The sequence below is a fragment of the Pseudomonas sp. NMS19W genome (assembly GCF_051554255.1).
Classification (GTDB): Bacteria; Pseudomonadota; Gammaproteobacteria; order Pseudomonadales; family Pseudomonadaceae; genus Aquipseudomonas; species Aquipseudomonas kribbensis.
Genome location: NZ_CP136718.1, coordinates 5,160,099 through 5,216,674, shown reverse-complemented (window position 1 = coordinate 5,216,674; position 56,576 = coordinate 5,160,099). Strand labels below are relative to the sequence as shown.

Sequence of the window (56,576 nt, the reverse complement as noted above, 5' to 3'; positions counted from 1 at the left end):
AATGCCTTGTATTCGATCACCAGCATGTCTGTACCTTCATTGGCCAGTTCCTGGACGAGATCCAGCTCACGCTCGTCATCGATACCATAGGCGTCATCGCCTTTGCCGCCGATCAGAGTATCGACCCCGGCGCCGCCAACCAGTTGGTTGTTTCCGTCATTGCCGATGATGATGTTGTCCTGATCGTTGCCAATACCGTAGATGTTGCCTGTTCCGGTCAGGGTGAGATTTTCCAGATTGGCACTAAGGCTGTAGCTGACCGAGGCGCGGACTGTGTCGATTCCACCTTGTAGGCGGTTGGTTTCACTGATGACGTCGCCCACATTGTCGACGATGTAGGTATCGTTGCCCAAACCGCCGATCATCAGGTCGGCCCCTGCGCCGCCGTCCAGCACGTTATTGCCGTCGGTTCCCCTGAGAATGTTGTTCAGCGAGTTGCCGGTGGCCTTGATGGCATTGCCGACCAGATTGAGGTTCTCGAGATTGGCGCCCAGCGTGTAATCGATATACGAGTAGACCGAGTCGACATCGCTGGCCGACGGGCCTTCCTCAATGACCACATCCCCGATGTTGTCGATCACGTAGCTGTCGTTGCCGGCACCCCCGATCAGGGTGTCCGCGCCAGCACCACCGTTGAGGGTGTTGTCATCGCTGTTGCCGATCAGGGTATTGCTCAGCGCATTGCCATAAACGGTGAAGCCGCCGGAGCCGGTCAACTGGACGTTCTCGACGTATTGCAGGTTGCCGAGATTCAGGTCGACGATATTGGTTTGTGCGGTGGCGTTGTAGCCGATCAACAGGGTGTCGTTACCTTCGTTGGCCAGCTCTTGGACGAGGGCCAGCTCGCCTGCCTGATCCAGGCCATAGGTGTCGTTGCCTTTGCCGCCGATCATGGTGTCGAGGCCGGCTCCGCCAATCAGGCGGTTGTCGTTGTCGTTACCTCTGAGGATGTTGTTGAGCGAGTTGCCGGTGGCGTTGAGGGCGCCGCCGACCAGGTTGAGGTTTTCGAGATTGGCACCCAGGGTGTAATCGATGTACGAGTAAACCGAGTCGATTTCGCTGGCCAAAGGGCCTTGTTCGATGACCACGTCACCGATGTTGTCGACGACGTAGCTGTCGTTGCCGGCGCCGCCAATCATGATGTCCGCGCCTGCACCACCGTTGAGTGTGTTGTCGCCGCTGTTGCCGGTCAGGGTGTTGTTCAATGCGTTGCCGTAGACAGTGAAACCACCGGCGCCGGTGATGGCAACGTCCTCGATGTTGAGCAGACTGGCCTGGTTCAGGTCGATGACGTTATTTTGCGCGCTTGCGTTGTACTCGATCACCAGCAGATCAGTGCCTTCGTTGGCGAACTCCTGGATGAGAGCCAGTTCGCCGACCTGATCGACGCCATAGGCGTCATTGCCCTTGCCGCCGATCATGGTGTCCAGGCCCGCGCCGCCGACCAGCTGATTATTGCCGTCATTGCCGACCAGCAGGTTGTTCTGGGCGTTACCGATACCGTAGATATTTCCGGTGCCGGTCAGGTAGAGATTCTCCAGGTTGGCACTGAGGGTGAAGTTCGCCGACGCCCGGACAGTGTCGATCTCGTTGACCAGGGTGCTGGTCTCAATAATGACATCGGCGCTGTTGTCGACAATGTAAGTATCGTTGCCCAAGCCACCGATCATGACGTCGGCTCCCGCGCCCCCGTCCAGAACGTTATTGCCGTCGGTACCCCTGAGGGTGTTGTTCAGCGAGTTGCCGGTGGCGTTGACTGCATTGCCGACCAGATTGAGGTTCTCGAGATTGGCGCCCAGCGTGTAATCGATGTACGAGTAGACCGAGTCGACATCGCTGGCGGCCGGACCTTCCTCAATGATCACATCCCCGACGTTGTCGATGACATAGCTGTCGTTGCCGGCACCGCCGATCAGGGTATCCGCGCCTGCACCACCATTGAGGGTGTTGTCCAGCGCATTGCCGATCAGCGTGTCATTGAACGCCGAGCCATAGGCGTTTTCGATCTTCGCGCCGTAGGCAATCGCCAGTCCCTGATTGAACGAGTTGCCTGCCTGATCGGTAAAGGCTTGGCCAATCTTGCTGTATTGGCCTTCGTTTAGGTTGATGCTGACGGCCGCCAGTTGGTTGCTGGCATCTATCGTATCGATACCTCCGGCATCCCAGATGGTTTCAAACACTGACTGCGTCGGGGCCCAGGAATAAACGTTGTCGCCGGTCATCCACTTCGTGTTTGCGCCATACAGGCTCTGGATCGCCAGGATGTCCAGTACCATGGGCGTGGTAGGCAGATAGGAGTAGCTGTTGTTGTAGCTCATGACCGTGAAGGCGGCGTCATCGAGCGATGGGTCGAGCGTGATGCTGTTGTAGGCCGATGGCGCGAACGAGTGCTTTAGGCCTAGTGCATGACCGATTTCATGAACGAATGTCATGAAATCGTAAGTGCCTTTGTTCGGAGTAGGCTGACTGGTGTTCGGCCCGATCCAGACATCGCCACCATTGGGTTTCAGGGAAGGAGTGTAGGCCCAGGCAGCCGCATCGCTGTCGAGGAGCGCATAACCGCCGAAACGCAGATCGCCTACGCTGGTCGAAGATTCGCCTGTCAACTGGAACGTGAGATTGGCTACGGCTGACCAGCTATCCAGCGCGCTCATCACCGCCTGTTGCTGGGCGTCGGTCAGTGCATAGGCTGCCTTCGGTTCGTTGTCAGCGCTGTAGTTCGGAGCAAACACCGATACGCCAGGGACAATGAAACTGTACGTCAGACTGGTCACCGCACCCGGGTTGTACCATTGGGTGCTTTCCCATTTATAGCCGGAAATGAGGCTGTCGACAGGGGCGACCCCAGTCAGCTTGGCGAATGTGGTGTCTGTGTAACCAGTAGGGCGTGGCATGCGTGATTCCTGAGGTGGGCTGCGGCCCTTCCCGAAATGCGGCCGCTACAAGGTTGGATTTTGCACGAGAACAAGGATGTTTGACATCATCTGGCCACTACTTTCTGATTAGTGGCGCCAATTAACTGACCCGGCGATCTGTATCGGCGAGTGCAGTAGAATCCTGAGGCGAACGTCAACGTTGTCTGTCCAGGATCCATTTCATGTCTGTTCCAAGTCCCGCCATTGTCCGCGAAACCTTTCCGGTCGGCCCGTTGCAGTGCAACTGCACCATCATCGGCGATCCGATCACGAAAAAAGCCATCGTCGTCGACCCGGGCGGCAATCCCGACCTGATCATGGCGCGCCTCGATGCGCTGGGTCTTAAAGTGGTCAGCATCATCCACACCCATGCGCACCTCGATCATTTTCTCGCTTCGGGGCAGATGAAGGAGAAAACCGGCGCGACCCTGCATTTGCACAAGGAGGACCAGTTCCTGTGGGACAACCTCGAGATGCAATGCCAGATGTTCGGCGTGCCTTACACCCCGGTCCCTTCGCCGGATCGCTGGCTGAGCGACGATGAAGAACTGGCCTGTGGCTGCGGCGTGGCGCTGCACACGCCGGGGCATACACCCGGTTCCATGAGCTTTTGGTTTTCCGAGGCTAAGCTGTTGATTGCCGGTGACACGTTGTTCCGGCGCGGAGTAGGGCGCACGGATTTGTGGGGCGGCGATCAGGCGACCATCGTGCGATCGATCAAGCAGCGGCTGTACACATTGGACGAAGACGCGACCGTTGTGGCCGGACATGGCCCGGACACGCGTCTGGGCGATGAAATGCGGGAAAATCCGTTCGTGCGCGCCTAAACATTTTGTCACGAGTGCCCGGCGGAATTTTTGTGCATTGTCATGATCCAACGCCCGCAAAGGTCCATTGCCAAACGGCCGTTGCACCACAGAATGCAAAAAAGTAGGAGCTCTCCATGTTCACCACGCGTCGTTTGATTATTGTCGCTACTGCCGTAGCCGTACTGTCCGGCTGCGCCTCGCCCAACCCGTATGACAATCAGGGTCAGGCCGACGGTGGCTCCCAGGGCATGAGCAAAACCGCCAAGTACGGCGGCCTCGGTGCACTGGCCGGTGCGCTGGCCGGTGCTGCCATCGACCACAACAACCGCGGCAAGGGCGCCTTGATCGGCGCTGCCGTCGTCGGTGCTTCTGCTGCCGGTTATGGTTACTACGCCGACCAGCAAGAGAAGAAACTGCGCGCCAGCATGGCCAACACCGGTGTCGAGGTGCAGCGTCAGGGTGACCAGATCAAACTGATCATGCCGGGCAACATCACCTTCGCCACCGATTCGGCGAATATCGCGCCAAGCTTCTATCAACCGCTGAACAACCTGGCGGGCTCGCTCAGGGAGTTCAACCAGAACCAGATCGAAATCGTCGGCTACACCGACAGCACCGGCAGCCGCCAGCACAACATGGACCTGTCCCAGCGTCGTGCGCAGAGCGTGGCGACTTACCTGACTTCGCAAGGCGTCAGCGGTGCCAACCTGTCGGCCCGTGGTGCCGGCCCGGATAATCCTGTTGCCAGCAACGGTGACGTCAATGGCCGGGCGCAGAACCGCCGCGTTGAAGTCAACCTGAAGGCAATCCCGGGTCAGCAGTACGGTGGTCAGCAGCAACAGCAGCCGGGTACGGTTCAGCAGTATCCGTAACCGTCAGGTACAAAAAAGCCCCCGGACAAGTGATTGTCCGGGGGCTTTTTGTTGGTGCGAAGGCTGATTACTTCTTCAGACCGTAATGCTCATCCAGCATGCCAGGCGAGTTCGGAGTCTTCGGCGCGTAGTCACGCGGTGGCTCCTGGCTGTGCGGTGGCGTCAGGCGCTCCCGCGGAGCCTGAACCGCTTCGGAGTGCAGGGAGGCCAGCAGACGCTGACGGGTCTGTTCGTCCAGGGCCAGACGGTTGGCGCCCTCGGCGAGATGGTCCTGTACTTCCTGGTAGCTCTGGGTCAGTTTCTTGACCAGATTGGCGGTGCTGTTGAAGTGGGTCACCACTTCATTCTGATAACTGTCGAAACGTTCCTGAATGTCGTCCAGTTGACGCTGTGTGCGGCTGGGCGCGGCATTCGGCGCAACGCGGGCGATCAGGAAACCAATGGCGACACCCACAACCAGGGCAAGAGTCGGTAACAACCAAACTAAGAGCGAGTGTTCCACGAGTCCTTCCTCTATAAACGGCTTTGCTTTACGTTAACGGCTCGAACCTGCGCTGTATACCGCGATTCACTCGCAATAGATTGGCACAGACAATTTGCTAGACGAGTCGACCCGATTCGAGGTCACGGAGTTCCTTCCTTGCTGATGCGTGAAACCCCTGTAGTGATTGATGGCCCGGTGGGTCAACTTGAATCCCTGTACCTGGACAACGAGCAGCCACGCGGCATCGCGCTGATCTGCCATCCCAACCCGGTGCAGGGCGGCACCATGCTCAACAAGGTCGTCTCGACCCTGCAGCGCACCGCGCGCGACGCGGGCCTGATCACCCTGCGTTTCAACTACCGTGGCGTCGGTGCCAGCGAAGGCTCCCATGACATGGGCAGCGGTGAAGTCGATGACGCCCAGGCCGCCGCCGCTTGGCTACGGGAAAAACACCCGAATCTGCCGTTGACGCTGTTCGGTTTCTCCTTCGGTGGATTTGTTGCAGCAAGTCTCGGCGGTCGTCTTGAAGCACAAGGCGTGGCGCTCAAGCATCTGTTCATGGTCGCGCCTGCGGTCATGCGCCTGGGTGATCAGGATCAGTTGCCGCAACGGGGCGAACTGACCGTGATCCAGCCGGAAACCGATGAAGTGATCGATCCGCAACTGGTCTACGAATGGTCCGACAAACTCCAGCGCCCCCATGAGCTGCTGAAAGTGGCAGAATGCGGACACTTTTTTCATGGCAAGCTGACCGATCTCAAGGATCTGATCCTGCCGCGTCTTTCGAATTGATTGCAGTCTGACAAGCGATTACCCATGACGAACCGTACCCGCATCCTCACCGGCATCACCACCACCGGCACCCCGCACCTGGGCAACTACGCCGGTGCCATCCGCCCGGCGATCGTCGCCAGCCGTGACACGAACGCTGATTCGTTCTACTTCCTGGCCGACTACCACGCCCTGATCAAGTGCGATGACCCGCTGCGCATCCAGCGCTCGCGTCTGGAAATCGCCGCGACCTGGCTGGCCGGTGGCCTGGATGTGGATCGTGTGACGTTCTATCGCCAGTCCGACATTCCGGAAATCCCCGAGCTGACCTGGCTGCTGACCTGTGTCGCCGCCAAGGGCCTGCTCAACCGCGCCCACGCCTACAAGGCTTCGGTGGACAAGAACGTCGAGACCGGCGAAGACCCGGATGCCGGCATCACCATGGGCCTGTACAGCTACCCGGTGCTGATGGCGGCGGACATTCTGATGTTCAACGCGCACAAGGTGCCGGTCGGTCGCGACCAGATCCAGCACGTGGAAATGGCTCGCGATATCGGTCAGCGCTTCAACCACCTGTTTGGCCAGGGCAAGGAGTTCTTCACCATGCCCGAAGCACTGATCGAGGAAAGTGTCGCCACGTTGCCGGGCCTGGACGGTCGCAAGATGTCCAAGAGCTACGACAACACCATCCCGTTGTTCACCAGCGCCAAGGACATGAAGGACGCGATCTCGCGGATCGTTACCGACTCCCGTGCGCCGGGCGAAGCGAAGGATCCGGACAACTCGCACCTGTTCACCCTGTTCCAGGCGTTCGCCACGCCGGCGCAGGCCGATGAGTTCCGCAGCGAGCTGCTGGGCGGTCTGGGCTGGGGTGAGGCGAAGAACCGTCTGTTCCAGTTGCTCGACAACGAGCTGGGCGAGTCCCGCGAGCGTTATCACCAGCTGATCGAGCGTCCGGCGGATCTGGAAGACATCCTGCAACACGGCGCCAAGAAGGCCCGTGCGGTGGCGACGCCGTTCCTCAACGAGTTGCGAGAAGCGGTCGGCCTGCGCTCCTTCGTCAATCAGGTTCAGGTGGCCGCGACCACCAAGAAGAAAGCCGCGAAAGCCGCGCGCTTCGTGAGCTTCCGCGAAGACGACGGCAGCTTCCGTTTCCGTCTGCTGGCCGCCGATGGCGAGCAATTGCTGCTGTCGCGCAACTTCGCTGACGGCAAGACTGCCGGCCAGGTGACCAAGCAACTGCAATCGGGTCAGGCGCTGGATGTACGCAGCGAAGACCTGAGCTTCAGCGTCTGGCTGGAAGGCCAGTGTGTCGGTGACAGCCCGGCGTTCGCCGACGCTGCAGCGCGGGATGCGGCCGTCGAGGCCTTGCGGATCGCTCTGACACCGGTTCAGGAATAATCAACGGGCCGGCCCGACCAAGGGCCGATTGCCATTCCCACGGGCCATCGCTACAGTGACGGCCCGTTTTTGTTGCCTTGCTAACGAATTATGACGCCCCTAGAACGATATCAAGCTGATCTGAAACGCCCGGACTTCTTCCATGATGCGGCGCAGGAAACTGCCGTGCGTCACTTGCAACGCCTGTACGATGATCTGATCGCGGCCGAGCAGAACAAGCCGGGTTTGCTGGGCAAGCTGTTTGGCAAAAAGGATCAGACGCCGGTCAAGGGCCTGTACTTCTGGGGCGGCGTGGGTCGCGGCAAGACGTACCTGGTGGACACCTTCTTCGAAGCCCTGCCATTCAAGGAAAAGACCCGTACCCACTTCCACCGCTTCATGAAGCGCGTGCACGAAGAGATGAAAACCCTCGGCGGCGAGAAAAACCCGCTGACCATCATCGCCAAGCGTTTTGCGACTGAATCGCGGGTCATCTGCTTCGATGAATTCTTCGTTTCCGACATCACCGACGCCATGATCCTCGGCACGTTGATGGAAGAACTGTTCAAGAACGGCGTAACCCTGGTCGCCACCTCGAACATCGTCCCCGACGGTCTGTACAAGGATGGCCTGCAACGCGCGCGCTTCCTGCCGGCCATCGCGCTGATCAAACAGAACACCGAAATCGTCAACGTCGACAGCGGCGTCGATTACCGTCTGCGTCACCTTGAGCAGGCAGAGCTGTTCCACTTCCCGCTCGACGAAGCCGCTCACGAAAGCCTGCGCAAGAGTTTCCGTGCGCTGACGCCGGAATGCACGGCTGCCGTGGAAAACGATGTGCTGATCATCGAGAACCGCGAAATCCGCGCCCTGCGTACTTGCGATGACGTGGCGTGGTTCGACTTCCGCGAACTGTGCGACGGCCCGCGTAGCCAGAACGACTACATCGAACTGGGCAAGATTTTCCACGCCGTGCTGCTCAGTGGTGTGGAGCAGATGAGCGTCACCACTGACGACATCGCCCGTCGCTTCATCAACATGGTCGACGAGTTCTACGACCGCAACGTCAAGCTGATCATTTCTGCCGAAGTCGAGTTGAAAGACCTGTACACCGGCGGGCGCCTGACGTTCGAGTTCCAGCGGACCCTCAGCCGTCTGCTGGAGATGCAATCCCACGAATTCCTGTCCCGGGCACACAAGCCTTAAGCGGATTCGGCAAACAAAAAGGGCCTGCAGATGCAGGCCCTTTTTTGTGTCTGGTCGAATTGTCAGGCCGCTTGCTGGAACTGCTGTCGATACTGGTTCGGCGACAGTTCGGTGTGCTGGCGGAACAGGCGTGCGAAAAAGCTCGCATCGTCGTAGCCGACTTCGTAGCTGATGGTCTTGATGCTTTTGCGGCTGCCGGAGAGCAAGCCTTTGGCGGTCTCGATGCGCAGCCGTTGCAGATAGTGCAGCGGCTTGTCGCCGGTGGCGGTCTGGAAGCGGCGCATGAAGTTGCGGATGCTCATGCCGTGCTCGCGGGCCACGTCCTCGAAGCGGAACTTGTCGGCGAAATGCTCTTCGAGCCAGTGCTGGATCTGCAGGATGATCACGTCCTGGTGCAGCTTCTGCCCGCCGAAACCGATGCGCCCTGGTGAGTAACTGCGCTGCACTTCATAAAGAATGTCGCGGGCCACGGCTTGCGCCACATTGGCACCGCAGAAGCGTTCGATCAGATAGATATAGAGGTCGCAGGCCGAGGTGGTGCCGCCGGCGCAGTACAGGTTGTCGGCGTCGGTCAGGTGCTTGTCCTGATTGAGATAGACCTTGGGGAAGCGCTCGGCGAAGGCATTGAAGAAGCGCCAGTAGGTGGTCGCTTCCTTACCGTTGAGCAGGCCGGCCTCGGCCAGCCAGAACACCCCGGTGGCCTCGCCGCAGAGCACGGCGCCACGGGCGTGCTGTTCACGCAGCCATGGCAGCACCTGTGGATAACGTTGACAGAGCGTGTCGAAGTCATCCCAGAAGGCCGGGAGGATGATGACGTCGGCGTTTTCCAGGCCGCCGTCCACCGGCATGACCACGTCACTGAAACTGTTCACCGGTTTGCCGTCGGGGCTGACCAGGCGGGTTTCGAACGCCGGAGTCAGGCCGTGGCCCAGTTGTTTGCCGTAACGCAGGCTGGCCAGATGGAAGAAATCCTTGGCTTGCATGAGGGTGGAAGCGAAAACCCGGTCGATCGCCAGGATGCTGACGCGCCGCAAGGGCGTGGAGGCTTGCTTGGACATAATTCAACTTTTGTTTTTATAAGGGAAAGTGGTCACCAGACGGCTGGATCGTCTTATTTTTTGTCGGATGTGTCCAGTGTCCTGTAACGGGTGTGCGGCTTAGTCTCTGAAGGTCTGATCCCTCCAACAAGAACGAAAGGTGACGCATGATTCCCAGAACCCTGTTCAGCTCCGAGCACGAATTGTTCCGCGACAGCGTGCGGACTTTCCTTGAGAAAGAGGCGGTGCCGTTCCATGGACAATGGGAAAAACAAGGCTACATCGACCGTAAACTCTGGAACAAGGCAGGGGAGGCGGGGATGCTCTGCTCGCATCTGCCTGAGGAATACGGCGGGCTGGGGGCGGACTTCCTGTACAGCGCCGTAGTGATTGAAGAAGTAGGCCGACTGGGTCTGACCGGCATCGGTTTCTCGCTGCATTCGGACATTGTTGCGCCGTACATCCTGCATTACGGCAGCGAGGCGCTGAAGCAGAAATACCTGCCGAAACTGGTGTCCGGCGAGATGGTCAGCGCCATCGCCATGACCGAGCCGGGTGCCGGTTCCGACCTGCAAGGTGTCAAGACCACGGCGGTGCTGGATGGCGACGAATATGTGACCAACGGCTCGAAGACTTTCATCACCAACGGTTTTCTGGCTGATCTGGTGATCGTCGTGGCCAAGACCGATCCGAAGGCGGGTGCGAAGGGCACCAGTCTGTTTCTGGTAGAGGCGAACACGCCGGGCTTCGACAAGGGCAAGCGCCTGGAGAAGGTCGGAATGAAGGCTCAGGACACGTCGGAATTGTTCTTCCAGGACGTGCGAGTGCCGAAGGAAAACCTGTTGGGCCAGGCCGGCGCCGGGTTTGCCTATCTGATGCAGGAACTGCCGCAGGAGCGTCTGACGGTGGCGATTGGCGGGTTGGCTTCAGCCGAGGCGGCACTGCAATGGACGCTGGATTACACCCGTGACCGCAAGGCGTTCGGCAAGGCGATCGCCGACTTCCAGAACACCCGCTTCAAACTGGCGGAAATGGCCACCGAGATTCAGATCGGCCGCGTGTTCGTCGATCGTTGTCTGGAACTGCATCTTCAGGGCAAGCTGGATGTGCCGACGGCGGCAATGGCCAAATACTGGGGCACCGACCTGCAATGCAAGGTGCTCGACGAGTGCGTGCAGTTGCATGGCGGCTACGGCTTCATGTGGGAGTACCCGGTGGCCCGGGCGTGGGCGGATGCGCGGGTGCAGCGGATCTATGCCGGCACCAACGAAATCATGAAAGAGATTATTGCGCGGTCGCTATGACCCGGGCGCTCCCACGCTTGTGCGTGGGAGCGCGGCTTTTAGTGCCGGTTCAAGGTGCCGGGTTCGGATGATCCTTGTGAATCGCTTCAATCCCTTCAAGCACTTCGTCTGAAAGATTCAGATAGAAACTGGCAATGTTGCTGTCCAGTTGCTCCAGCGTCGTCGCCCCGATGATGTTGCTGGTGACGAACGGTTGCTGATTGACGAAGGCCAGCGCCATTTGCGCCGGATCCAGGCCATGTTCCCGGGCGAGTGCCACGTAACGGCTGCACGCTGCTTCCGATTGCGCGTTGAAATAGCGGCTGAAGCGGCTGTAGAGGCTCAGACGACCTTTTGGCGGACGGGCGCCACCTTCGTACTTGCCCGACAGGAAGCCGAATGCCAGCGGCGAATAGGCGAGCAGGCCGCACTGTTCGCGAATGGCGATTTCCGCCAGGCCGACTTCGAAGCTGCGGTTGAGCAGGTTGTACGGGTTCTGGATCGATACCGCACGCGGCCAGCCACGGGCTTCGGCCAGGGCCAGAAAGCGCATGGTGCCCCACGGGGTTTCATTGGACAGACCGATGTGGCGGATCTTGCCGGCCTTCACTTGCTCATCGAGCGCTTCGAGGGTGTCTTCGAGCGGGGTGAGGTTGGCTTCGATCTTGTGTTTGTAGCCCAGCTGTCCGAAAAAGTTGGTGCTGCGCTCCGGCCAGTGCAGTTGATACAGGTCGATGTAGTCGGTCTGCAGGCGCTTGAGGCTGGCGTCCACGGCTTCGGTGATGTGCTGGCGGTTGTGGCGCAGGTTTTTGTCGCGGATGTAATCGATGGTGTTGCCGGGGCCGGCGATCTTGCTGGCGAGGATCCAGTCGGCGCGGTCGCCGCGGCTCTTGAAATAATTGCCGATATAGCGCTCGGTGGTGGCATAGGTTTCGGCTTTCGGCGGCACCGGGTACATCTCGGCGGTGTCGATGAAATTGATCCCGGCGCCCTTGGCCCGCTCGATCTGGGCGAAGGCTTCAGCTTCAGTGTTTTGCTCGCCCCAGGTCATGGTGCCGAGGCAGATTGCACTCACGTTCAGGTCGGTACGGCCTAGCTGGCGATAGTCCATCGGGTGCTCCTTGGGCAAAACAAGCATAAAAGCAGGTTGAAATTTTTTTCGCAATCTGCATAATTGCCGACCTCTTTCTGCAGTGGAAGTGATGCCCCGCCGCCGAAGAATCTTGCCGTTGAACGGACGCGCCGACCCGAGCCCCCGAAAGCGTCTGTATCCGGCTGCCTTTGACTTGTCAAAGTACGCACTATTCAGTAAGATCCGCCGTCTTATTTACAGGCGGCCCCTGAGGCTATAAAGAATGAAAACTTTTACTGCTAAACCGGAAACAGTAAAGCGCGACTGGTTTGTCGTCGACGCTGCTGGTCAGACCCTGGGTCGTCTGGCCACCGAAATCGCGAGCCGTCTGCGTGGCAAGCACAAGCCTGAGTACACTCCTCACGTTGACACCGGCGACTACATCGTCGTGATCAACGCCGAGCAAGTTCGTGTAACCGGTGCTAAAACCACTGACAAAATGTACTACTCCCACTCCGGTTTCCCGGGCGGTATCAAGTCGATCAACTTTGAAAAACTGATCGCCAAGGCCCCTGAGCGCGTGATCGAGACCGCGGTTAAAGGCATGCTGCCTAAGAACCCGCTGGGTCGCGACATGTACCGTAAGCTGAAAGTCTATGCGGGCGCTGCACACCCTCATACTGCTCAGCAGCCCCAAGAACTGAAGATTTAACGGAATAGTTCATTATGTCGGCGACTCAAAATTACGGCACTGGCCGTCGCAAGACCGCAACCGCACGCGTTTTCCTGCGTCCGGGCACTGGTAACATCTCCATCAACAACCGTTCGCTGGATTCGTTCTTCGGCCGCGAAACTGCCCGCATGGTAGTTCGTCAGCCGCTGGAACTGACCGAGACTGTCGAGAAATTCGACATCTACGTCACCGTGATCGGCGGTGGTGTAAGTGGTCAGGCTGGCGCAATCCGCCACGGTATCACTCGCGCTCTGATGGACTACGACGAAACCCTGCGTAGCGCTCTGCGCAAAGCTGGCTTCGTTACCCGCGACGCCCGTGAAGTTGAACGTAAGAAAGTTGGTCTGCGTAAAGCGCGTAAGCGTCCGCAGTACTCGAAGCGTTAATTCCGCTTCCACGTTCAAAAAGAACGCCCGATTCCTCACGGAACCGGGCGTTTTTTTATGCGTGCGATTTCTCGAATAATTGCGCTGTGACAACTTGCCACATTCGTAGACCCCCTATACTACAAGGCTTGAGGGCCAGCCCTCCGGGTAATTACCTTGTCAGAATTGGGGGTTTTCATTACCATTCGGCAAAATTTTTATAAGTACATTGTTTCATATTTAGTAGATGCCTGATTTAACAGGCCACAAAGCTGATGGGAGAGGACTGAATGAGCAATGACGGCGTGAATGCAGGCCGGCGTCGCTTCTTGGTAGCGGCCACATCCGTGGTGGGTGCTGCAGGAGCGGTGGGGGCTGCGGTCCCGTTCGTGGGGTCATGGTTTCCCAGTGCCAAGGCGAAGGCTGCCGGCGCACCGGTGAAAGTGAATGTCAGCAAGATCGAGCCCGGACAGCAGATGATTGCTGAATGGCGCGGCCAGCCGGTATTCATTGTTCGCCGTACTGCGGAAATCCTGGGGAATCTCAAGAAGATCGAGGGCCAGCTCTCCGATCCGACCTCCAAAAACTCCACGCAACCCACCTATGTCGACCCTGAAGTGCGTTCGATCAAGCCGGAAATCCTGCTGCTGATCGGGATCTGCACTCACCTGGGTTGCTCACCGACCTTCCGTCCCGAAGTGGCACCCGCGGATCTGGGCAAAGACTGGGTAGGCGGCTATTTCTGCCCTTGCCACGGTTCCCACTACGATCTGGCTGGCCGCGTCTACAAGTCGCAACCTGCGCCTTTGAACCTGCCAGTACCCCCGCATTCCTATGAGACCGATGACCTGATTGTCATTGGCGTCGATACGGAGAAAGCGTGATGAGCAAGTTCATGGATTGGGTTGATGCGCGCTTCCCCGCCACCAAAATGTGGGAAGACCATCTCAGCAAGTATTACGCACCAAAAAACTTTAACTTCTTCTACTTCTTCGGCTCGCTTGCACTGCTCGTTCTGGTCAATCAGATCGTCACCGGTGTCTGGCTGACCATGAGCTACACCCCGTCGGCGGAAGAGGCGTTCGCCTCCGTCGAATACATCATGCGCGACGTCGAGTACGGCTCGATCCTGCGTTTGCTCCACTCCACCGGCGCTTCGGCGTTCTTCATCGTGGTCTATCTGCACATGTTCCGTGGCCTGCTCTACGGTTCGTACCAGAAACCACGTGAACTGGTGTGGGTGTTCGGCATGCTGATCTACCTGGCGCTGATGGCCGAGGCCTTCATGGGTTACCTGCTGCCTTGGGGTCAGATGTCCTATTGGGGCGCCCAGGTGATCATCTCGCTGTTCGGCGCGATTCCGGTCATCGGCAACGACCTGACCCAGTGGATTCGTGGTGACTACCTGATTTCCGGAATCACCCTGAACCGCTTCTTCGCCCTGCACGTAGTGGCCCTGCCGATCGTGATTCTCGGTCTGGTGGTGTTGCACATCCTGGCGTTGCACGAAGTCGGTTCGAACAACCCGGACGGCGTGGACATCAAGAAGCACAAGGACGAAAACGGTGTCCCGCTGGATGGCATCGCTTTCCACCCGTACTACACCGTGAAAGACATCGTCGGTGTGGTGGTCTTCCTGTTCATCTTCTGCTTCATCGTGTTCTTCTTCCCGGAAATGGGCGGCTACTTCCTCGAAAAACCAAACTTCGAGCAAGCCAACCCGTTCAAGACGCCAGAGCACATTGCGCCGGTCTGGTACTTCACGCCGTTCTACGCGATCTTGCGTGCGATCCCGGACAAACTCATGGGCGTTATCGCCATGGGTGCTTCGATTGCCTTGCTGTTCGTGCTGCCATGGCTTGATCGTAGCCCGGTCAAATCGATGCGATACAAGGGTTGGATGAGCAAAATCTGGCTGGTGGTGTTCTGCATTTCCTTCGTGATCCTTGGCATTCTGGGTGTTCTGGCCCCGACGCCGGAACGCACGCTGGTGTCGCAGATCTGCACCTTCCTGTACTTCGCCTACTTCATTCTGATGCCGTTCTACACCAGGCTCGAGAAGACCAAACCGGTTCCGGAAAGGGTGACTGGCTGATGAAAAAGTTATTTTTTGCTCTGATTTTTGCTGCCCTGCCAGTGCTGTCCTTTGCAGCGGAACACGGTGGTCCGGAACTGGAAAAAGTCGACATCGACGTTTCCGACAAGGCCGCTCTGCAGGATGGCGCGCGTACCTTCGCCAACTATTGCATGGGCTGCCACAGTGCCAAGTTCCAGCGTTACGAGCGTGTTGCCGATGACCTCGGTGTTCCGCACGAAATGATGCTGGAGAAACTGGTGTTCACCGGTGCCAAGATCGGCGATCACATGAACATCGGCATGCAACCGGCCGACGCCAAGACCTGGTTCGGTGCAGCTCCGCCGGACCTGACCCTGGTGGCCCGTGTTCGTGGCACCGACTGGCTGTATGGTTATCTGCGTTCGTTCTATGAAGATCCGGCGCGTCCATGGGGCGTGAACAACAAGGTCTTCCCGAACGTCGGCATGCCCAACGTGCTGGTTGGCCTGCAAGGTCGCCAGGTCGTGGGGTGCAAACAGGTGCAGATCGTCGAGGATGGCAAGAAGCAGTACGATCCGCTGACCGGTACGCCTCTGACTCATGAAGCCTGCGATCAACTGACCATCGTGCCGAAAACCGGCACCCTGAACGAAGAGCAGTTCGATGAGAAGGTCAAGAATCTGGTAACCTTCCTGGCTTACTCGGCTAACCCGGTTAAGCTGCAACATCAGCGCATCGGTACTTACGTCTTGCTGTACCTGGCGTTCTTCTTTGTGTTCGCCTACCTGCTCAAGCGTGAATACTGGAAAGACGTGCACTGATAACGCTTCAAGCAATTGCTGTTAATCGCGCGCGCCCAAGGGCGCCTCTGAAAACGCAAGACCTGGTCAGCCAGGTACTGCGGGAGGCGCCCTCTGGGCGCGCGCGTTTTTCCGGCTCCGACTATTTCAACAAGCGAGGAGGATCGCCATGGGCGTGACCAATCGGTTGGCCTGTTACTCCGACCCCGCCGACCACTATTCCCACCGAGTGCGCATCGTGCTTGCAGAGAAGGGTGTCAGCGCCGAAATCATTTTTGTGGAGGCTGGTCGTCAGCCGCCTAAACTGATTGAGGTGAACCCTTACGGGAGTCTCCCGACGTTGGTCGATCGTGACCTGGCGTTGTGGGAGTCGACCGTGGTGATGGAATATCTGGATGAGCGTTACCCGCATCCGCCATTGATGCCTGTGTACCCGGTGGCGCGTGCCAACAGTCGTCTGTTGATGCATCGCATCCAGCGTGACTGGTGTGGTCTGGTGGATCTGATTCTGGATTCGCGCACCAAGGAAGCTGCGCGTGTCGTGGCGCGCAAGGAGTTGCGTGAAAGCCTGACGGGCGTGTCGCCGCTGTTCGCCGACAAGCCGTTTTTCCTCAGTGAGGAACAAAGTCTGGTGGATTGCTGCCTATTGCCAATACTCTGGCGTTTGCCGATTCTGGGTATAGAACTGCCGCGGCCGGCCAAGCCGCTGCTTGATTATATGGAGCGTCAATTTGCGCGTGAGGCTTTCCAGGCGAGTCTGTCTGGTGTCGAACGCGACATGCGCTAAGGCTTAAGGAGCCGCTATGAACTCCAGTCGACCTTATCTGGTCCGCGCGCTCTACGAGTGGATTGTGGATAACGATTGCACCCCGCACATGCTGGTCAATTCCGAGTACCCGGCAGTGCAGGTACCACAGGGTTTTGCCAGTGACGGGCAAATCGTCCTGAATATTTCACCGAGTGCCGTGCGCCATTTGCACATGGACAACGACGTGGTGACCTTCGAAGGTCGCTTCGGTGGTGTTCCGCACAGCCTGTACGTGCCGATTGCTGCGATTCTGGGCATCTACGCCCGGGAGAACGGTCAGGGCATGGTGTTCGATCTGGAGTCGCCGATGGATGACGAAGACGAGATCGAGCAGGATGACGATATTCCGCCACCGGACAGCGAGCCGCCGCGCCCAAGCGGTCGGCCAAGCCTGAAAGTGGTGAAGTAAAAAAAGGCGATCCAACCGGATCGCCTTTTTTGTTCCTGCGTTTTGCGGCTCAGTCGATGTACTCGAACAGTTTCACGATCTTCTGCACGCCGGACACACCCTGGACCAGATTGGTGGCCTGGGCTGCTTCCTGCTTGGTCAGCAGGCCGAGCAGGTAGACGATGCCGTTCTCGGTCACGACTTTGATGCGCGAGCCGGGGATGCTGGCGTCGGTGAGCATCTGGGTTTTGATCTTGGTCGTCAGCCAGGAGTCGTTCTGGCGGGCGAGGAAGCTCGAAGGCGCAATGACTTGCAACTCGTTGTGCACCTTCTTCACGCGTTGCACGTTGGCGGCAGCCTGCTCGGCCTTGGCCTTGAGGTCTTCGCGCGGAGTCTGTCCTGCCAGCAGTACGACGCCGTTGAAACTGGTCACGACGATGTGCGAGTCGTTGTCCAGGGCCGGATCGGCTTTGGCCACGTTGACGCCGACTTTGGTTTCGATCAATGAATCGTCAATCTTGCTGCCGAAGGTGCGGGTGCCGCGATCGTCTTCGATCGGTGCTTCGCGGCTGGCATTCACCACGGAGGTGCAGCCAGTAATGCCGAGGCACAGGGTCAAGGCCAGAAGGCCAAGGCGATTAGGGGTCATTCTTCACTCCCGAACAGTTGGCTGTCGATCAGATCACAAAGGCAATGGATCGCCAGCAAGTGGACTTCCTGAATACGTGCGGTGACGTTGGCCGGTACGCGAATCTCGACGTCCTCGGGCAGCAGCAGTGACGCCATGCCGCCGCCATCACGTCCGGTCAAAGCTACGACAATCATTTCGCGATCATGTGCGGCCTGGATCGCCTGAATAATATTCGCCGAGTTACCGCTGGTCGAAATCGCCAGCAACACATCGCCTGGCTGACCGAGTGCACGGATCTGCTTGGAGAACACTTCGTTGTAGCTGTAATCGTTGGCGATCGAGGTGATGGTCGAGCTGTCGGTGGTCAGGGCGATGGCCGGCAGGCTCGGGCGCTCGCGCTCGAAACGGTTGAGCAGTTCCGAGGAAAAGTGCTGGGCATCGCCGGCCGAGCCGCCGTTGCCGCACGAGAGCATTTTCCCTTCGTTGAGCAGGGCGTTGACCATTACCTGGCTGGCTTGCTCGATGTGCGGTGCAAGTACGTCCATCGCCTGTTGCTTGGTGTCGATACTGGCCTGAAAAAGCTGGCGAATTCGGGATTGCATGTCCATCTGTGTGACCTTAATTAGCGCGGCTGTCCGGCACGTGAATGTGCAGCCCGCAAAGCAAAGAGCAAAAGTGTTGAGTGAAAATGTCCAGGTCGGCGCAGGCGCTCAACTGTCGAACGCATTCTGCAACCAGTTCAGCTGACCCTGGTGGCTGTCGATGGCCACCACGTCGAAGCGGCAGGGGGAATTGGCCCAACGCGACTCGCGCTGAAGAAAATACTGTGCGGCGAAAATCAGTTTCTGCCGTTTGCGCCCGTCGATACTGTCGAGCGCTCCACCCCATTGAGTGTTCTTTCGGTAACGTACTTCGACGAATACTACTGTATCGCCATCAAGCATGACCAGATCAAGCTCGCCGCGTTTACATGACCAGTTCTGCGCCAGCAGGCGCAGACCTTGGTGTTGCAGATGCTCGAGCGCCTGGCGCTCGGCATCCTTGCCGCTTTGCAAGTGTGACCTGTCGGGCATCAGCGTGGGGTGTCCGGCAGACGCTGGATCTGGCCGCTGACAAACTGGGCCCATGGCAGCTGACGTACGACGCGTTGGCTCTGGGTCATGCCCAGGCTGCCCGACAGACCTTCGATGCGGCTGTCCGGCAGGGTTTTCAGCTGGCTAAGGCGTGGGGCCAGACGGTAGGCATCGGCGCCCATTGCATACAAGCGACCAAGACTGCCGGAGGCTTGTGGCCATTGTGCGGTGACCTGTTTGCGCAGTGGATCGTTGGCATCCAGCAGCCACGGGGTTTCGCAGAAGCGCACACCGTTCATGTCGTTGTACTGGTTGACGTCGCCGCTGGCGCTGAACACGTGGGAAGTGGCGTAGACCGGAACGTCACCGGCGTACTGGAAGTTCAGGGTCGGTTTGATCTGCTGCGCCTGCTGCGGAGTTGCGGCGAGGAAAATGAACTCGATGTCCTGGCGACGCGAAGGCTGGGCGGCGACGTTGGTGCCGGCAGCATTCTGCAGGCTCTTGGCGCGGGCCTCGCTCTGGCGCAACTGGAACATGTCGGCGATCTGCTGGGCCAGTTGCACAGGCTGATCGACGCGCTCGGTGGCGACAATGCTGCCGCCGTTGGCTTGCCAGTCCTGGCTGAATGCGCGCAGGACGCGGTCGCCCCATTCGCCTTTCGGCACCATGATTGCGGCGCGGTGCAGGCCGTCGGCACGGGCGCGGCGGGACACTTCGCGGGCTTCGTCTTCAGCGGCGAGGCCGAACTGGAACAGTTGCGCCGGGCCTTGGTCGCCTTCGCTGTAGTTCAGCGCGAGAGTGGTGATCGGCAGTTGCGGGCGGGTGCTCAGCTGTTTGACCAGTGGCTTTTCCAGAGGCCCGACAACCAGTTGCACGCCGTCGGCCTGGGCCTTGCGGTAGAACTCGTCCATGTTGGTCAGGTGCGAGCTGTCGTAGAACACGATGGCTGGTGGCTTCTGGCCGGCTTGCTGGGCCTGGTAGTGCGCAGCCATGAAGCCGTCACGCAGGGCCTTGCCGACCGAGGCCAACTGGCCATCCTGTGGCAGCAGCAGGGCGATCTTGCTCAGAGGCTGGCTGGCCAGCTCCTTGAGTTTGGTCAGAGGCAGCGGCAGGTTGATCGCGGCCGGGTGTTTCGGGTGCTGCGAGCGCCAGTCGTCGATGGCAGCCTGTTGCTGCTCCAGGGTGCCGGCGGTTTTCACGGCCAGGGCCAGGCTCATCCAGCCTGCGAGGTCGTCGGTCCCGTTGGGTTGCAGTTGATCGGTCGGCAGCGACGCAATCAGGGTCCAGATCGCTTCGTGGTTCTTGCTGGCGGCTTCGCCTTCCAGCATCGGCGCGATGAAGATGCGCTCGCGAGCGGCAGCCAGTGTCTGGCCGTCGGCTTCAAGGGCGCGGGCGTGAACGGTGCCGGCGCGAACCTGCAGCGGAATCGACATTTCGCTCAGGCGCTGCAGGCTTGGATGGTTCAAGGCTGCGAGCGCGGCTTTTGGCTGGTTGCGGGTCATCGCCAGCTCGGCAGACAAAGTGCTGGCGAATGCCTGCTGGCCTGGCTGGAGTTGGTCCATCGGCACTTGTTGCAGGATTTGCGCGGACTGTCCGGCATTGCCTTGACGGTAAGCCATGTCCGCCGCACTCAGGCGCAGCAGCGCAGCCTTGTCCGGCGATTTGGCCTGGGCGGCCTGTTCGAGCAGTTGCTCGATGCTGGCATCCGGAGTCCGTGGAAGTTCGCCAAGGCTGGAGGAAGGGGAGCTGGCGCAGGCCGCCAGCAAGGCAGCGAGGCAGAGGGCAGTGAACAGCCGCAGGCAAGCGATCATGTAAGTGTTCCTGATACTCGATCAAATTAGCGTCGAATTGTACCCAAGCGCTGGCCGGGGCGCGATGTTACTGGTGTGAAACCGTCAATTTAGCTGATGTAAATGTTGCGCGACCGCACAATGGTGCGACAAACCGTGTCTGCCGCGAGCGCATCGCCGGGCGCGTGACGCGCTACAATGGCGGCTTTTACCGATCATGAGGTGTGCGCTTTGACTGCTCCAGGTGCTTTGAATTCCGCTGCGGGCTCGCTTTATGTGGTGGCGACGCCCATCGGCAACCTGGATGACATCAGCGCCCGGGCGTTGAAGATTCTGCGCGAAGTGGCGCTGATTGCCGCCGAAGACACGCGCCATTCCCAGCGTCTGATGCAGCACTTTGGCATCTCCACGCCGCTGGCGGCCTGTCATGAACACAACGAGCGTGATGAGGGCAGTCGTTTTATCACTCGTTTGTTGGCTGGCGACAATGTGGCACTGATTTCCGATGCCGGTACGCCGCTGATATCTGATCCGGGTTACCACTTGGTGCGTCAGGCGCGTGCCGCCGGAATCAATGTGGTGCCAGTGCCGGGGGCGTGCGCGTTGATTGCTGCGTTGTCGGCGGCCGGTCTGCCATCCGACCGTTTCATCTTCGAAGGTTTTCTGCCGGCCAAGGCTGTTGGTCGCAAGGCGCGTCTGGAAGCCATCAAGGAAGAGCCGCGCACGCTGATTTTCTACGAGGCGCCACATCGTATTCTCGAGTGCTTGCAAGATATGGAAGCCGTGTTCGGCGCTGATCGCCCGGCCTTGCTCGCCCGTGAAATCACCAAGACCTTTGAAACGCTCAAGGGCCTGCCACTGGCCGAGTTGCGGGCATTCGTCGAGGCGGACAGCAATCAGCAACGCGGCGAGTGTGTTGTTGTGGTGGCTGGCTGGACTGCGCCGGAGTCCGAAGACGCCGTCAGCAGCGAGGCGATGCGCATCCTTAATCTGCTGCTGGAAGAGATGCCGCTCAAGCGTGCTGCAGCTTTGGCAGCGCAAATCACCGGTGAGCGCAAAAACGTGCTGTATCAGGTGGCGCTGGATCAGCAAAAAGACGCGTAACCCGTCGCGCAGACCGGTTTGCGGGCTATTAGCGCTTGTTCTTCGGGCGCTCTGCCGTTAACCTGCGCGGCGGAGAGTCGATCGGACAGTCGCTGCCCTCTATGAAAATTAGGGGGAGGAAAGTCCGGGCTCCATAGGGCGAAGTGCCAGGTAATGCCTGGGAGGCGTGAGCCTACGGAAAGTGCCACAGAAAATAACCGCCTAAGCGCTTCGGCGCCGGTAAGGGTGAAAAGGTGCGGTAAGAGCGCACCGCACGTCTGGCAACAGTTCGTGGCTAGGTAAACCCCACTTGGAGCAAGACCAAATAGGGTCCCAAGGCGTGGCCCGCGCTGGGACCGGGTAGGTTGCTAAAGATGTCCAGTGATGGCCATCGTAGACGAATGACTGTTCAAGACAGAACCCGGCTTACAGATCGACTCTCCACCTTTTTCTTTTCCCTGCTTGAATTAAAGGCGACAGGGCTGTTTATTATCAGCAGGCCTGCTCTGGAAGTCCGGCAGCGGCAACCGCAGTAATAGCCATTTCCCACCTTGCTTCAATCAACAGCAGAAGCGCTTTTGTAATACCGAAAAAATCTTACTCTTAACAAATTACTTTAACTTTCGAGCGCAGCTTTCAGTGCTGCATCAAGTTATTGGATAAAAGCACCCGCCGGATTCTCGTTGCTCCTCCTTTTATGCTCCTAAATCTCCGTTCTGTAAGGGTTTTCCTTTGATCCGCGCCTTGACGGTGTGGTGGGCGCATTCCTATAGTGTGCGCAAGTGGCGGAAAGTGGCATGAAGTGGGTTTTTTGAGCTCAAAACGATAAAAATTGGAGAAACGCAGACGTGTTTCGCGGAGCTAACGCTATCAGTCTCGACGCAAAGGGCCGTCTCGCCATGCCGAGCCGGTACCGTGACGAGCTCGTTTCGCGTAGTTCCGGCCAATTGATCGTGACCATTGATGCCGTTGATCCGTGCCTGTGTGTCTACCCGCTCGATGAGTGGGAAATTATTGAAACCAAGTTGCGCGCGCTTCCTTCGCTCCGCGAAGAGAACCGTCGTCTGCAACGTTTATTGATTGGTAACGCCGTCGACCTCGAACTCGACGGCAGTGGTCGTTTTCTGGTGCCGCCGCGCCTGCGCGAATACGCAAAGCTGGACAAGCGCGCGATGCTGGTCGGCCAACTGAACAAGTTCCAACTGTGGGACGAAGATGCCTGGAACGCGGTTTCTGCCGCTGACCTGGCTGCCATACAACAACCGGGCGCCATGCCTGATGAACTGCGTGATCTGATCCTGTGACTATTGATAGCGGCTTTAACCACATCACCGTACTGCTTGACGAAGCCGTCGAGGCTCTCGCCGTACGTCCTGATGGCTGCTATCTGGACGGTACGTTCGGACGCGGCGGGCACAGCCGGTTGATCCTCAGCAAGCTCGGGCCTGATGGCCGGCTCATCGGATTCGACAAAGATCCACAAGCGATTGCCACCGGGCAAACGCTAGCGGCCGAAGACGGCCGCTTTGTCGTTGTGCAGCGCAGCTTTGCCGAGCTTGGCTCGGTGGTTGCCGAACGTGGTCTGGCCGGCAAGGTCAGCGGCATTCTGCTCGACCTCGGCGTGTCTTCGCCGCAGCTCGATGACGCCGAGCGTGGCTTCAGTTTCCTCAACGACGGGCCGCTGGACATGCGCATGGACCCGTCCCGTGGCATCAGCGCAGCCGAATTCGTCAACACCGCGCCGGTGGAAGAAATCGCCCGGGTGTTCAAGGAATACGGTGAAGAGCGTTTCTCCGGTCGCATGGCCCGTGCCGTGGCCGAGCGCCGCGACATCACGCCGTTCGAACGCACCGCCGATCTGGCCGAAGTGCTGAAAGTCGCCAATCCGGCGTGGGAAAAGGGCAAGAACCCGGCCACCCGTGCATTCCAGGGCCTGCGCATTCACGTCAACAACGAACTGGGTGATCTGGAAGCTGGCCTTGAAGCCGCGCTCGAATGCCTGGAAGTGGGTGGTCGCCTGGTCGTGATCAGCTTCCACTCGCTGGAAGACCGCATCGTCAAACTGTTCATGCGCAAGCTGGTGAAAGGCGAAGCCGACAACCTGCCGCGCAACCTGCCGGTTCGCCACGTTGCGTTCGAACCGAAAATCAAGATCCATGGCAAAGCGCAGACGGCCTCCGACGCCGAACTCAAAGCCAACCCACGTTCCCGTAGCGCCGTCATGCGCGTCGCGGAGAAGTTGCGGTGAGCAAGCTTTTCGCCAAGCCACTGCCTGGCGGCAGCTTTTTCATGCTGCTGCTGTTCATCGGCGTGCTCGTGTCGGCCATCGGCGTGTCCTATAGCGCCCACTGGAACCGGCAATTGCTCAATACCCTTTATAACGAACTCAGCGTGCGCGACAAGGCGCAGGCCGAGTGGGGGCGTCTGATCCTGGAACAAAGCACCTGGACCGCCCACAGCCGGATCGAAGTGCTGGCCACCGAACAACTGAAAATGCACATCCCCGGCGCAGCTGACGTGAAGATGGTGGCGCCATGATGAAACTCGAAGGGGCACTCTTCCCGTGGCGCTTCCGTCTGGTCGTCGGTCTGCTCGGCGTGATGGTGGCCGCGATCTGCTGGCGGATCATCGACCTGCAGGTTATCGACCGTGACTTCCTCAAGGGTCAGGGCGATGCGCGCAGCGTTCGTCACATTCCGATCCCGGCACACCGTGGCCTGATCACTGACCGCAATGGCGAGCCTCTGGCCGTGAGTACGCCGGTGACTACGCTGTGGGCCAACGCCAAGGAAATGCAACTGGCCAAGGAAAAGTGGCCGGCGCTCGCCGCTGCTCTGGGCCAGGATCCGAAAGCCCTGGCCGAGCGCCTCGAAGCCCAGGCCAACAAAGAATTCATTTATCTGGTGCGCGGGCTGACCCCCGAGCAGGGCCAGGCTGTGCTCGATCTGAAAGTGCCGGGCGTCTACGGCATCGAAGAATTCCGCCGGTTCTATCCGGCCGGTGAAGTCACCGCGCACATGGTCGGGTTCACCGACATCGATGACCACGGTCGTGAAGGCGTCGAACTGGCCTACGACGAGTGGCTGGCCGGCGTACCCGGCAAGCGGCAGGTCATCAAGGATCGGCGCGGTCGGCTGATCAAGGATGTCCAGGTCACCAAGAACGCCAAGGCCGGCAAGCCCTTGGCGTTGTCCATTGACCTGCGTCTGCAATACCTGGCCAACCGCGAGCTGCGTAACGCGATCATCGAGAACGGCGCCAAGGCCGGCAGTCTGGTGATCATGGACGTGAAGACCGGCGAGATCCTCGCCATGGTCAACCAGCCGACCTACAACCCGAACAACCGTCGCAACCTGCAACCGGCGATGATGCGTAACCGCGCGATGATCGACGTGTTCGAGCCGGGTTCGACCATGAAAGCGATCTCGATGAGCGCCGCGATCGAAACCGGCCGCTGGAAACCGAGCGACACCGTCGAGGTGTATCCGGGCTCCCTGCAGATCGGCAAATACACGATCAAGGACGTATCGAAGACCGAAGGCCCGGTGCTCGATCTGACCGGCATTCTGATCAATTCCAGTAACGTCGGCATGAGTAAGGTCGCGTTCGACATCGGCGGCGAAACCATTTTCCGTCTGGCACAGAAAGTCGGCCTCGGCCAGGATACCGGCCTCGGTTTCCCGGGCGAACGTGTCGGCAACCTGCCGAACTACCGTGAGTGGCGCAAGGCTGAAACCGCAACCCTGTCCTACGGCTACGGTGTTTCGGTGACCGCGATCCAGTTGGTGCACGCGTTCTCGGCACTGGCCAACAACGGTCGTCTCGCACCGCTGACCCTGATCAAAACCGACAAGGCGCCGCAGACCACCCAGGTGCTGCCGGAAGCCGTGGCGAAAACCATGCAGGGCATGTTGCAACAGGTGATCGAAGCTCCGCGTGGCGTATTCCGTGCACAGGTTCCCGCCTATCACGTGGCCGGCAAGTCGGGTACGGCGCGCAAGACCTCGGTGGGCACCAAGGGCTATGCCGAAAACTCCTATCGCTCGCTGTTCGCCGGTTTCGGCCCGATGAGCGATCCGCGTTATGCCATCGTCGTGGTGATCGATGAACCGACCAAGGCCGGTTATTTCGGTGGTCTGGTTTCGGCACCGGTGTTCAGCCGTGTGATGTCCGGCACTCTGCGTCTGATGAACATCACCCCGGACAACCTGCCGAATACCCAGCAAGCCAATGCCACCCCGGCTGTTCCGCTGAAAGCCAATGGAGGGCGCGGCTGATGTCTCTTAGTCTGAACAAGATATTCCCCCACGCCGGCCACGATCTGTTGATCCGTGAACTGGCGCTCGACAGCCGCAACGTGCGCGCGGGCGACCTGTTCCTCGCAGTGCCGGGTGGCAAGTTCGATGGTCGTGCCCACATTGCCGACGCACTGGCTCGTGGCGCCGCAGCAGTTGCTTATGAAGTGGAAGGCGCCACCGTGCTGCCGATCACTGATGTGCCGCTGATTCCGGTCAAAGGTCTGGCTGCGCAGCTGTCGGATATCGCCGGTCGTTTTTACGGTGAGCCGAGTCATCACCTGAATCTGGTGGGCGTGACCGGTACCAACGGCAAGACCAGCGTGACCCAATTGGTCGCACAGGCTCTGGACCTGCTCGGCCAGCATTGCGGCATCGTCGGGACCCTCGGCTCCGGTTTCCATGGCTCGCTGCAAAGTGGCCTGCACACCACGCCGAATCCGATTGCCATGCAAGCGACCCTGGGCGACCTGAAAAAGGCTGGCGCCAAAGCCGTGGCCATGGAAGTTTCGTCCCACGGCCTGGATCAGGGCCGGGTCACCGCACTGGCGTTCGACGTCGCGGTGATGACCAACCTGTCCCGCGATCACCTCGATTACCACGGCACCATGGAAGCCTACGCCGAAGCGAAGGCCAAGCTGTTTGCCTGGAATGACTTGAAGTGCCGCGTGGTCAATCTGGATGACGATTTCGGCCGGCAACTGGCCGCCGAAAAACGTGAGTCGCGCCTGATCACCTATAGCCTGCTCGACAGCAGCGCCTATCTGTATGTCCGCGAAGCACAGTTCGACGACCATGGTGTGCGCGCCACGCTGGTCACGCCCCAGGGCGAACATCATCTGCGCAGCACATTGCTGGGCCGTTTCAACCTGAGCAACGTACTGGCCGCCGTTGGCGCCTTGCTGGGTCTGGACTACGCCCTCGACGAAATCCTCAAGGTGCTGCCGAAGCTCGAAGGCCCGGCCGGACGCATGCAGCGTCTCGGTGGCGGCACCCAGCCGCTGGTGGTGGTCGATTACGCCCACACGCCGGATGCCCTGGAAAAAGTTCTGACTGCGTTGCGTCCACACGTCAAAGGCCAGTTGCTGTGCCTGTTCGGTTGTGGCGGTGATCGCGATCGCGGCAAGCGCCCGTTGATGGCCGAAGTGGTCGAGCGTCTGGCCGACCGCGTGCTGGTCACCGATGACAATCCGCGTACCGAAGATCCAGCGGTGATTTTCGATGACATCCGCGCCGGTTTCACGGCTGTGGATAACGTCACATTCGTGGCCGGTCGCGGCCAGGCCATCGCACAGCTGATCGCCAGTGCCTCGGCGGATGACGTGGTGGTCCTGGCCGGCAAAGGTCACGAGGACTATCAGGAAATCAACGGCGAGCGCCACGCGTTCTCTGATCTGGTCGAGGCCGATCATGCCCTGACCGCGTGGGAGGTGGCCCATGCTTAAGGTCCTGAAACTCAGCGAACTGACCAACGCACTCGACGCGCGGCTGATCAGCGCGGACGCCAGCTTCGACGGCGTGAGCATCGACAGCCGCGCCATCAAGGCCGGCCAACTGTTTATTGCCCTGACCGGTCCGCGTTTCGACGGTCATGACTATCTGAATGAAGTCGCCGCCAAAGGCGCCGTTGCGGCATTGGTCGAGCGCGAAGTCGCCGACAGCACGCTGCCGCAACTGCTGGTCAAGGATACCCGTCAGGCTCTCGGTCAACTGGGTGCGCTGAATCGTGCCGGGTTCACCAAACCGGTCGCGGCCGTGACCGGCTCCAGCGGCAAGACCACGGTCAAGGAAATGCTCGCGAGCATCCTGCGTACGCGCGGCTCGGTGCACGCGACCCGTGGCAACCTGAACAACGACCTCGGCGTGCCACTGACCCTGCTCGAACTTGCCCCGGAACACAGCGCGGCGGTAATCGAACTGGGTGCCTCGCGTCTGGGTGAAATCGCCTACACCGTGGGGCTGACCAAACCGCACGTGGCAATCCTCAACAACGCCGGCACCGCTCACGTTGGCGAGTTCGGCGGGCCGGAGAAAATCGTCGAAGCCAAGGGCGAAATCATCGAAGGGCTGGCGGCCGATGGCATTGCCGTGCTGAATCTCGATGACAAGGCGTTCGGTATCTGGAAGACCCGCGCTGCCGGCCGCAAGGTGCTGACCTTCGCCCTGAGCAACACGCAGGCGGATTTCCACGCCAGCGACCTGGCCACCGATGCCCGTGGCTGCCCGGCGTTCAACCTGCACAGTCCTGAAGGTGTGGAACGGGTTCAACTGAACCTGCTCGGCACCCATAACGTCGCCAATGCCCTGGCCGCCGCCGCTGCCGCTCACGCCCTGGGCGTGTCGCTGTTCGGCATCGCCACCGGGCTTGGCGCGGTACAACCGGTCAAGGGTCGCACCGTCGCGCACCTGGCGAAAAACGGCATGCGCGTGATCGATGACACTTACAACGCGAACCCCACCTCCATGTGCGCGGCCGTTGATATACTCGCCGGCTTTTCCGGCCGCACCGTCCTGGTGCTCGGGGATATCGGCGAGTTGGGCGACTGGGCGGAGCAGGGGCACCGCGACGTGGGCGAATACGCCCGGGGCAAGGTTTCCGCGCTTTACGCCGTCGGGCCGAACATGGTCCACGCCGTGAACGCATTCGGCCAAGAGGCGCATCACTTCGGCACACAGGCCGAACTGATCCAGGCCCTCGGTGCCGAGCAGGACAAAAACACCACCATTTTGATCAAGGGTTCGCGCAGCGCAGCGATGGAAAACATCGTTGCGGCCCTGTGCGGGTCCAGTCTGGAGAAACATTAATGCTGCTGCTGCTGGCGGAGTATCTGCAACAGTTCTACAAAGGCTTCGCGGTCTTCCAGTACCTGACCCTGCGCGGGATCCTCGGTGTGCTGACCGCGCTGGTCCTGTCGCTGTGCTACGGCCCGTGGATGATCCGCACCCTGCAGAACCGTCAGATCGGTCAATCGGTTCGTAACGATGGTCCGCAATCGCACCTGTCCAAATCCGGTACGCCGACCATGGGTGGCGCACTGATCCTGTCGTCCATCGGTGTCAGCACCCTGTTGTGGGCTGACCTGAGCAACCGTTACGTGTGGGTCGTGCTGCTGGTGACCCTGCTGTTCGGCGCCATCGGCTGGGTCGACGACTACCGCAAAGTGATCGAGAAGAACTCCCGTGGTCTGCCAAGTCGCTGGAAATATTTCTGGCAGTCGGTGTTCGGCCTCGGCGCCGCGATCTTCCTTTATATGACTGCGGCCACGCCGGTGGAAACCACCCTGATCCTGCCGATGCTCAAGGACTACAGCATTCCGCTGGGCGCCGGCTTCATCGTGCTGACCTACTTCGTGATCGTCGGCTCGAGCAACGCGGTCAACCTGACCGACGGCCTCGACGGTCTGGCGATCATGCCGACGGTGATGGTCGGCGGTGGCCTGGGCATCTTCTGCTACCTGTCGGGTAACGTGAAATTCGCTGAATACCTGCTGATCCCGTACGTACCGGGCGCGGGCGAGCTGATCGTGTTCTGCGGCGCGCTGATCGGTGCCGGCCTGGGCTTCCTGTGGTTCAACACCTATCCGGCACAAGTCTTCATGGGTGACGTCGGCGCACTGGCGCTGGGCGCAGCCCTGGGCACCATCGCGGTGATCGTCCGTCAGGAAATCGTCCTGTTCATCATGGGCGGCGTGTTCGTGATGGAAACCCTGTCAGTCGTCATTCAGGTGGCTTCCTTTAAGCTGACCGGTCGCCGTGTGTTCCGCATGGCTCCGATACACCACCACTTTGAACTCAAGGGCTGGCCCGAGCCGCGCGTGATCGTCCGTTTCTGGATCATCACCGTGATTCTCGTGCTGATCGGCCTTGCCACCCTGAAGCTGAGGTAGAACGAGTGTCTCTGATCGCTTCTGACCACTTCCGCATCGTTGTCGGCCTCGGCAAGAGCGGCATGTCCCTGGTTCGCTTCCTGGCGAGCCGGGGCGTGGCGTTTGCGGTGGCCGATACGCGGAAAAATCCACCGGAACTGGCCACGCTCCAGCGTGACTATCCGCACGTGGAAGTGCGTTGTGGCGAGCTGGACGTCGAGTTCCTGTGCCGTGCCGACGAGCTCTACGTGAGCCCCGGCCTCGCGCTGGCGACCCCGGCCCTGCAAGCCGCCGCGGCCCGTGGCGTGAAGCTGTCCGGTGACATCGAGCTGTTCGCGCGTAACGCGAAGGCGCCGATCGTGGCCATCAGCGGTTCCAACGCGAAAAGCACCGTCACCACCCTGGTCGGCGAGATGGCGGCTGTGGCCGGCAAGCGCGTGGCCGTGGGCGGCAACCTCGGTACGCCGGCGCTGGACCTGCTCAGCGATGACGTTGAGCTGTACGTGATGGAGCTGTCGAGCTTCCAGCTGGAAACCACCGACCAGCTCAACGCCGAAGTGGCGACCGTGCTCAACATCAGCGAAGACCACATGGATCGCTACAGCGGTCTGCCGGCCTATCACCTGGCCAAGCACCGGATCTTCCGTGGCGCGAAGCAGTTCGTGGTCAACCGTCAGGATGCGTTGACCCGGCCGCTTATGGGCGAGGGCCAGCCATGCTGGACCTTCGGCCTGACCAAACCCGATTTCAAGGCGTTCGGCCTGCGCGAAGAGAATGGCGAGAAATACCTGGCCTTCGAATTCCAGAATCTGATGCCGGTGCGTGAACTGAAGATTCGCGGCGCCCACAACCAGTCCAATGCCCTGGCGGCGCTGGCGCTCGGGCATGCGGTCGGTCTGCCGTTCGACGCCATGCTCGCGGCCCTGCGCAACTTCGCCGGCCTCGAGCATCGCTGCCAGTGGGTGCGTGACCTGGACGGTGTCGGTTACTACAACGATTCCAAAGCCACCAACGTCGGCGCCGCGCTGGCGGCCATCGAAGGTCTGGGGGCGGACATCAGCGGCAAGGTCGTGCTGATCGCCGGTGGTGACGGCAAAGGTGCCGAGTTCAAGGACCTGCGTGATCCGGCGGCGGCCTATTGCCGTGCCGTGATCCTGATGGGTCGCGATTCCGACAAGATCGGCGAGGCCATCGGCGATGCCGTGCCGCTGATTCGCGCCACCACACTGATCGACGCCGTCGAAAAATGCCGCGCCGCCGCCCAACCGGGTGACGTGGTGCTGCTGTCGCCGGCCTGCGCCAGTTTCGACATGTTCAAGAATTACGAAGATCGTGGTCACCAGTTCGTCCGCGCCGTGGAGGATCTGGCATGAGCCTGCGAAACATCATCAAGCCGTATCCGTCGCCGATCATCACCGGGCGCGGGATCGACCTCGACTTCCCGATGCTCGCCGGTTGCCTGGCGCTGCTCGGCCTGGGCCTGATCATGATCGCCTCGGCATCCACCGAGGTCGGTGCAGTGCAGTCGGGCAGCGCTCTCTACTATATGACCCGTCACCTGATCTACGTGGTGCTGGGCCTGGGTGCGTGCATCGTCACCATGATGATTCCGATCGCCACCTGGCAGCGCCTGGGCTGGATGATGCTGATCGGTGCGTTCGGTCTGCTGGTGATGGTGATCGTCCCGGGGATTGGCCGTGAAGTGAACGGTTCGATGCGCTGGATCGGCTTCAGCTTCTTCAACGTGCAACCGTCCGAGATCGCCAAGGTGTTCGTGGTGATTTACCTCGCCGGTTATCTGGTGCGTCGTCAGAAAGAAGTGCGCGAAAGCTGGATGGGCTTCTTCAAGCCGTTCATCGTGCTGCTGCCGATGGCCGGTCTGTTGCTGATGGAGCCGGACTTCGGTGCCACCGTCGTAATGATGGGCGCTGCGGCGGCGATGCTGTTCCTCGGCGGGGTCGGACTGTTCCGGTTCTCGCTGATGGTGGTGCTGGCGGTGGCAGCGGTAGTGTTGCTGATCCAGATGCAGCCGTACCGGATGGCGCGTCTGACCAACTTCGCCGACCCGTGGGCCGACCAGTTCGGCGCGGGCTATCAATTGTCCCAGGCCTTGATCGCCTTCGGTCGCGGCGAGTGGCTGGGCGTTGGTCTGGGCAACAGCGTGCAGAAGCAGTTCTACCTGCCGGAGGCCCACACCGACTTCGTGTTCTCGGTACTGGCCGAAGAGCTGGGCGCTGTCGGTTCGCTGTGCACCGTGGCGCTGTTCGTGTTCGTGTGTATCCGCGGCATGTACATCGGTCTGTGGGCCGAGAAAGCCAAACAGTTTTTTGCCGCTTATGTTGCCTACGGCCTGTCGTTCCTGTGGATCGGTCAGTTCCTGATCAACATCGGCGTGAACGTCGGCCTGCTGCCGACCAAGGGCCTGACCTTGCCGTTCCTCAGTTATGGTGGCAGTTCCCTGGTGATCTGCTGCGCCTGTCTTGGCTTGTTGCTGAGGATCGAGTGGGAGAGCCGGACCCACCTGGGCAGTGAAGAAATGGAATTCCATGAGAGCGACTTCGCCGAGGAGCCGAACCATGGGCGCTAACGTATTGATCATGGCCGGCGGTACCGGCGGCCACGTGTTCCCGGCACTGTCCTGTGCCCGTGAGTTCCAGGCGCGGGGCTACACCGTGCACTGGCTGGGCACGCCACGGGGGATCGAGAACGATCTGGTGCCGGCCGCCGGCCTTGAATTGCATCGCATCAACGCCACCGGCCTGCGCGGCAAGGGCAAGCTGTCGTTGCTCAAGGCACCGTTCATGCTGCTGAAGTCGGTGTGGCAGGCGCGGGCGATCATTCGCCGCCTGCGTCCGGTGTGCGTGGTCGGTTTCGGTGGTTATGTGACCGGTCCTGGTGGCATCGCCGCCAAACTGGCCGGCGTGCCGGTGATCGTTCACGAACAGAACGCCGTGGCCGGCACCGCCAATCGGTTGCTGGTGCCGTTCGCCGCCCGGGTGTGTGAAGCGTTCCCCGACACCTTTACCCTGTCGGACAGCCGCCGTACCACCGGCAACCCGGTGCGCAGCGAGCTGTTCCTCGAAACACCGCGTGCGGCACTGGCCGGACGCAAGGCGCGTTTGCTGATCCTGGGCGGTAGCCTGGGCGCAGAACCGTTGAACAAGTTGCTGCCTGAAGCCCTGTCGCAAGTCGCAGCCGATTTGCGTCCGGAAGTGTTTCATCAGGCTGGCAAAAATCACGATGAAGTGACTGCAGAGCGTTACCGCGCCGCCGGCGTGGACGCGCAGGTGCAGCCCTTCATCAAGGACATGGCTCAGGCCTATGGCTGGGCTGACATCGTGGTGTGCCGTGCCGGCGCATTGACCGTCAGCGAACTGGCCGCCGCCGGTCTGCCGTCGATGCTGGTGCCCTTGCCCCATGCGATCGACGATCACCAGACCCGCAACGCCGATTATCTGGCCCGCGAAGGCGCTGCCTTCCTGATGCCGCAAAGAACGACTGGTGCCGCGGACCTTGCCGCGCGCCTGACAGAGGTCTTGATGCAACCGCAACGACTCGAAGAAATGGCCCGAGCGGCCCGCCGTCTGGCAAAACCCGAAGCCACCCGCAGCGTGGTCGATACCTGTCTGGAGGTGGCCCATGGTTGAGAATCAGAAAGCCATGCCACAACCGGAAATGCGCCGCATCCGTCGCATCCACTTCGTCGGGATCGGCGGCGTGGGCATGTGCGGTATCGCTGAAGTGCTGCTGAACCTGGGTTACGCCGTGTCCGGCTCCGACCTCAAGGCTTCGCCGGTCACCGAGCGTCTGGAATCCTTCGGTGCACAGATCTTCATCGGCCACCGTGCCGAAAACGCCGCTGCCGCCGACGTGCTGGTGGTGTCGAGTGCCGTGAACACTTCCAACCCGGAAGTCGCGACCGCCCTTGAGCGCCGTATTCCGGTGGTGCCGCGTGCCGAGATGCTCGCCGAGCTGATGCGCTACCGCCACGGCATCGCCGTCGCCGGTACTCACGGCAAGACCACCACCACCAGCCTGATCGCTTCGGTGTTCGCCGCCGGTGGCCTGGACCCGACGTTCGTCATCGGTGGCCGTCTGAATGCTGCGGGCACCAATGCCCAGCTCGGCACCAGCCGCTACCTGATCGCCGAGGCCGACGAGAGCGACGCCAGCTTCCTGCACCTGCAACCGCTGGTGGCTGTGGTGACCAACATCGACGCCGACCACATGGCGACCTACGACGGCGACTTCAACAAACTGAAGAAAACCTTCGTCGAGTTCCTGCACAACCTGCCGTTCTACGGTCTGGCGGTAATGTGCCTGGACGATCCGGTGGTGCGTGAAATCCTGCCGCTGGTGAAGCGTCCGACCGTGACCTACGGCTTCAGCGAAGATGCCGACGTGCGCGCCATCAATGTGCGCCAGCAGGGCATGCAGACCTTCTTCACCGTGCTGCGCCCTGATCGCGAGCCGCTGGATGTGTCCGTGAACATGCCGGGCAACCACAACGTGCTCAATTCCCTGGCGACCATCTGTATCGCTACCGACGAGGGCGTCAGCGATGAAGCCATCGTCCAGGGTCTTTCCGGATTCCAGGGCGTCGGCCGACGCTTTCAGGTCTACGGCGAACTGCCGGTAGACGGCGGCAACGTGATGCTGGTCGACGACTACGGTCACCACCCGACCGAAGTCGCGGCCGTGATCAAGGCTGTGCGCGGTGGCTGGCCTGAGCGCCGTCTGGTGATGGTCTACCAGCCGCACCGCTACAGCCGCACCCGTGACCTGTACGACGATTTCGTCAATGTACTGGCCGACGCCAACGTACTGCTGCTGATGGAAGTCTATCCGGCCGGCGAAGAGCCGATCCCGGGGGCCGACAGCCGCAAGCTGTGCAACAGCATCCGCCAGCGCGGTCAGCTGGACCCGATCTACATAGAGCGCGGTGTCGATCTTGCGCCGCTGGTCAAGCCGCTGCTGCGTGCTGGCGACATTCTGCTGTGCCAGGGCGCCGGTGACATCGGCGGTCTCGCACCGAAACTGTTGAAAAGCGAGTTGTTCGCCGGTGCCGTGGCCGCACCGGTCGAGGGGAAGTTGAAATGACTGCTGCCTACGCCAACCTGTTCTCCACCATCGCCCCGAAAGACTTCGGCCGTGTCGCCGTGCTGTTCGGTGGCCTGAGTGCCGAACGTGAAGTCTCGCTGAAGTCCGGCAACGCCGTGCTCTCTGCGCTGCAAAGCGCCGGTGTGGATGCGTTCGGGATCGATGTCGGCGCCGATATTCTGCAGCGCCTGCTGAGCGAGAAGATCGACCGTGCGTTCATCATCCTCCACGGTCGCGGCGGTGAAGACGGCAGCATGCAGGGTCTGCTCGAAGTGGCCGGCATTCCGTACACCGGCAGCGGCATCCTGGCGTCGGCGCTGGCCATGGACAAGCTGCGTACCAAGCAGGTCTGGCACACGCTGGGGATTCCGACGCCGCGTCACGCCGTACTGCGCAGCGAGGCCGATTGTATTTCCGCAGCGACGGAACTGGGCTTCCCTTTGATCGTCAAACCGGCGCATGAAGGTTCAAGTATCGGGATGGCCAAAGTGAGTTCTGCGTCCGAGTTGATCGACGCATGGAAAGCGGCCAGTACCTACGATTCGCAAGTGTTGGTCGAGCAATGGATCCACGGTCCGGAGTTCACCATCGCCACCCTGCGTGACCAGGTGTTGCCTCCTATCGCCCTGGGTACGCCACACACGTTCTACGACTACGACGCCAAGTACATCGCCAACGATACCCAGTATCGGATTCCGTGCGGGCTCGATGCCGCCAAGGAAAAAGAACTCATGGACCTCACGGCGCGAGCCTGCGAGGCGCTGGGTATCGCCGGTTGGGGCCGGGCGGACGTCATGCAGGACGCCGACGGCAAATTCTGGTTCCTGGAAGTCAACACGGCTCCCGGCATGACCGACCACAGCCTGGTACCGATGGCGGCGAAAGCGGCCGGTCTGGATTTCCAGCAACTGGTCCTGGCCATCCTGGCCGCCAGTGTCGATGCCGATGGCCATAAAGAGGCGCGAGGTTAAGACCATGCAAGGCGCACAGCTCAGACATCAGCCACCCGCTCCCGGCCGCAAGCCGGTGCCGCGGGGTGCCAGCCGAATGGTGGCCAAAGAGCCGATGTCCGCGCGCCTGCCGAAAGCCAATTTCGGCTTTCTGAAAAACCTGTTCTGGCCGGTGCTGCTGGTGGCGCTCGGGTTCGGTACCTACGAAGGTGCGCAGCGTCTGTTGCCATATGCCGACCGGCCGATCACCAAAATCGCCGTGCAGGGCGACCTGAGCTACATCAGCCAGCAGGCGGTGCAGCAGCGAATCGCCCCGTACGTGGCGTCGAGCTTCTTCACCATCGACCTGGCCAGCATGCGCTCGGAGCTGGAGCAGATGCCGTGGATCGCCCACGCCGAAGTCCGTCGCGTGTGGCCGGACCAAGTGGTGATCCGCCTCGAAGAGCAACTGCCCGTGGCCCGTTGGGGCGACGAGTCGCTGCTCAACAACCAGGGTCAGGCGTTCACGCCCAAGGAACTGGCGAACTACGAACACCTGCCACAGCTGTTCGGTCCGCAGCGGGCCCAGCAGCAAGTGATGCAGCAATACCAGGTACTGAGCCAGATGCTCCGGCCGTTGGGCTTCTCGATCGCGCGCCTGGAACTGCGTGAACGTGGCAGCTGGTTCCTGACCACCGGTGCCGGCAGTTCCGGCCCCGGCATCGAGTTGCTGCTGGGACGCGGCAACCTGGTGGAAAAAGATGCGCCGCTTCATTGCCATCTACGACAAGACGCTTAAAGACCAGATTACGAACATTGCGCGTATCGATCTGCGCTACGCCAACGGCCTCGCTGTTGGCTGGCGGGAACCAGTAGCGCCGACGACAGCCCAACCCGCTGTCGCAAAGAATTAAGAAGAGGCAGGACCCATGGCAAACGTGCAAAGCGGCAAAATGATCGTCGGTCTCGATATCGGCACCTCCAAGGTGGTGGCGCTGGTCGGCGAGGTTGCGGACGACGGCACGCTCGATATCGTCGGGATCGGTACCCATCCGTCCCGCGGCCTGAAGAAAGGCGTGGTGGTGAACATCGAGTCCACCGTGCAATCGATCCAGCGCGCGATCGAAGAAGCCCAGTTGATGGCGGGCTGCCGCATTCACTCGGCGTTCGTCGGCGTGGCGGGCAATCACATCCGCAGCCTGAACTCCCACGGCATCGTGGCGATCCGCGACCGCGAAGTCAGCTCGGCTGACCTGGAGCGCGTACTCGACGCCGCCCAGGCCGTGGCGATTCCGGCTGACCAGCGCGTGCTGCACACCTTGCCGCAGGACTACGTGATCGATAACCAGGAAGGCGTGCGCGAGCCGCTGGGCATGTCCGGCGTGCGTCTGGAAGCCAAGGTCCACGTGGTCACCTGCGCCGTCAACGCCGCACAGAACATTGAAAAATGCGTGCGTCGCTGCGGTCTGGAAATCGACGACATCATTCTCGAGCAACTGGCTTCGGCCTACTCGGTCCTGACCGACGACGAAAAAGAACTGGGCGTGTGCCTGGTCGACATCGGCGGCGGCACCACCGACATCGCGATCTTCACCGAAGGCGCGATCCGTCACACGGCCGTGATCCCGATTGCCGGCGATCAGGTGACCAACGACATCGCCATGGCGTTGCGCACCCCGACCCAGTACGCCGAAGAGATCAAGATCCGCTACGCCTGCGCCCTGGCCAAACTGGCCGGTGCCGGCGAGACCATCAAGGTGCCGAGCGTCGGCGATCGTCCGCCACGCGAACTGTCCCGTCAGGCCCTGGCCGAAGTGGTCGAGCCGCGTTACGACGAACTGTTCACCCTGATCCAGGCCGAACTGCGTCGCAGCGGCTACGAAGACCTGATCCCGGCCGGCATCGTGCTGACCGGCGGTACGTCGAAGATGGAAGGCGCCACCGAACTGGCCGAGGAAATCTTCCACATGCCGGTACGCCTCGGTGTACCGCATGGCGTGAAGGGCCTGGACGACGTGGTGCGCAACCCGATCTATTCCACTGGCGTGGGCTTGTTGATGTACGGCCTGCAGAAGCAGTCCGACGGGATCTCGTTCTCGGGTATCGGCAGCCGCGACAGCTACAGCAACGATGAGCCTCAGGCGCCGTTGCTGGACCGTTTGAAGAAGTGGGTTCAAGGCAACTTTTAAGAGCAGTTCGAAGCGTCAAGCTTCGAGCGGCAAGCAGTAGCAGTAGATGCACCGCAACAAAATGCAGTAGGCGAAAAAACTAGAGAATGTAAGGAGAGGGAAAATGTTCGAACTCGTAGACAACATCCCCGCAAGCCCGGTAATCAAAGTTATCGGTGTTGGCGGTGGCGGCGGCAACGCTGTCAACCACATGGTCAAGAGCAACATCGAAGGCGTCGAGTTCATCTGCGCCAACACCGATGCTCAGGCGCTGAAAAACATCGGCGCGCGCACCATCCTGCAACTGGGCACCGGCGTGACCAAAGGCCTGGGCGCCGGCGCCAACCCGGAAGTCGGCCGTCAGGCTGCGCTGGAAGATCGCGAGCGCATCGCTGAAGTGCTGGCCGGCACCAACATGGTGTTCATCACCACCGGCATGGGCGGCGGTACCGGTACCGGTGCAGCGCCGATCATCGCCGAAGTGGCCAAGGAAATGGGCATCCTGACCGTTGCGGTCGTGACCCGTCCGTTCCCGTTCGAAGGCCGCAAGCGTATGCAGATCGCCGACGAAGGCATCCGCATGCTCTCCGAAAGCGTCGACTCGCTGATCACCATTCCCAACGAGAAGCTGCTGACCATCCTCGGTAAAGACGCAAGCCTCTTGTCGGCTTTCGCCAAGGCTGACGATGTACTGGCCGGTGCCGTTCGCGGTATCTCCGACATCATCAAGCGTCCGGGCATGATCAACGTCGACTTCGCCGACGTACGCACCGTGATGAGCGAAATGGGCATGGCGATGATGGGCACTGGCTGCGCCAGCGGTCCGAACCGTGCACGTGAAGCCACCGAAGCGGCCATCCGCAACCCGTTGCTGGAAGACGTGAACCTGCAAGGCGCACGCGGCATCCTGGTGAACATCACTGCCGGTCCTGACCTGTCCCTGGGTGAGTACTCCGACGTGGGTTCGATCATCGAAGCCTTCGCTTCCGAGCACGCAATGGTCAAGGTCGGTACCGTTATCGATCCGGACATGCGCGACGAGCTGCACGTGACCGTGGTTGCCACCGGTCTGGGCGCGAAAATCGAGAAGCCTGTAAAGGTCATCGACAACACCGTTCACACCACCATGGCTTCCGCTCCGGTGCAGCAACAGGCTCCTGCGCGTCAGGAACAACCTGCTGTGAACTACCGTGACCTGGACCGTCCGACCGTCATGCGCAACCAGGCTCAGGCCGGTGCTGCGACTGCCGCGAAGATGAATCCGCAAGATGACCTGGACTACCTGGACATCCCGGCTTTCCTGCGTCGTCAGGCTGATTGATGGAATGTATCAGGGCTATGAAGGTGATTGGTGTTCAGCAAAGGCTCGGTCTGCTATTATCGCCAGCCTTTGTTGATACCAGTTCGCAATTTGCGCTGAAGCGGCCCAAGCCATGATTAAACAACGCACACTGAAAAATATTATCCGTGCCACAGGTGTAGGCCTGCACTCCGGGGAGAAGGTCTACCTGACCCTCAAGCCTGCGCCTGTCGACACTGGCATTGTGTTTTGTCGCGCTGACCTCGACCCCGTGGTGCAGATTCCTGCCCGCGCGGAAAACGTCGGTGAAACCACTATGTCGACGACGCTGATTAACGGCGACGTCAAAGTGGACACGGTAGAGCACTTGCTCTCGGCCATGGCTGGCCTGGGCATCGATAACGCCTACGTCGAGCTCTCCGCGTCCGAAGTCCCGATCATGGACGGTAGCGCAGGACCTTTCGTATTCCTGATTCAATCGGCAGGCCTGGAAGAACAGGACGCCGCCAAGAAATTCATCCGCATCCTGCGTGAAGTGACAGTGGAAGACGGCGACAAGCGCGCCACTTTCGTCCCTTTCGACGGATTCAAGGTGAGCTTCGAGATCGATTTCGATCACCCGGTATTCCGGGACCGCACCCAAAGTGCAAGCGTGGATTTTTCCAGCACTTCGTTCGTAAAAGAAGTCAGCCGCGCCCGTACTTTCGGTTTCATGAGTGACATCGAGTACCTGCGCAAGCACAACCTCGCACTCGGCGGCAGCGTTGAAAACGCGATCGTGGTCGATGCCGATGGCGTACTGAACGAAGACGGCCTTCGCTATGAAGACGAATTCGTGAAGCACAAGATCCTCGATGCAATTGGCGACCTGTACCTGCTGGGCAACAGCCTGATTGGTGAGTTCAAGGGCTTCAAGTCCGGCCACGCACTGAACAACCAGCTTCTGCGCAAACTGATTGAGCAGAAAGATGCCTGGGAAGTCGTGACGTTCGAAGACGCCAGCACTGCACCGATCTCTTACATGCGCCCGGTTGCGGCAGTGTAAGTAAAAAACCTCTCTAGTTTTTTGAAGGCCACCTTTGGGTGGCCTTTTTTTATGCCTGTGTTCAGGACGCCAGCACCACTCGATTCCGGCCACCTTCCTTGGCCTGATACAGCGCCCGGTCCGCCGCGAACAACAGTTGTTCCAGACTGATTTCACTCGCCACCGTCCAGGTGCTGATACCGATGCTCACCGTCATCGGCATTTCATCGCCCGCCATCCGCGGCAATTGCTCGACGGCGGCCCGCACATGCTCGGCTATCTGCTGCGCGCCGACGCTGTCGGTCTCGGCCAGAATCACCGAGAACTCTTCACCACCATAACGCGCCACCAGATCCGCCGGGCGTCGCACATTGGCGGTAATGACCCTGGCCAGTTCACGCAGGGCCTGATCCCCAGCCTGATGGCCGTGCCGGTCATTGAATGCCTTGAAGTGATCGGCGTCGATCATCAGCAACGAAAGGGATTTGCCCGAGCGTTGGGCGCGAAACCACTCGTGCCGCAACGACTGATCAAGCATGCGCCGGTTGGCGACACCGGTCAGGGCATCGGTGGCGGCCAGTTGCGCCAGTTCTCGTTCGGCGCGTTGGCGCAGGCGCAGCTCCCGGGCCAGCAGCCAGGTCAGCCACAGCAGGCCGAGGCAGAGCACGCCGGTGGCACCGCTGATCAGAATCGCCGTACGCTTCCAAGCGCCGAACACTTCTTCACTTGATAGCGCAACGATCACTGTCAGTGGCAGGTTGCCGACCTGGGAATAGGTGTACAGCCGCTGCTGGTGATCCATGCTCGAAATGCTGTTGAAACTGCCATTGCCGCTGCGGTCGCGCAGAATCCGCACCACATTGGGACGGGCGGCGAAGCTCTTGCCGATCGAATCGCTCTGCAGATAGGGTTTCTGGGCCAGCAGGATGCCGTCGTTGTTGATGATGTTCAGCGTGCTGTCGACGCCGATGTCGAGACTGTTGAACAACTGGTCGAAGTAATCGAGCTTCATTGACGCGACCGCTACGCCCAGGAATTCCCCGGTATCCGAGGAAATGCGCCGGCTGAAACTGATGCGCCACTGGTTGGCGTCGTCGCAATCGCAACGGGGCTTGAACGGGCGGCTGATGAACATGCCGGCGTCGCGGTTGAAGGCGTGGGCGAGGAAGTAATCGCGGTCGGCGAAATTGCCCGGCAAAGGTTCGACCCGCGAGGAATCGGCGATGACCTCGCCGTGTTTGTCGAGCAGCAGGATGTCGCCCTTGAAGCGGGCGGTGGTGGAGCGGTCGAACAGCGCCAGGTGACGGATCTGCGGCGACACGTTTTTCAGGTCGTCGCGCTGGGCGGCGGCAATCAGCCCTTGCAGGGTCAGGTCGTAGAGCTCGACGGTACGTAACACGTCGGCGTCGATCAGTTGGGCAATGGTGGTGGCGCTGCGAGTCGCCGACTCCTGAGCATTGGCGTGCTCGCGAATCAGCAGAAAAGTGACAATGCACACAATCGCGAACACGCTCAGCAGACTGCCGAGAATCAGCAGCAGCTCGGGACGTCCGGTCTTGCCCGCAGCAGGTGGGGTACGGCTCGCGATCATGGTTGGGTTATCGGTTGAAGAGTCTTATAAGCGTAGTTGTACAAACGTCGCTGCCGCACACGCAAGAAAAAGGCCAGCGCATAAGGCTGGCCTTTCAACTGTAGCGCCGATCTTAGAAGACGTTGATCGGGTAGTCGATGATCACGCGGTATTCATCGGTATCCGTGTCCAGCGCGCCGTAACCGTTACCGCCACGGTTGGTCGCCCACTGCAGTCGTACCGCCAGGTCTTTGGCCTGGCCGCTCTGCACCACGTACTTGAGGTCGATGTCGCGTTCCCAGTGCTTGGCGTTGCGGCCTTCGGCGCTGTACCACGAGGCATAGCCCTTGCTGTCCGGGTCGACCTTGGTCAGGTCCAGCGTACCGCGCGAGTAGGACACCGCCGAAGTCAGGCCCGGCAGGCCGACGCCTGCGAAGTCATAGGCGTACTTGAGTTTCCACGAGCGCTCGTTCGGGCCGTTAAAGTCCGAGTATTGCTGGGAGTTGTCGAGGTAGATGCTGTCGCCCTGGCTGATGTAGTCGAACGGCGTGTTGCCGTTGACCCGCTGGTACGCGGCGGTGACGCTGTGGCTGCCGATGCCGACGGTGAAATGCAGGCTGTAGGTGTTGTTGTCGATGTTGCCCAGCAGCGCCTCGCCGGTGTCCTGGGTGTGATAGAAGTGCAGGCCCGGGTTGAGGGTCACCAGATCGTTCAGCGCCCAGGTGTAGTCGAGGTCGTAGTAGTACTGGTTCCAGATGTCCTTCAGCTCGGCGGCGTACAGGTTGCTGGTCAGGCCTTCGACGCCGCTCCAGGACACACCGGCCCAGTTCAGGTGCTGGCTCTTGTCGCCGTCGGCGAGGGTGCCGTACGAGGTGCCGATGCGTTTGTGGCCGCTCTGGTTGTACGGCTTGGTGAAGCTGGCCTGGCCGCCTTCGATCATCCAGCCGTCGAAGCTGTGGTTGGTCACGCTGACGCCACGGAAGGTCTGCGGCAGCATGCGGCTTTCACCGCCGGCGATCACCGGGTTGGTGAGGAACAGGTCACCGGCCTTCAGCTCGGTATCGAACGCGCGCATTTTCAGCGTGCCGCCCGCCGTGGAGAACGAGCCCGGCGCTTTGCCGTTGCCATCGCTGACCGGCAGGATGCTGGAGTTGTCCGTGCCGCCACCGCCGTCGAGTTTCAGCCCGAGCATGGCGTGGGCATCGATGCCGAAGCCGACCGTGCCTTCGGTGTAACCCGACTGGAATTTGCCGAGGAAACCCTGGCCCCACTCGATGTTGTCGTCCGCTTTCTGCAAGCGGTTGCGATTCATGTAGTAGTTGCGGGCGTTGAGGTTGAGGCTCGAACCTTCGACGAAACCTTCCTTTTCGCCTTCGGCGGCGTGGGCGGTGGGGGCAATCGTTGCGGCGATTGCAATGAACAGCGGGGTAAAGCGGACTGGGTAACGCACTTGCGGTAAAGCTCCTTGGGTCAACTGACACTTCAATGTCTTGAGGTGCGGGATGTTTCTAATTGTAAGAGACGAACCGGACCGCTTTCACACCACAACGAAAAAAGGCCACTGAAAATCAGTGGCCTGGAAGGACGACGGTTGAACGGGAAGAGCCAAACAACCGCGTCGAGGGAAACGTTGCGTGGTGCGTGACTCAGCTGTCTTTCTCGGCTGCCTGAGCCTGGGAAGTTGCGGCCTGAGGGGCTTGCGTGGCGTCTTGAGCCTTGGCCATCACTTCTGCCTGATGCTGTTCGAATGCGTGAGCGCGAGCGGCATTCTGCGCTACGAACGACTGCGATTCTTCAGCCATCGCCATCGGCGACAGGATCAATGAGGACAAAACGAAAGCGCTGGCAATACCCATACTGTTGGACATCTTGAAAACCTTCTTGCTTGGCAAGTGCTGTTTGGTGCGGGCAAAGATAAGGTCGCCGGGCACCGGGAAACAGCGTGATTTTCATAAATGACTGTTACAGCAGAAGCAAAAGTCACCCCCTCACCCCAGCCCTCTCCCCCAAGGGGGCGAGGGGGAAAGGGAGCCGATTGGGGACTTTTCAAAGCCTGAGTTCGGCGCGGTGGTTCAGGTCGATGTAACTCGAAACGACAACTCGGTCAGTCCCCTCTCCCTCCGGGAGAGGGTTAGGGTGAGGGGCTTTCAGACCGGAAGGTGAATACCAAAAGTGTTCATGCCGCGATCACTGCGCACAAACACATCCCCACCATGCATCAGCGCAATCGCCTTGACGATCGCCAGCCCTAACCCGTGGTTATTGCCACTGTTGCTGCGCGACGCATCGACCCGGTAGAAGCGCTCGAACAGCCGTGGCAAATGCTCGCTGGCAATCGGCGCACCGGGGTTGGCTACGCCGATACTGACCTGGTGTTCCTCGACCGTGATCTGCACTTCGATCACCTGTCCCGGCGCGGTGTGTTGCACCGCGTTGCTCAGCAGATTGATCAATGCCCGGCGCAGATGGGCGATCTCGATCTGCACCTGTGCGTCGCCACTCACATGGACCTGGACCTGTGCATCTTCGAGGATGAAATCGAGGTATTCGAGGGTGGTCGCTACTTCGTCGGCCAGCGAAGTCGAGGTCAATTTGGTGGCCTTGCTGCCCTGATCGGCGCTGGCCAGAAACAGCATGTCATTGATGATCGAGCGCAGGCGTTCCAGTTCTTCAAGGTTGGATTGCAGCACTTCGAAATAATGCTCGGCGGAGCGCCCACGGGTCAGGGCGACCTGGGTCTGGCCAATCAGGTTGGTCAACGGCGAGCGCAGCTCATGGGCCACGTCGGCGTTGAACGATTCCAGCCGCGAATACGCCTGTTCGACCCGTTCCAGTGTCGAATTGAACGAGTCGACAAACTGTTCCAGCTCCGGCGGCAGCGGTGACAGACGCAAGCGCCCGGCCCGCAGCGGCGGCGCCAGGCGTTGGGCTTCATGGGACAGTTTGATCAGCGGCTTGAGGCCGATTCGCGCCACCCAGTAACCCAGCGCAGAGGCCAGCAGCACGCCGACAATCGCCAGGCCGATCAAGGCGATCAGCAGGTTGTGTTGAGTCTGGTGAAAGGTCTCGGTATCGATGCCGATCATGAAGCGCAGGGGCGGGCGTTGATCCTTGGCCGGGAACTGGCTGACCAGCACTTTCAACGGGTAGGGCTGACCGGGCAATTGCAGGTCGCGCATGCCCAGCGGGCCATTGGCGAAGTCGCGAATCTGCGGGGTGAAATCGCCGTACTCGTACTGCGGATCGCCGCTGCTGATCCAGAAACTGATGCGCTTGTCTTCCTCACCGAGCAGCTTGAGTTTGCTGTTGATCTTGACCCAATGCTCGGGCGTGCCGTAACGGCCGACCGTGGATTCGAGCACGCTGTAACGCGCATCCAGCTCGGCTTCCGGCAGCAGCCCCAAGCCCTTGTCCACTTGTTGATAAAGCGCGCCGCCGATCAACAGAAACACCAGCAGCGCCACCAGCGTGAACATCCCGCTCAAGCGCAGCGCGATAGAGTTACTGGACACCACGGCTCTCCAGCACATAACCCATGCCACGGATGGTGTGCAGCAGTTTCTCGTCGAAAGGCCCGTCGAGTTTGGCCCGCAGGCGCTTGATCGCGACTTCGACGACATTGGCGTCGCTGTCGAAATTGATGTCCCAGACCATCTCCGCAATCGCGGTTTTCGACAGGATCTCACCCTGACGCCGGGCCAGCACACTGAGCAGCGAAAACTCTTTCGCCGTCAGATCCAGCCGGGTTCCGGCGCGGGTGGCCTTGCGACTGATCAGATCGATCCACAGGTCGGCGATGCTCACTTGCACCGGCTCGTGGCCGCCACTGCGGCGGGTCAGCGCTTGCAGGCGCGCCACCAGTTCGAGGAAGGAAAACGGTTTGCCGAGGTAATCGTCGGCGCCGTCGCGCAGGCCCCGGATCCGGTCTTCGACCCGTTCGCGGGCGGTGAGCATGATCACCGGCGTCTGTTTGCGCGCACGCAAGGCGCGCAGTACGCCAAAGCCGTCGAGGCCCGGCAGCATGACGTCGAGGACGATCACCGCGTAGTCGCTTTCCAGCGCCAGATGCAGGCCCTCGACGCCGTCGCGGGCCAGATCCACGGTGTAACCCTGTTCCGTCAGGCCGCGGTGCAGATAGTCCGCGGTTTTCTCTTCGTCTTCGATAATCAGGACGCGCATGACCCGCCTCAGTCTGTCGTTGCCAGCGCCGCAACGGGCGCCGGTTTGGGCTTGTGGAACAGCCGCTCAAGCCACAAGTATATGACCGGCGTGGTGAACAGCGTCAGCATCTGGCTCACCAGCAAGCCACCCACCACGGCGATCCCCAACGGCTGGCGCAGTTCGGCGCCGGTGCCGTAGCCGAGCATCAGCGGCAGGGCGCCGAGCAGGGCAGCGAGAGTGGTCATGATGATCGGCCGGAATCGCGTCAGGCATGCCTCGAAAATCGCATCCTGGGGTGCCAGTCCACGATGACGCTGGGCTTCGAGGGCGAAGTCGATCATCAGGATGCCGTTCTTCTTGACGATACCGATCAACAACACCAGCCCGATCAGCGCCATGATCGAAAAGTCCTGGCCGCAGATCCACAGCATGATCACCGCACCCAGACCTGCCGCCGGCAAGGTCGAGATGATCGTCAGCGGATGGACGAAGCTTTCATAAAGCACACCCAGAATGATGTACACCGCCACCAGTGCCGCGAGAATCAGCCACGGCTGGCTGGCCAGCGAACTCTGGAATGCCTGGGCCGCACCCTGGAAGTTGCCGCTGATCGCGGTCGGCATGCCGATCTCGGCCTTGGCCTGGTTGAGCAGGATCACCGCGTCGCCCAACGCCACGCCGGGCGCCAGGTTGAACGACAGGTTGGCGGCCGGGAACATGCCGTCGTGGGCGATGGACAGCGGGCCGATGGTCGGTGCGTCGAATCGGGCCAGCGCCGACAGCGGCACCATTTCCCCGCTCAGCGGCGAGCGCAGGTAGAAGTAGTTGAGGCTTTCGGCCTTGCCACGCTGCGCGGTGTCCAGTTCCAGGATCACGTTGTACTGGTTGACCTGGGTCTGGAACTCGTTGATTTGCCGCTGACCAAAGGCGTCGTATAGCGCCTCGTCGACATCGCTGGCGGTCAGGCCGAAACGCGCGGCGGCGCTGCGGTCGATGCTGATGTGCGTGATGCTGCCGCCCAATTGCAGGTCGTTGGAAATGTCACGGAACGCCGGGATGCTGCGCAGCTTTTCGGTCAGCTTCTGGGTCCAGGTAGCGAGCGTCGGCCCGTCGTTGCTCTTGAGCACGTATTGATACTGCGCACGGCTCGGGCCGGAGCTGAGGTTGATGTCCTGGCCGGCGCGCAGGTACAGCACGATGCCGGGGACTTTCATCAACTGCGGACGAATGCGGTCGATGAACTGGCTGGCCGAAACATCGCGGTCACCGCGTTTTTTCAGGGCGATCCAGAAGCGGCCATTGGCGATGGTCTGGTTACTGCCGGACACGCCCACCGAATGGGAAAACGCCTGCACGGCGGGATCGGCGGCGACGATTTCCGCCATCGCCAGGTGCTTTTTCACCATGTCGCTGTAGGAGATGTCCGCAGCGGCTTCCGTCGTACCGAGGACGAAGCCGGTGTCCTGCACCGGGAAGAACCCTTTGGGGATAAAGATGTAGCCGCCGATGGCCAGCGCGACCGAGACACCGAACACGCCGATCATCAGTTTCTGATGGGCGAGGGCGCGGCGCAGGCCTTTTTCGTACCAGCCGAGCAGGCGTTCGCTGAAGCCCGGTTTGTCATGGGCGTGATGCACCGGTTTGCGCATGAACAGCGCGGCGAGGGTTGGCGCCAGTGTCAGCGACACCACCACGGAAATCATGATGGTCGAGGTGGCCGTCAGGGCGAACTCCTTGAACAAACGCCCGACCACACCGCCCATGAACAGCAACGGAATGAACGCCGCAACCAGCGAGAAACTGATCGAAACCACGGTAAAACCGATCTCGCCGGCGCCCTTGACCGCTGCTTCGCGCATGCTGTCGCCGGATTCCAGATGGCGGTGAATGTTCTCCACCACCACGATCGCGTCGTCGACCACAAAACCTACCGCCACGACGATGGCCACCAGCGTCAGGTTGTTCAGGCTGAAACCGAGTAAATACATCAAGGCGAAACTGGCGGTCAGCGACACACCAAGTACCGCCGACACAATCATCGTCGCCGACAACTGGCGCAGGAACAGCGCCATCACCGCCACCACCAGCAGGATCGCGATCAGCAGGGTGATTTCCACTTCATGCAGGGAGGCGCGAATGGTCTGGGTGCGGTCGATCAGCACCTTGACCTGCACCGAGGCCGGCAGCATGGCTTCGAGGCCGGGCAGGGCGGCCTGGATGCGGTCCACGGTCTCGACGATGTTGGCACCCGGCTGACGGGAGATCACCAGGTTCACCCCCGGTTGATCGCCGGCCCAGGCTTGCACGTAGGCATCTTCCGATCCGTTGACGACTTTGGCGACATCTTTCAGGTGAACCGGGGCGCCATCCTTGTAGGAAACGATGAGCTGGCTGTATTCCTCGGGGTGGAACAGCTGGTCGTTGGTCGACAGCGTGGAAATGCTCGACTCGCCGTACAACGCACCTTTGGCGAGGTTGAGGCTGGTCTGCTGGATCGCCAGACGAATGTCCGCAAGCGTCAGGCCGATGGCCGCCAGTTTGTCCGCCGAGGCCTGTACGCGAATCGCCGGACGTTGCTGACCGGTGATGTTGATCTGGCCTACGCCGTCGATCTGACTGATCTGACGGGCCAGCAGAGTTTCCACCAGGTCACTGAGTTCGGTGCCGGGCATCTGGGTGGAACTGACGCTGAGGATCAGCACCGGGCTGTCGGCCGGGTTGACCTTCTTCCAGGTCGGCAGGGTTGGCATGTCTTTCGGCAGTTTGCCGGCGGCGGTGTTGATCGCGGCCTGCACTTCCTGGGCGGCGGTGTCGATGCTCTTGTCGAGGGTGAATTGCAGGGTCAGCAGGCTGGAGCCCAGCGCACTGCTGGAGGTCATCTGGGTCATGCCGGGGATGGCGCTGAATTGCACCTCCAGCGGCGTGGCCACGGAGGACGCCATGGTGTCGGGGCTGGCGCCGGGCAGTTGCGCGGAGACCTGGATCGTCGGAAATTCCGCTTCCGGCAGTGGGGCAATCGGCAGGCGCGGGAAGGCAATCACCCCGACCAACACCAGCGCGATGGTCAGCAGAATCGTCGCCACCGGGTGATCGATGCACCAGGTCGAAACGCCTTTGTGCTGCTTCATGGCTTGGGCTCCGCTTGCACCACCTGCGGCGGTTCGCTCATGACCTGCACGGTGGAACCGGGCTTGAGCCGCGACTGGCCATCACTGACCAATACGTCGCCGGGGTTCACACCCTTGATGATGTCCTGACCGCTGCCCTGATAGACCATTTGTACTTGCACCGCTTCAACCTTGTCGCCGTTGACTCGGTACACGAAGTGTTGATCCAGCCCCCGCTGTACGACGGTGGGCGGGACCACCAGCGCATCTTTATCCAGCGCCGTCTGAATCTTTACCGTCACCAGCAGGCCGGGCCAGAGTTTCTGGTTGGGGTTGTCGAATTCGGCCTTGGCGCGGATGGTGCCGGTGTTGGCGTTGATCTGGTTGTCGATCAGGGTCAGGTGACCTTCGCCGAGCAGGTTGCCGGTTTCGCCATCGGTGTCGGCGCCGATGTAGGCCTTGACCTGGGCGCGCTGCGGATCGCTGATCAAGCCTTGCAGGGTCGGCAGCATTTGCTGGGGCAGGGAGAACTCGACAGCGATCGGGTCGATCTGGGTCACGGTGAACAGACCCTGGGTGTCGGTCATGCGCAGGAAATTACCTTCGTCGACCGTACGAATGCCGACGCGGCCAGTGACCGGGGAGCGAATCTGGGTGTAGGAAAGTTGTACCTGCGCCGCGTCAATCGAGGCCTGATTACCCTGGGCGGTGGCCTTGAGCTGGTTGACCAGTGCCTGTTGCTGATCGTAGGTCTGCTTGGAGACGCCGTCGTCGACGCTGAGCAGTTTGTAGCGCTTGAGGTTGACCAGCGCCACTTGCAGCTGTGCCTGGCTTTCGCCCAGTTGTGCACGGGCCTGGTCGAGGCTGGCGCGGATCGAGCGGTCGTCGATGGTGGCGAGCAGGTCGCCCTGTTTCACCAATTGACCTTCCTTGACCAAAAGCTTGGTGAGGATGCCGTCGATTTGCGGGCGTACCACCACGCTGTGCAGCGAGAGCACCGAGCCGATGCCGCTGGTGTAGCGGGGGACGTCTTTTTCGCTGACGGCGACGACCCTGACCGGGATCGCAGTCGGGGCGGCCAGTTTGGCCGGTGCGGGTTTTATCGCATACCACAGGCCGGCGGCTGCGAGGGCGATCAGCAGGGTGGCGAGCAGGGCCTTTTTCTTCTGGATTTGCATGCTTGTGGGGCGCCAGGGGGACGGGGTTTGGGCAGGTTGGTTCTTTATAAACTTGTTTGGGGGTCAGGAGGGTGACGGCTAGCTGTCGCGGCTGTCAGTTTTCTTGTGTGTATATCCGTTGCTGCGGTAACGGCCGCTTATGGTTCCGCCCTTACGGCGGGTCACTTTGGCAAACGCCCCAAAGTAACCAAAGGGCTGGGCCCCTGCGTTCGGCACCTCGCCTAGGCTCGGTGTTCCTTCGTTCCGATGGGGCCGGTACGTCAAAAGCGGTACTCGAGCTAACGCTCATTGTGTTGAGTGGTGAGAAGTCAAAGCCGAAGCCGAAGCCGAAGCCGAAGCCGAAGCCGAAGCCAAAGCCAAAGCCAAAGCCAAAGCCAAAGCCAAAGCCAAAGCCAAAGCCAAAGCCAAAGCAGAGGCAGGTGCGGAATATGTGCTTTTTAAAACCCGAGTTCACCACGGTATGTCACGTCGGCGCAGCTCTCCCAAACAACACGGTCAGTCCCCTCTCCCTCCGGGAGAGGGCTAGGGTGAGGGCTGCTCTTGAAGTTGTTTAAATTTCAACAACAACTCAGGACCCTTCCCACAATGTTTTCAGGTTGTCCGTCGGAAGCACGTTCTCTAGTGTTTGGCTGTCGCTGCCAATTCAGCGAACAGGTGTGGAAACCTGATTTCAAGTAGTTGCAAAGCATCTCCCCGTAATCGTTGCCGATGTCTTCTTTCGTCTGCAAACTGCGTCGCGGCGGCTGTGCGCAGGCAGACTTCGGTCTGGCCGGTTGCCTACTTATCGGTTTTCCACCCTGCGTACAGCTGCCACCTTTTGTCGTGTGGAAACGACAAGGGATGGCTCCATAGCCAAGTAGGAGTTCTTCATGGACAAACTGATACCCGACCCACCCCTCGAATCACCCACCCCTCTCGAAAAAGCCATGCGCGCCGAAGACCTCGCCCGTAACCGCGAAGCCATCAAGCGCGCCCTCGACTACTACCTCTGCCCCAACCCTGCCAAGCCGCGTCCGAGCACGATGTATATGGTCACTCCCAACGTCGACACCGAAAGCCTGTTGGTCAATGCCTGCGAATCCCTGGCCTCGGCCAGTACCATCGCCAGCAATTTCGCCAATGAACTCACGGGCCCGCAGCGCAGTACGGCGCTCGGGATCCAGCAGATCATCATGTTGGCGGAGCTGGCGGTGAACCGGGCGTTGGATCGGGTTGATCCGCAGACGTGATCCGCTAGTCGAAGAGTCCCGAAAAAGGCACCGGTCATGCCCTTTCGGGGGCTCTTTAAACTCCGCGCACGCAGGTATACTGCGCGCCTTCGCGGCTCATCCACCGGGCCGGACTTTTTGCTTTCCGGAGCTTTCATGACTTCCCCAATCGACAACGCTGTGAGCGATGTCCCGGCAGAGCTGGCCGAGGCCGGCGAGACCAAGCCGACCATTCCTGCGTTCAAGTTTCCGTTCAAGCCAGGTGAACTGGCCGCCGCCAAAGCCGCCAAGCAGCCGCAGTTCAAGGGCAAGGACGGTGACCGTCACGCCAGGACCCCGGGTGTGGCGCCGTCGGGCACTCGTCGTTCGATGGGCAAGCGCTGATTCACTTCCCTCCTGCAGCCATCGTCTGTGATTTTCGGTCACAGTGATGGCTAATTGCTCAGTTCCTGAGCCAGATCAACGTTTAACCGATTAGTGCGCTTAGAGTCAGCAGCCCTGCCGACTCTTTCCAATAAAACGAGCGCGCTTTCCATGAAGATCAATCTCCCGGTGACCGGGCGCAATGTCGATGTTGCGCCGGATGCGAACATTCTCTCGACCACCGATCTGACCAGCGCGATCACCTACGCCAACGACGACTTCATCAGGATCAGCGGTTACAGCCGTGACGAGCTGCTGGGCACGCCGCACAACCTGTTGCGTCATCCGGACATGCCGGCGCAGGCGTTTGCCCATATGTGGCAGACGCTCAAGCGCGGGCGGTCGTGGATGGGGCTGGTGAAGAATCGTTGCAAGAACGGTGATCACTATTGGGTCAGCGCCTATGTCACGCCGGTCACGCAGAACGGTGCGGCGGTGGAGTTTCAGTCGGTACGCACGCGGCCGGATGCGCGGCAGATCGCGGCAGCGGAACGGGCTTACGCGCAATTGCGTGGCGAGCGGGTGCCGCGTTGGCAGCGGATGCCGGTGTTGGGCTTGCGGGCGCGGATTGTGGCGTTGACCAGTTCGGTGCTGGCAGCGGTGATGGGAGTTGAAGCCTGGTTGCGGCCGGAGTCCATGGGCATTGAGGCCGCTGCGCTGGTGGCTGGCAGCGGCGCCTGTGCTCTGGGCGTGGGCTGGTTGTTGCGACCGCTGGAGCGACTGACCGAACGTGCAAAACAGATTGCCGACAACCCGTTGAGTCAGGGCATTTATACCGGGCGGCGGGATCAGTTCGGGCAGATCGAGTTCGCCTTGCAGATGCTCGAGGCTCAGGTCGGTGCGGTGGTCGGGCGGATCGGTGATGCCTCGCAGCGGCTGGCCGGGCATGCGGCGCAACTGGTCGATCATCTGCACAGCAGTCACACCAGCACGTTGGCGCAGCAGGCGGAAACCGATCAGGTGGCGGCGGCGATTCATCAGATGGCGGCCAGTGTCGCCGAAGTGGCCAGCCATGCGCAGCAGGCGTCGGTGGCGGCCGATATGGCGGGGACGGAAACCCGTGAAGGTCATCTGCTGGTTGGCGAGAGTCGCAGTGCGGTGTTGCGGCTGGCTGAGGAGTTGGGCCGGGCGACCGAGGTGATTCATCAGCTCGAAGGTCACAGCAGCGAGATTTCCGGGGTGCTGGAGGTGATTCGCAGCATCGCCGAGCAGACCAATCTGCTGGCGCTCAACGCCGCGATCGAAGCGGCCCGGGCCGGGGATGCCGGGCGCGGGTTTGCGGTGGTGGCCGATGAGGTTCGGGGGCTGGCCCAGCGTACTCAGCAGTCGACCAACGAGATTCAACGGATGATCAGCACCCTGCAAAATGGCGCGCGGGATGCGGTGCTGGTGATGCAGCAGAGCAGCGAGCATGTGGATAACAGCGTCGAACAGGCGCAACGCGCGGCCCGTGCGCTGGACGGGATCAGTGGGCGAGTCGAGCAGATCACCGAGATGAGCCTGCAGATTGCCGCGGCGGTTGAAGAGCAGAGCGCGGTGAGCGAGGACATCAACCGCAACATCGTCAGTATTCGCACGGCGTGTGAACTGACGGTGGATGAAGGGCGCCAGAGCCAGCTCAACTCACAGGATGTGGCGGGGCTGGCGGGGGATTTGCGTTCGCTGGCGCGGGAGTTCTGGGGGCGGCGGCAGGGATCCTAGGCCGCGCGCAGGGAAATGAACGCGTAAGTCTGCGGCGGTTCGGTGACCACTTGTGCGCCTGCCGCCCGCACCTGCCCGGCGATGTCATTGCCGGAGACATGGAACAGCCATTCGCTGTCTCCGGCAGCCAGTGGTTGCGCGGTGACCTGATCGATCACCGAGGCAAACACGCCCATGTCCGGCAGATACGCGGTAAATCCGTCGCCCTTGAGTGCCGTGGTGCGGATGCCGAGCAAGCCGCAGATCGCATCCTTGGTCCGGATGTCGTCGCGATCGGCCTGACGGGAGCGCTGGATCAATGTCACCAGTTCCTGATCCACCAGTTCGCCACCGACGATCAGCTCCGGTCCCTGTTCCCACGATTCCGGCGGGCAGTCCTTGGCGGCAGGGTTCAGCGCAATGTGCGGATTGATTTCGGCGGGATAGATGCGGCACACCAGCGGCCGGCGTTCGTAGATGCGGCACAGCTTGTCCTCGTCAAGATTCCGGCAGGGACCGACGTTGTAGGCGGCGAAGGTGATCGCCACATGGGCGTCGGACGTGCCGCTGCGTACTACCGCCGAACGCCGCTGCGCGTGCTCACGCTGTTGCGCCGGCAAACCCAGGCCGTTGGCGAGAAACGCCTCCACCAGCACGATCACCTGACCGCCGTCGGCCGCCCACATGCGGGCTTCGGCCAGGGTCAGGGGCACATGGTGATCGGTGCAGCATTTGCCGCAACCTACGCAGGAAAAGGTCGTATTCATTGAGCGGGCAATCTTCAATCAGGGTGTGAATCGGCGACATAAAGCCGCCGTACAGGCCCGGAGTGAAGCAAGTTGTGCGCCATTCGCTCAGGGTTTGGCGGTCGGGCGGATCGAGTCCCATTCGGTGACGTACGCGGTTTTCGACTTCTTGTTGTACAGGCACAGCTCGGTGCCTTGCTGGCCCTTCATGTGTTTTTGCGGGTACTGGCCCTGCAGCAACAGGGCGGTGTAGCCCACGCGGTCATCGAATTGCGCCGCAGTGCCAACCGGTTTGGCGTCTTTCAGGCTGCTGGCCTTGGTGCAACTGGCGAGTACGGTTTTGTCGTACGCCGCCCAGGCGTCGGGGCTGGAGGCGTGGACAAACGGGGCGATGAGACACAGTACGGAGAGGGCGAGGCGTTTCATGGTTCGGGCATCCTTGGAGGTTGATCGCCAGGGTTTGAGTATGCCGCAGGATTTTAGTTTGTCAGTCCGGCACCAATTCCCGGCGGACCACATACATTCCAGACTTTTCGTACAGCTGTCGCGCCCGCCGGTTGTCTTCCAGCACCTTCAGATCGACAACCCCTTCGCGCCGATCCTGAAACGCCTTGAACGCATGAAGCAGCAACGCCCTACCCAATCCACGGCCCTGGGCGCGAGGGTGCACCACCAGATTCTTGATATAGGAACTGGTCCAGCATTGCGCCACACCAATGACGCCGTCAGCATCGCTGGCGATGAAGCACAGCGCCGGATCGTATTCGGCGTCCGTTTCATACTGCTGTTGCCAGACGTCCAGCGCGGGCACCCGACCGCCGCCCTCGCGGTAACCGATTTGCATCAGTTCATGCACGGCGGCCGCTTGTTCAACGTTGTAGGTGGTGAGTTCGATGCCGTTCGGCCATTCGATGGCCGGCACGTCCTGGCTCAGGTCGCGCCGCATCAGGAAGCAGAACGTCTCGCTCAAGGCTCAGTAACCCTGGGCGGCGACATGTTTGGCCGCTTCGATCAGGCAGTGGGTCAGCTCCGGCGAGGAGAACTTGGTCAGCACGCCGTTTGCGCCGGCGAGGCGGGCCTTTTCGCTGTTCATCGCGCTGTCCAGCGAGGTGTGCAGCAGCACGTAGAGGTGGGCGAAGTCCGGGGTCTCGCGCAGGGTGCGGGTAAAGGCGTAGCCGTCCATCTCGGACATTTCGATGTCGGAGACGATCAGGTTGATCTGTTGCGCGGTGCCTTGCAGGTCCAGCAGGCAGTCGATGGCTTCCTTGGCACTGCGGGCGGTGTGGCACTGCAGGCCGAGGTTGCGCAGGGTGTGCACCGATTGCTGCAACGCCACCTGACTGTCGTCGACCACCAGAATCCGCGCGTTGCCCAGCACTTCGGCGTCTTCCATGCTCAGCTCGGTCGGGGCCATGTCGATCTGTGCCGGGGCGATGCCGTGGATGACTTTTTCGATGTCCAGCACCTGCACCAGCGTGCCGTCGACCGAGGTCACGCCGGTGATGTAGGCGCGGGAACCGCCGGAGCCGAACGGCGGCGGTTTGATGTCGGTGGTCAGGCAATGCACGATCTTGCTCACCGCCTGCACATGCAGGCCCTGTTTCGAACGGCTGACGTCGGTAACGATCAGGCAGCCGCCATTCGGGTCTTCCAGCGGACGCTCGCCGATGGCGCGGCTCAGGTCGATCACCGACAGCGAAGCACCGCGCAGGGTGGCGATGCCTTTGACGTGGGGGTGCGACTCCGGCAGCTTGGTCAGCGGCGGGCAAGGGATGATTTCACTGACTTTCAGCAGGTTGATCGCCATCAGCTTGCCGCTGCGCAAGGTAAACAGCAGAAGCGAAAGTGAATCTGCGCGGGCTTTGTTGGAAGACATAAAAACCTTCTGTGGAAAAAGGTGATGGGCGAGGGTGGAAATCGCCAGAAACTATTGATGCCGGGTTATCGGCGTCAAAAGGTTGGGCTTTAGGTTAGTTGTCGGGTGGTGTTCCGATGCCAGATCTTTCAGCTTTTCAGGCCCAGCCGCTTGGCCAGCCGCCCCAGGTTCGCCCGGTCCAGCCCCAGTTCGCGGGCGGCGCTGGCCCAGTTGTCCTGATTGCGCTCGAGTGCGGCACTGATCAACTGCCGCTGATAGTGCTCGGTAGCGGTGCGCAGATCCCCGCTGATCAATGGCAGGGTGGCAGCTTCTTCGGACGGCACTGACGAGTTATCCACAACCTCGCGCGGCAGGTCGAGATCCATTGCGCTCAGGCTGAGAATCTTCGG

Annotated in this window: 52 protein-coding genes, 1 other RNA gene and 2 pseudogenes (2 of these 55 cut by a window edge); 35 read left to right on the top strand and 20 right to left on the bottom strand. The window is 60.7% G+C overall.

Annotation, left to right across the window (positions count from 1 at the left end):
• A protein-coding gene (locus R1A29_RS23850) for a M10 family metallopeptidase C-terminal domain-containing protein (protein WP_438299755.1) crosses the window boundary here: on the bottom strand, positions 1-2,894 show its 5' portion. Its footprint begins 2,035 nt before the window's first position; the window shows 2,894 of its 4,929 coding nt (coding positions 1-2,894); it begins with the start codon at positions 2,892-2,894; the stop codon falls past the left edge of the window.
• Between the two features lie 203 nt (positions 2,895-3,097).
• Here R1A29_RS23850 and R1A29_RS23845 point away from each other — a divergent pair, with 203 nt between their 5' ends.
• Entirely contained in the window at positions 3,098-3,742 is a 645-nt protein-coding gene (locus R1A29_RS23845) for an MBL fold metallo-hydrolase (protein ID WP_438299754.1), read from the top strand.
• A 116-nt stretch (positions 3,743-3,858) separates the two neighbouring features.
• Positions 3,859-4,596, top strand: a complete 738-nt coding sequence (locus R1A29_RS23840; protein ID WP_085709335.1) for an OmpA family protein — start codon at positions 3,859-3,861, stop codon at positions 4,594-4,596.
• Positions 4,597-4,663: 67 nt separating this feature from the next.
• Here R1A29_RS23840 and R1A29_RS23835 read toward each other — a convergent pair whose 3' ends face one another.
• Positions 4,664-5,098 (bottom strand): YhcB family protein, encoded by a 435-nt coding sequence (locus R1A29_RS23835; protein WP_085709336.1) that lies wholly within the window; start codon positions 5,096-5,098, stop codon positions 4,664-4,666.
• Positions 5,099-5,242: 144 nt separating this feature from the next.
• On the opposite strand from R1A29_RS23835, the gene R1A29_RS23830 reads away from it, so the two are divergent.
• The 3 genes from R1A29_RS23830 (at position 5,243) to zapE (ending at position 8,437) form a co-directional block, all read left to right on the top strand.
• Positions 5,243-5,872, top strand: coding sequence for an alpha/beta hydrolase (locus R1A29_RS23830; RefSeq protein WP_438302086.1), 630 nt, complete (start codon positions 5,243-5,245; stop codon positions 5,870-5,872).
• A 24-nt stretch (positions 5,873-5,896) separates the two neighbouring features.
• Positions 5,897-7,252 (top strand): tryptophan--tRNA ligase, encoded by a 1,356-nt coding sequence (locus tag R1A29_RS23825; RefSeq protein ID WP_438299753.1) that lies wholly within the window; start codon positions 5,897-5,899, stop codon positions 7,250-7,252.
• Between the two features lie 90 nt (positions 7,253-7,342).
• A complete protein-coding gene (gene zapE, locus R1A29_RS23820; RefSeq protein WP_085606932.1) occupies positions 7,343-8,437 on the top strand; it encodes a cell division protein ZapE in 1,095 nt (364 codons plus the stop codon).
• Positions 8,438-8,499: 62 nt separating this feature from the next.
• Here the strand turns inward: zapE and R1A29_RS23815 are convergent, their stop codons facing one another.
• Positions 8,500-9,396 carry a GlxA family transcriptional regulator gene (locus tag R1A29_RS23815; protein WP_170931599.1) on the bottom strand — a complete coding sequence of 299 codons (897 nt, stop codon included), beginning with the start codon at positions 9,394-9,396 and terminating at the stop codon, positions 8,500-8,502.
• 245 nt (positions 9,397-9,641) lie between these two features.
• On the opposite strand from R1A29_RS23815, the gene R1A29_RS23810 reads away from it, so the two are divergent.
• Positions 9,642-10,778, top strand: coding sequence for an acyl-CoA dehydrogenase family protein (locus tag R1A29_RS23810; RefSeq protein ID WP_438299752.1), 1,137 nt, complete (start codon positions 9,642-9,644; stop codon positions 10,776-10,778).
• 49 nt (positions 10,779-10,827) lie between these two features.
• Here R1A29_RS23810 and R1A29_RS23805 read toward each other — a convergent pair whose 3' ends face one another.
• Complete coding sequence (locus R1A29_RS23805; protein ID WP_085709340.1) at positions 10,828-11,868, bottom strand: NADP(H)-dependent aldo-keto reductase; 1,041 nt, start codon at positions 11,866-11,868, stop codon at positions 10,828-10,830.
• Positions 11,869-12,112: 244 nt separating this feature from the next.
• Between R1A29_RS23805 and rplM the strand changes: the two genes are divergently transcribed.
• From rplM to R1A29_RS23770, 7 genes are all read left to right on the top strand, one after another.
• Positions 12,113-12,541, top strand: coding sequence for a 50S ribosomal protein L13 (rplM, locus tag R1A29_RS23800; protein WP_007928449.1), 429 nt, complete (start codon positions 12,113-12,115; stop codon positions 12,539-12,541).
• Between the two features lie 14 nt (positions 12,542-12,555).
• On the top strand, positions 12,556-12,948 hold the full coding sequence (gene rpsI, locus R1A29_RS23795; protein ID WP_007961615.1) for a 30S ribosomal protein S9: 393 nt from the start codon (positions 12,556-12,558) through the stop codon (positions 12,946-12,948).
• 269 nt (positions 12,949-13,217) lie between these two features.
• A complete protein-coding gene (gene petA, locus R1A29_RS23790) occupies positions 13,218-13,811 on the top strand; it encodes a ubiquinol-cytochrome c reductase iron-sulfur subunit (RefSeq protein WP_003228055.1) in 594 nt (197 codons plus the stop codon).
• Positions 13,811-15,022: a cytochrome b gene (locus R1A29_RS23785; protein ID WP_414872581.1), complete on the top strand. Its 1,212-nt coding sequence runs from the start codon at positions 13,811-13,813 to the stop codon at positions 15,020-15,022. The genes petA and R1A29_RS23785 overlap by 1 nt, the downstream gene beginning before the upstream one ends.
• Positions 15,022-15,804: a cytochrome c1 gene (locus R1A29_RS23780; RefSeq protein ID WP_064383969.1), complete on the top strand. Its 783-nt coding sequence runs from the start codon at positions 15,022-15,024 to the stop codon at positions 15,802-15,804. Before R1A29_RS23785 ends, R1A29_RS23780 begins: the two co-directional genes overlap by 1 nt.
• Positions 15,805-15,952: 148 nt before the next feature.
• Positions 15,953-16,570, top strand: a complete 618-nt coding sequence (locus R1A29_RS23775; RefSeq protein WP_085709342.1) for a glutathione S-transferase N-terminal domain-containing protein — start codon at positions 15,953-15,955, stop codon at positions 16,568-16,570.
• 16 nt (positions 16,571-16,586) lie between these two features.
• Complete coding sequence (locus tag R1A29_RS23770) at positions 16,587-17,000, top strand: ClpXP protease specificity-enhancing factor (protein WP_065261496.1); 414 nt, start codon at positions 16,587-16,589, stop codon at positions 16,998-17,000.
• A 49-nt stretch (positions 17,001-17,049) separates the two neighbouring features.
• Here R1A29_RS23770 and R1A29_RS23765 read toward each other — a convergent pair whose 3' ends face one another.
• The 4 genes from R1A29_RS23765 to R1A29_RS23750 form a co-directional block, all read right to left on the bottom strand.
• Positions 17,050-17,628: a BON domain-containing protein gene (locus tag R1A29_RS23765; RefSeq protein WP_438299751.1), complete on the bottom strand. Its 579-nt coding sequence runs from the start codon at positions 17,626-17,628 to the stop codon at positions 17,050-17,052.
• On the bottom strand, positions 17,625-18,218 hold the full coding sequence (locus R1A29_RS23760; RefSeq protein WP_007928463.1) for a phosphoheptose isomerase: 594 nt from the start codon (positions 18,216-18,218) through the stop codon (positions 17,625-17,627). The genes R1A29_RS23765 and R1A29_RS23760 overlap by 4 nt, the downstream gene beginning before the upstream one ends.
• Positions 18,219-18,320: 102 nt before the next feature.
• Positions 18,321-18,683 carry a YraN family protein gene (locus tag R1A29_RS23755; RefSeq protein ID WP_179693784.1) on the bottom strand — a complete coding sequence of 121 codons (363 nt, stop codon included), beginning with the start codon at positions 18,681-18,683 and terminating at the stop codon, positions 18,321-18,323.
• Complete coding sequence (locus R1A29_RS23750; RefSeq protein ID WP_438299750.1) at positions 18,683-20,494, bottom strand: penicillin-binding protein activator; 1,812 nt, start codon at positions 20,492-20,494, stop codon at positions 18,683-18,685. The genes R1A29_RS23755 and R1A29_RS23750 overlap by 1 nt, the downstream gene beginning before the upstream one ends.
• A gap of 177 nt (positions 20,495-20,671) precedes the next feature.
• Between R1A29_RS23750 and rsmI the strand changes: the two genes are divergently transcribed.
• From rsmI to lpxC, 18 genes and pseudogenes are all read left to right on the top strand, one after another.
• The gene (gene rsmI, locus R1A29_RS23745; RefSeq protein ID WP_119427680.1) at positions 20,672-21,577 is read left to right on the top strand and encodes a 16S rRNA (cytidine(1402)-2'-O)-methyltransferase; all 906 of its coding nucleotides are present in this window, start codon (positions 20,672-20,674) and stop codon (positions 21,575-21,577) included.
• A 73-nt stretch (positions 21,578-21,650) separates the two neighbouring features.
• Positions 21,651-22,001, top strand: an RNA gene (gene rnpB, locus R1A29_RS23740) — RNase P RNA component class A.
• A 403-nt stretch (positions 22,002-22,404) separates the two neighbouring features.
• A complete protein-coding gene (gene mraZ, locus R1A29_RS23735; RefSeq protein ID WP_003205355.1) occupies positions 22,405-22,860 on the top strand; it encodes a division/cell wall cluster transcriptional repressor MraZ in 456 nt (151 codons plus the stop codon).
• Positions 22,857-23,804 carry a 16S rRNA (cytosine(1402)-N(4))-methyltransferase RsmH gene (gene rsmH / locus R1A29_RS23730; protein ID WP_408985885.1) on the top strand — a complete coding sequence of 316 codons (948 nt, stop codon included), beginning with the start codon at positions 22,857-22,859 and terminating at the stop codon, positions 23,802-23,804. The genes mraZ and rsmH overlap by 4 nt, the downstream gene beginning before the upstream one ends.
• Positions 23,801-24,094, top strand: a complete 294-nt coding sequence (gene ftsL / locus R1A29_RS23725) for a cell division protein FtsL (protein WP_007956777.1) — start codon at positions 23,801-23,803, stop codon at positions 24,092-24,094. Before rsmH ends, ftsL begins: the two co-directional genes overlap by 4 nt.
• The gene (locus tag R1A29_RS23720) at positions 24,094-25,833 is read left to right on the top strand and encodes a peptidoglycan D,D-transpeptidase FtsI family protein (RefSeq protein ID WP_170929662.1); all 1,740 of its coding nucleotides are present in this window, start codon (positions 24,094-24,096) and stop codon (positions 25,831-25,833) included. Before ftsL ends, R1A29_RS23720 begins: the two co-directional genes overlap by 1 nt.
• Positions 25,833-27,296, top strand: coding sequence for a UDP-N-acetylmuramoyl-L-alanyl-D-glutamate--2,6-diaminopimelate ligase (locus tag R1A29_RS23715; RefSeq protein ID WP_248739347.1), 1,464 nt, complete (start codon positions 25,833-25,835; stop codon positions 27,294-27,296). The genes R1A29_RS23720 and R1A29_RS23715 overlap by 1 nt, the downstream gene beginning before the upstream one ends.
• Positions 27,289-28,656 (top strand): UDP-N-acetylmuramoyl-tripeptide--D-alanyl-D-alanine ligase, encoded by a 1,368-nt coding sequence (locus tag R1A29_RS23710; protein WP_438299749.1) that lies wholly within the window; start codon positions 27,289-27,291, stop codon positions 28,654-28,656. The genes R1A29_RS23715 and R1A29_RS23710 overlap by 8 nt, the downstream gene beginning before the upstream one ends.
• Positions 28,656-29,738 (top strand): phospho-N-acetylmuramoyl-pentapeptide-transferase, encoded by a 1,083-nt coding sequence (gene mraY / locus R1A29_RS23705; RefSeq protein ID WP_015096766.1) that lies wholly within the window; start codon positions 28,656-28,658, stop codon positions 29,736-29,738. Before R1A29_RS23710 ends, mraY begins: the two co-directional genes overlap by 1 nt.
• Before the next feature lie 5 nt (positions 29,739-29,743).
• Positions 29,744-31,090 (top strand): UDP-N-acetylmuramoyl-L-alanine--D-glutamate ligase, encoded by a 1,347-nt coding sequence (gene murD, locus R1A29_RS23700; protein WP_438299748.1) that lies wholly within the window; start codon positions 29,744-29,746, stop codon positions 31,088-31,090.
• On the top strand, positions 31,087-32,304 hold the full coding sequence (gene ftsW, locus R1A29_RS23695) for a putative lipid II flippase FtsW (protein ID WP_085709351.1): 1,218 nt from the start codon (positions 31,087-31,089) through the stop codon (positions 32,302-32,304). The genes murD and ftsW overlap by 4 nt, the downstream gene beginning before the upstream one ends.
• On the top strand, positions 32,294-33,364 hold the full coding sequence (gene murG, locus R1A29_RS23690) for an undecaprenyldiphospho-muramoylpentapeptide beta-N-acetylglucosaminyltransferase (protein ID WP_085709352.1): 1,071 nt from the start codon (positions 32,294-32,296) through the stop codon (positions 33,362-33,364). Before ftsW ends, murG begins: the two co-directional genes overlap by 11 nt.
• Complete coding sequence (gene murC / locus R1A29_RS23685; RefSeq protein ID WP_085709353.1) at positions 33,357-34,817, top strand: UDP-N-acetylmuramate--L-alanine ligase; 1,461 nt, start codon at positions 33,357-33,359, stop codon at positions 34,815-34,817. The genes murG and murC overlap by 8 nt, the downstream gene beginning before the upstream one ends.
• Complete coding sequence (locus R1A29_RS23680; RefSeq protein ID WP_192552343.1) at positions 34,814-35,788, top strand: D-alanine--D-alanine ligase; 975 nt, start codon at positions 34,814-34,816, stop codon at positions 35,786-35,788. The genes murC and R1A29_RS23680 overlap by 4 nt, the downstream gene beginning before the upstream one ends.
• 4 nt (positions 35,789-35,792) lie before the next feature.
• Positions 35,793-36,660: pseudogene (locus R1A29_RS23675) on the top strand (cell division protein FtsQ/DivIB).
• Positions 36,661-36,675: 15 nt separating this feature from the next.
• A complete protein-coding gene (gene ftsA, locus R1A29_RS23670; protein ID WP_065261511.1) occupies positions 36,676-37,935 on the top strand; it encodes a cell division protein FtsA in 1,260 nt (419 codons plus the stop codon).
• Positions 37,936-38,038: 103 nt separating this feature from the next.
• Complete coding sequence (gene ftsZ / locus R1A29_RS23665; RefSeq protein WP_085709356.1) at positions 38,039-39,235, top strand: cell division protein FtsZ; 1,197 nt, start codon at positions 38,039-38,041, stop codon at positions 39,233-39,235.
• A 112-nt stretch (positions 39,236-39,347) separates the two neighbouring features.
• Positions 39,348-40,259 carry a UDP-3-O-acyl-N-acetylglucosamine deacetylase gene (gene lpxC, locus R1A29_RS23660; RefSeq protein WP_065261513.1) on the top strand — a complete coding sequence of 304 codons (912 nt, stop codon included), beginning with the start codon at positions 39,348-39,350 and terminating at the stop codon, positions 40,257-40,259.
• A gap of 61 nt (positions 40,260-40,320) precedes the next feature.
• Here lpxC and R1A29_RS23655 read toward each other — a convergent pair whose 3' ends face one another.
• The 7 genes from R1A29_RS23655 to R1A29_RS23625 form a co-directional block, all read right to left on the bottom strand.
• Entirely contained in the window at positions 40,321-41,829 is a 1,509-nt protein-coding gene (locus R1A29_RS23655) for a sensor domain-containing diguanylate cyclase (protein WP_248739344.1), read from the bottom strand.
• Positions 41,830-41,941: 112 nt separating this feature from the next.
• Entirely contained in the window at positions 41,942-43,258 is a 1,317-nt protein-coding gene (locus R1A29_RS23650) for an OprD family porin (RefSeq protein ID WP_438299747.1), read from the bottom strand.
• A 196-nt stretch (positions 43,259-43,454) separates the two neighbouring features.
• Positions 43,455-43,676: a hypothetical protein gene (locus R1A29_RS23645; RefSeq protein ID WP_085709734.1), complete on the bottom strand. Its 222-nt coding sequence runs from the start codon at positions 43,674-43,676 to the stop codon at positions 43,455-43,457.
• 279 nt (positions 43,677-43,955) lie between these two features.
• Entirely contained in the window at positions 43,956-45,320 is a 1,365-nt protein-coding gene (locus tag R1A29_RS23640) for a heavy metal sensor histidine kinase (RefSeq protein ID WP_438299746.1), read from the bottom strand.
• Entirely contained in the window at positions 45,310-45,987 is a 678-nt protein-coding gene (locus R1A29_RS23635) for a heavy metal response regulator transcription factor (RefSeq protein ID WP_003228008.1), read from the bottom strand. Before R1A29_RS23635 ends, R1A29_RS23640 begins: the two co-directional genes overlap by 11 nt.
• A gap of 8 nt (positions 45,988-45,995) precedes the next feature.
• Positions 45,996-49,097, bottom strand: coding sequence for a multidrug efflux RND transporter permease subunit (locus R1A29_RS23630; protein WP_438299745.1), 3,102 nt, complete (start codon positions 49,095-49,097; stop codon positions 45,996-45,998).
• Positions 49,094-50,254: an efflux RND transporter periplasmic adaptor subunit gene (locus tag R1A29_RS23625; protein ID WP_114885414.1), complete on the bottom strand. Its 1,161-nt coding sequence runs from the start codon at positions 50,252-50,254 to the stop codon at positions 49,094-49,096. The genes R1A29_RS23630 and R1A29_RS23625 overlap by 4 nt, the downstream gene beginning before the upstream one ends.
• Positions 50,255-51,123: 869 nt before the next feature.
• Between R1A29_RS23625 and R1A29_RS23620 the strand changes: the two genes are divergently transcribed.
• From R1A29_RS23620 to R1A29_RS23605, 4 genes and pseudogenes are all read left to right on the top strand, one after another.
• The gene (locus R1A29_RS23620) at positions 51,124-51,483 is read left to right on the top strand and encodes a DUF6124 family protein (protein ID WP_438299744.1); all 360 of its coding nucleotides are present in this window, start codon (positions 51,124-51,126) and stop codon (positions 51,481-51,483) included.
• Between the two features lie 135 nt (positions 51,484-51,618).
• Positions 51,619-51,846, top strand: coding sequence for a hypothetical protein (locus R1A29_RS23615; protein ID WP_265813289.1), 228 nt, complete (start codon positions 51,619-51,621; stop codon positions 51,844-51,846).
• Positions 51,847-51,996: 150 nt separating this feature from the next.
• Positions 51,997-52,278: pseudogene (locus R1A29_RS23610) on the top strand (PAS domain-containing protein); the annotation flags it as partial.
• A gap of 243 nt (positions 52,279-52,521) precedes the next feature.
• Positions 52,522-53,586 carry a methyl-accepting chemotaxis protein gene (locus R1A29_RS23605; RefSeq protein ID WP_408986119.1) on the top strand — a complete coding sequence of 355 codons (1,065 nt, stop codon included), beginning with the start codon at positions 52,522-52,524 and terminating at the stop codon, positions 53,584-53,586.
• On the opposite strand, the gene R1A29_RS23600 is transcribed toward R1A29_RS23605, so the two are convergent.
• From R1A29_RS23600 to norR, 5 genes are all read right to left on the bottom strand, one after another.
• On the bottom strand, positions 53,583-54,332 hold the full coding sequence (locus R1A29_RS23600) for a YkgJ family cysteine cluster protein (RefSeq protein WP_438299743.1): 750 nt from the start codon (positions 54,330-54,332) through the stop codon (positions 53,583-53,585). The genes R1A29_RS23605 and R1A29_RS23600 overlap by 4 nt on opposite strands.
• An 87-nt stretch (positions 54,333-54,419) precedes the next feature.
• Positions 54,420-54,737: a hypothetical protein gene (locus R1A29_RS23595; RefSeq protein WP_438299742.1), complete on the bottom strand. Its 318-nt coding sequence runs from the start codon at positions 54,735-54,737 to the stop codon at positions 54,420-54,422.
• A gap of 61 nt (positions 54,738-54,798) precedes the next feature.
• Complete coding sequence (locus R1A29_RS23590; RefSeq protein WP_438302085.1) at positions 54,799-55,257, bottom strand: GNAT family N-acetyltransferase; 459 nt, start codon at positions 55,255-55,257, stop codon at positions 54,799-54,801.
• Positions 55,258-55,284: 27 nt separating this feature from the next.
• Positions 55,285-56,187 carry a chemotaxis protein CheV gene (locus R1A29_RS23585; protein WP_085709366.1) on the bottom strand — a complete coding sequence of 301 codons (903 nt, stop codon included), beginning with the start codon at positions 56,185-56,187 and terminating at the stop codon, positions 55,285-55,287.
• A gap of 128 nt (positions 56,188-56,315) precedes the next feature.
• Positions 56,316-56,576 carry the end of a nitric oxide reductase transcriptional regulator NorR gene (norR, locus tag R1A29_RS23580; RefSeq protein WP_438299741.1) on the bottom strand. The gene runs 1,296 nt beyond the window's last position, so 261 of the gene's 1,557 nt are visible here — the last part of the coding sequence; its start codon lies off the right edge, out of view; the stop codon is at positions 56,316-56,318.

What these genes read in the sequence shown, in the direction of transcription:
- ftsA (WP_065261511.1), top strand. Translation starts at nt 36,676, where the DNA reads ATGGCAAACGTGCAAAGCGGCAAAATGATCGTCGGTCTCGATATCGGC.
- R1A29_RS23775 (WP_085709342.1), top strand. Translation starts at nt 15,953, where the DNA reads ATGGGCGTGACCAATCGGTTGGCCTGTTACTCCGACCCCGCCGACCAC.
- R1A29_RS23600 (WP_438299743.1), bottom strand. Translation starts at nt 54,332, where the DNA reads ATGAATACGACCTTTTCCTGCGTAGGTTGCGGCAAATGCTGCACCGAT.
- R1A29_RS23620 (WP_438299744.1), top strand. Translation starts at nt 51,124, where the DNA reads ATGGACAAACTGATACCCGACCCACCCCTCGAATCACCCACCCCTCTC.
- R1A29_RS23595 (WP_438299742.1), bottom strand. Translation starts at nt 54,737, where the DNA reads ATGAAACGCCTCGCCCTCTCCGTACTGTGTCTCATCGCCCCGTTTGTC.
- mraY (WP_015096766.1), top strand. Translation starts at nt 28,656, where the DNA reads ATGCTGCTGCTGCTGGCGGAGTATCTGCAACAGTTCTACAAAGGCTTC.
- R1A29_RS23780 (WP_064383969.1), top strand. Translation starts at nt 15,022, where the DNA reads ATGAAAAAGTTATTTTTTGCTCTGATTTTTGCTGCCCTGCCAGTGCTG.
- R1A29_RS23715 (WP_248739347.1), top strand. Translation starts at nt 25,833, where the DNA reads ATGTCTCTTAGTCTGAACAAGATATTCCCCCACGCCGGCCACGATCTG.
- R1A29_RS23825 (WP_438299753.1), top strand. Translation starts at nt 5,897, where the DNA reads ATGACGAACCGTACCCGCATCCTCACCGGCATCACCACCACCGGCACC.
- rpsI (WP_007961615.1), top strand. Translation starts at nt 12,556, where the DNA reads ATGTCGGCGACTCAAAATTACGGCACTGGCCGTCGCAAGACCGCAACC.
- R1A29_RS23710 (WP_438299749.1), top strand. Translation starts at nt 27,289, where the DNA reads ATGCTTAAGGTCCTGAAACTCAGCGAACTGACCAACGCACTCGACGCG.
- R1A29_RS23585 (WP_085709366.1), bottom strand. Translation starts at nt 56,187, where the DNA reads ATGTCTTCCAACAAAGCCCGCGCAGATTCACTTTCGCTTCTGCTGTTT.
- murC (WP_085709353.1), top strand. Translation starts at nt 33,357, where the DNA reads ATGGTTGAGAATCAGAAAGCCATGCCACAACCGGAAATGCGCCGCATC.
- ftsZ (WP_085709356.1), top strand. Translation starts at nt 38,039, where the DNA reads ATGTTCGAACTCGTAGACAACATCCCCGCAAGCCCGGTAATCAAAGTT.
- R1A29_RS23845 (WP_438299754.1), top strand. Translation starts at nt 3,098, where the DNA reads ATGTCTGTTCCAAGTCCCGCCATTGTCCGCGAAACCTTTCCGGTCGGC.
- rsmI (WP_119427680.1), top strand. Translation starts at nt 20,672, where the DNA reads ATGGCGGCTTTTACCGATCATGAGGTGTGCGCTTTGACTGCTCCAGGT.
- R1A29_RS23605 (WP_408986119.1), top strand. Translation starts at nt 52,522, where the DNA reads ATGGGCATTGAGGCCGCTGCGCTGGTGGCTGGCAGCGGCGCCTGTGCT.
- R1A29_RS23720 (WP_170929662.1), top strand. Translation starts at nt 24,094, where the DNA reads ATGAAACTCGAAGGGGCACTCTTCCCGTGGCGCTTCCGTCTGGTCGTC.
- petA (WP_003228055.1), top strand. Translation starts at nt 13,218, where the DNA reads ATGAGCAATGACGGCGTGAATGCAGGCCGGCGTCGCTTCTTGGTAGCG.
- R1A29_RS23805 (WP_085709340.1), bottom strand. Translation starts at nt 11,868, where the DNA reads ATGGACTATCGCCAGCTAGGCCGTACCGACCTGAACGTGAGTGCAATC.
- murG (WP_085709352.1), top strand. Translation starts at nt 32,294, where the DNA reads ATGGGCGCTAACGTATTGATCATGGCCGGCGGTACCGGCGGCCACGTG.
- R1A29_RS23770 (WP_065261496.1), top strand. Translation starts at nt 16,587, where the DNA reads ATGAACTCCAGTCGACCTTATCTGGTCCGCGCGCTCTACGAGTGGATT.
- R1A29_RS23810 (WP_438299752.1), top strand. Translation starts at nt 9,642, where the DNA reads ATGATTCCCAGAACCCTGTTCAGCTCCGAGCACGAATTGTTCCGCGAC.
- R1A29_RS23755 (WP_179693784.1), bottom strand. Translation starts at nt 18,683, where the DNA reads ATGCCCGACAGGTCACACTTGCAAAGCGGCAAGGATGCCGAGCGCCAG.
- R1A29_RS23630 (WP_438299745.1), bottom strand. Translation starts at nt 49,097, where the DNA reads ATGAAGCAGCACAAAGGCGTTTCGACCTGGTGCATCGATCACCCGGTG.
- R1A29_RS23680 (WP_192552343.1), top strand. Translation starts at nt 34,814, where the DNA reads ATGACTGCTGCCTACGCCAACCTGTTCTCCACCATCGCCCCGAAAGAC.
- zapE (WP_085606932.1), top strand. Translation starts at nt 7,343, where the DNA reads ATGACGCCCCTAGAACGATATCAAGCTGATCTGAAACGCCCGGACTTC.
- R1A29_RS23655 (WP_248739344.1), bottom strand. Translation starts at nt 41,829, where the DNA reads ATGATCGCGAGCCGTACCCCACCTGCTGCGGGCAAGACCGGACGTCCC.
- R1A29_RS23840 (WP_085709335.1), top strand. Translation starts at nt 3,859, where the DNA reads ATGTTCACCACGCGTCGTTTGATTATTGTCGCTACTGCCGTAGCCGTA.
- R1A29_RS23750 (WP_438299750.1), bottom strand. Translation starts at nt 20,494, where the DNA reads ATGATCGCTTGCCTGCGGCTGTTCACTGCCCTCTGCCTCGCTGCCTTG.
- R1A29_RS23625 (WP_114885414.1), bottom strand. Translation starts at nt 50,254, where the DNA reads ATGCAAATCCAGAAGAAAAAGGCCCTGCTCGCCACCCTGCTGATCGCC.
- lpxC (WP_065261513.1), top strand. Translation starts at nt 39,348, where the DNA reads ATGATTAAACAACGCACACTGAAAAATATTATCCGTGCCACAGGTGTA.
- rplM (WP_007928449.1), top strand. Translation starts at nt 12,113, where the DNA reads ATGAAAACTTTTACTGCTAAACCGGAAACAGTAAAGCGCGACTGGTTT.
- R1A29_RS23830 (WP_438302086.1), top strand. Translation starts at nt 5,243, where the DNA reads ATGCGTGAAACCCCTGTAGTGATTGATGGCCCGGTGGGTCAACTTGAA.
- R1A29_RS23635 (WP_003228008.1), bottom strand. Translation starts at nt 45,987, where the DNA reads ATGCGCGTCCTGATTATCGAAGACGAAGAGAAAACCGCGGACTATCTG.
- R1A29_RS23785 (WP_414872581.1), top strand. Translation starts at nt 13,811, where the DNA reads ATGAGCAAGTTCATGGATTGGGTTGATGCGCGCTTCCCCGCCACCAAA.
- R1A29_RS23590 (WP_438302085.1), bottom strand. Translation starts at nt 55,257, where the DNA reads ATGCGGCGCGACCTGAGCCAGGACGTGCCGGCCATCGAATGGCCGAAC.
- R1A29_RS23615 (WP_265813289.1), top strand. Translation starts at nt 51,619, where the DNA reads ATGACTTCCCCAATCGACAACGCTGTGAGCGATGTCCCGGCAGAGCTG.
- ftsW (WP_085709351.1), top strand. Translation starts at nt 31,087, where the DNA reads ATGAGCCTGCGAAACATCATCAAGCCGTATCCGTCGCCGATCATCACC.
- R1A29_RS23760 (WP_007928463.1), bottom strand. Translation starts at nt 18,218, where the DNA reads ATGGACATGCAATCCCGAATTCGCCAGCTTTTTCAGGCCAGTATCGAC.
- R1A29_RS23645 (WP_085709734.1), bottom strand. Translation starts at nt 43,676, where the DNA reads ATGTCCAACAGTATGGGTATTGCCAGCGCTTTCGTTTTGTCCTCATTG.
- R1A29_RS23765 (WP_438299751.1), bottom strand. Translation starts at nt 17,628, where the DNA reads ATGACCCCTAATCGCCTTGGCCTTCTGGCCTTGACCCTGTGCCTCGGC.